This is a genomic window from Zobellia galactanivorans, assembly GCF_000973105.1.
Classification (GTDB): domain Bacteria; phylum Bacteroidota; class Bacteroidia; order Flavobacteriales; family Flavobacteriaceae; genus Zobellia; species Zobellia galactanivorans.
The window spans coordinates 1,803,824-1,861,494 of the sequence record NC_015844.1 but is presented as its reverse complement, the minus strand read 5'-3'; the positions used below and the strand labels follow the sequence as shown (position 1 = coordinate 1,861,494).

At 42.4% G+C, this 57,671-nt stretch carries 48 protein-coding genes and 1 tRNA gene (1 of these 49 cut by a window edge); 20 read left to right on the top strand and 29 right to left on the bottom strand.

The features are described 5' to 3' along the window. The 6 genes from ZOBGAL_RS07460 to ZOBGAL_RS07435 form a co-directional block, all read right to left on the bottom strand. Window positions 1–392: the 5' end (the start) of a fibronectin type III domain-containing protein gene (locus ZOBGAL_RS07460; protein WP_231854804.1), read on the bottom strand. It extends 1,168 nt beyond the left edge of the window; the window shows 392 of its 1,560 coding nt (coding positions 1–392); it begins with the start codon at window positions 390–392; its stop codon lies off the left edge, out of view. A 49-nt stretch (window positions 393–441) separates the two neighbouring features. After that, complete coding sequence (gene pbfA / locus ZOBGAL_RS07455; RefSeq protein WP_013992931.1) at window positions 442–1,800, bottom strand: (R)-1-hydroxy-2-aminoethylphosphonate ammonia-lyase; 1,359 nt, start codon at window positions 1,798–1,800, stop codon at window positions 442–444. Then, on the bottom strand, window positions 1,787–3,058 hold the full coding sequence (locus ZOBGAL_RS07450; protein ID WP_013992930.1) for a ComEC/Rec2 family competence protein: 1,272 nt from the start codon (window positions 3,056–3,058) through the stop codon (window positions 1,787–1,789). The genes pbfA and ZOBGAL_RS07450 overlap by 14 nt, the downstream gene beginning before the upstream one ends. Beyond that, on the bottom strand, window positions 3,059–4,705 hold the full coding sequence (locus tag ZOBGAL_RS07445; RefSeq protein ID WP_013992929.1) for an alkaline phosphatase family protein: 1,647 nt from the start codon (window positions 4,703–4,705) through the stop codon (window positions 3,059–3,061). Between the two features lie 82 nt (window positions 4,706–4,787). Then, window positions 4,788–6,233 carry a SusD/RagB family nutrient-binding outer membrane lipoprotein gene (locus tag ZOBGAL_RS07440; RefSeq protein WP_013992928.1) on the bottom strand — a complete coding sequence of 482 codons (1,446 nt, stop codon included), beginning with the start codon at window positions 6,231–6,233 and terminating at the stop codon, window positions 4,788–4,790. Window positions 6,234–6,262: 29 nt separating this feature from the next. After that, window positions 6,263–9,481, bottom strand: a complete 3,219-nt coding sequence (locus ZOBGAL_RS07435; protein WP_013992927.1) for a SusC/RagA family TonB-linked outer membrane protein — start codon at window positions 9,479–9,481, stop codon at window positions 6,263–6,265. Between the two features lie 273 nt (window positions 9,482–9,754). Between ZOBGAL_RS07435 and ZOBGAL_RS07430 the strand changes: the two genes are divergently transcribed. After that, window positions 9,755–10,321, top strand: coding sequence for a helix-turn-helix domain-containing protein (locus ZOBGAL_RS07430; RefSeq protein ID WP_013992926.1), 567 nt, complete (start codon window positions 9,755–9,757; stop codon window positions 10,319–10,321). Between the two features lie 91 nt (window positions 10,322–10,412). On the opposite strand, the gene ZOBGAL_RS07425 is transcribed toward ZOBGAL_RS07430, so the two are convergent. From ZOBGAL_RS07425 to ZOBGAL_RS07410, 4 genes are all read right to left on the bottom strand, one after another. After that, window positions 10,413–11,090 (bottom strand): phosphonatase-like hydrolase, encoded by a 678-nt coding sequence (locus ZOBGAL_RS07425; RefSeq protein ID WP_013992925.1) that lies wholly within the window; start codon window positions 11,088–11,090, stop codon window positions 10,413–10,415. Further along, window positions 11,083–12,246 (bottom strand): TIGR03364 family FAD-dependent oxidoreductase, encoded by a 1,164-nt coding sequence (locus tag ZOBGAL_RS07420; protein ID WP_046287811.1) that lies wholly within the window; start codon window positions 12,244–12,246, stop codon window positions 11,083–11,085. Before ZOBGAL_RS07420 ends, ZOBGAL_RS07425 begins: the two co-directional genes overlap by 8 nt. 2 nt (window positions 12,247–12,248) lie before the next feature. Beyond that, window positions 12,249–13,541, bottom strand: a complete 1,293-nt coding sequence (locus ZOBGAL_RS07415) for a DUF5690 family protein (protein WP_013992923.1) — start codon at window positions 13,539–13,541, stop codon at window positions 12,249–12,251. 146 nt (window positions 13,542–13,687) lie between these two features. Beyond that, the gene (locus tag ZOBGAL_RS07410; RefSeq protein ID WP_013992922.1) at window positions 13,688–14,923 is read right to left on the bottom strand and encodes a hypothetical protein; all 1,236 of its coding nucleotides are present in this window, start codon (window positions 14,921–14,923) and stop codon (window positions 13,688–13,690) included. A 120-nt stretch (window positions 14,924–15,043) separates the two neighbouring features. Here ZOBGAL_RS07410 and ZOBGAL_RS07405 point away from each other — a divergent pair, with 120 nt between their 5' ends. From ZOBGAL_RS07405 to ZOBGAL_RS07375, 7 genes are all read left to right on the top strand, one after another. Further along, window positions 15,044–17,365, top strand: a complete 2,322-nt coding sequence (locus ZOBGAL_RS07405) for a TonB-dependent receptor (RefSeq protein WP_013992921.1) — start codon at window positions 15,044–15,046, stop codon at window positions 17,363–17,365. 34 nt (window positions 17,366–17,399) lie between these two features. After that, a complete protein-coding gene (locus ZOBGAL_RS07400) occupies window positions 17,400–18,452 on the top strand; it encodes a M29 family metallopeptidase (protein ID WP_013992920.1) in 1,053 nt (350 codons plus the stop codon). After that, on the top strand, window positions 18,452–19,720 hold the full coding sequence (locus ZOBGAL_RS07395) for a cytosine permease (RefSeq protein ID WP_013992919.1): 1,269 nt from the start codon (window positions 18,452–18,454) through the stop codon (window positions 19,718–19,720). The genes ZOBGAL_RS07400 and ZOBGAL_RS07395 overlap by 1 nt, the downstream gene beginning before the upstream one ends. After that, entirely contained in the window at window positions 19,720–21,165 is a 1,446-nt protein-coding gene (locus ZOBGAL_RS07390) for an aminoacyl-histidine dipeptidase (RefSeq protein WP_013992918.1), read from the top strand. Before ZOBGAL_RS07395 ends, ZOBGAL_RS07390 begins: the two co-directional genes overlap by 1 nt. Window positions 21,166–21,175: 10 nt before the next feature. Next, complete coding sequence (locus ZOBGAL_RS07385; RefSeq protein WP_013992917.1) at window positions 21,176–22,441, top strand: purine-cytosine permease family protein; 1,266 nt, start codon at window positions 21,176–21,178, stop codon at window positions 22,439–22,441. A 568-nt stretch (window positions 22,442–23,009) separates the two neighbouring features. After that, complete coding sequence (locus ZOBGAL_RS07380; RefSeq protein WP_013992915.1) at window positions 23,010–24,281, top strand: exopolysaccharide biosynthesis polyprenyl glycosylphosphotransferase; 1,272 nt, start codon at window positions 23,010–23,012, stop codon at window positions 24,279–24,281. Window positions 24,282–24,598: 317 nt separating this feature from the next. Further along, window positions 24,599–25,801 carry a sensor histidine kinase gene (locus tag ZOBGAL_RS07375; RefSeq protein ID WP_013992913.1) on the top strand — a complete coding sequence of 401 codons (1,203 nt, stop codon included), beginning with the start codon at window positions 24,599–24,601 and terminating at the stop codon, window positions 25,799–25,801. A 307-nt stretch (window positions 25,802–26,108) separates the two neighbouring features. Here the strand turns inward: ZOBGAL_RS07375 and ZOBGAL_RS07370 are convergent, their stop codons facing one another. The 6 genes from ZOBGAL_RS07370 to ZOBGAL_RS07345 all read right to left on the bottom strand — a co-directional run bounded on the left by ZOBGAL_RS07370 (window position 26,109) and on the right by ZOBGAL_RS07345 (window position 34,193). Further along, complete coding sequence (locus tag ZOBGAL_RS07370; RefSeq protein WP_046287393.1) at window positions 26,109–26,681, bottom strand: hypothetical protein; 573 nt, start codon at window positions 26,679–26,681, stop codon at window positions 26,109–26,111. A 195-nt stretch (window positions 26,682–26,876) separates the two neighbouring features. Then, window positions 26,877–27,485, bottom strand: a complete 609-nt coding sequence (locus tag ZOBGAL_RS22640) for a collagen-like protein (RefSeq protein WP_013992911.1) — start codon at window positions 27,483–27,485, stop codon at window positions 26,877–26,879. A 216-nt stretch (window positions 27,486–27,701) separates the two neighbouring features. Beyond that, the gene (locus ZOBGAL_RS22635; RefSeq protein ID WP_013992910.1) at window positions 27,702–28,583 is read right to left on the bottom strand and encodes a helix-turn-helix domain-containing protein; all 882 of its coding nucleotides are present in this window, start codon (window positions 28,581–28,583) and stop codon (window positions 27,702–27,704) included. A 268-nt stretch (window positions 28,584–28,851) separates the two neighbouring features. Beyond that, window positions 28,852–32,745: a hybrid sensor histidine kinase/response regulator transcription factor gene (locus tag ZOBGAL_RS07355; protein WP_013992909.1), complete on the bottom strand. Its 3,894-nt coding sequence runs from the start codon at window positions 32,743–32,745 to the stop codon at window positions 28,852–28,854. Between the two features lie 495 nt (window positions 32,746–33,240). Next, a tRNA-Ala gene (locus ZOBGAL_RS07350) sits at window positions 33,241–33,317 on the bottom strand. Window positions 33,318–33,392: 75 nt separating this feature from the next. Then, complete coding sequence (locus ZOBGAL_RS07345; protein ID WP_013992908.1) at window positions 33,393–34,193, bottom strand: universal stress protein; 801 nt, start codon at window positions 34,191–34,193, stop codon at window positions 33,393–33,395. Window positions 34,194–34,244: 51 nt separating this feature from the next. On the opposite strand from ZOBGAL_RS07345, the gene ZOBGAL_RS07340 reads away from it, so the two are divergent. From ZOBGAL_RS07340 to ZOBGAL_RS07330, 3 genes are read left to right on the top strand one after another with little or no spacing between them, the layout of a single operon-like run. Next, window positions 34,245–34,745, top strand: a complete 501-nt coding sequence (locus ZOBGAL_RS07340; protein WP_013992907.1) for a GNAT family N-acetyltransferase — start codon at window positions 34,245–34,247, stop codon at window positions 34,743–34,745. A gap of 10 nt (window positions 34,746–34,755) precedes the next feature. After that, entirely contained in the window at window positions 34,756–36,090 is a 1,335-nt protein-coding gene (locus ZOBGAL_RS07335) for an MATE family efflux transporter (protein ID WP_013992906.1), read from the top strand. Between the two features lie 39 nt (window positions 36,091–36,129). Beyond that, complete coding sequence (locus ZOBGAL_RS07330; protein WP_013992905.1) at window positions 36,130–36,897, top strand: enoyl-CoA hydratase/isomerase family protein; 768 nt, start codon at window positions 36,130–36,132, stop codon at window positions 36,895–36,897. 176 nt (window positions 36,898–37,073) lie between these two features. On the opposite strand, the gene ZOBGAL_RS07325 is transcribed toward ZOBGAL_RS07330, so the two are convergent. Beyond that, complete coding sequence (locus ZOBGAL_RS07325) at window positions 37,074–37,715, bottom strand: 2OG-Fe(II) oxygenase (RefSeq protein ID WP_013992904.1); 642 nt, start codon at window positions 37,713–37,715, stop codon at window positions 37,074–37,076. Between the two features lie 87 nt (window positions 37,716–37,802). Between ZOBGAL_RS07325 and ZOBGAL_RS07320 the strand changes: the two genes are divergently transcribed. Beyond that, window positions 37,803–38,255, top strand: a complete 453-nt coding sequence (locus ZOBGAL_RS07320; protein ID WP_013992903.1) for a 6-pyruvoyl trahydropterin synthase family protein — start codon at window positions 37,803–37,805, stop codon at window positions 38,253–38,255. Between the two features lie 39 nt (window positions 38,256–38,294). Beyond that, window positions 38,295–39,068: a UDP-2,3-diacylglucosamine diphosphatase gene (locus ZOBGAL_RS07315; protein ID WP_013992902.1), complete on the top strand. Its 774-nt coding sequence runs from the start codon at window positions 38,295–38,297 to the stop codon at window positions 39,066–39,068. Here the strand turns inward: ZOBGAL_RS07315 and ZOBGAL_RS07310 are convergent. The 10 genes from ZOBGAL_RS07310 to ZOBGAL_RS07265 form a co-directional block, all read right to left on the bottom strand. Then, the gene (locus tag ZOBGAL_RS07310) at window positions 39,058–40,317 is read right to left on the bottom strand and encodes an MFS transporter (RefSeq protein WP_013992901.1); all 1,260 of its coding nucleotides are present in this window, start codon (window positions 40,315–40,317) and stop codon (window positions 39,058–39,060) included. The genes ZOBGAL_RS07315 and ZOBGAL_RS07310 overlap by 11 nt on opposite strands. Window positions 40,318–40,648: 331 nt before the next feature. Further along, entirely contained in the window at window positions 40,649–41,035 is a 387-nt protein-coding gene (locus tag ZOBGAL_RS07305; protein WP_013992900.1) for a VOC family protein, read from the bottom strand. Further along, window positions 41,032–42,720 (bottom strand): single-stranded-DNA-specific exonuclease RecJ, encoded by a 1,689-nt coding sequence (gene recJ / locus ZOBGAL_RS07300; RefSeq protein WP_013992899.1) that lies wholly within the window; start codon window positions 42,718–42,720, stop codon window positions 41,032–41,034. Before recJ ends, ZOBGAL_RS07305 begins: the two co-directional genes overlap by 4 nt. Window positions 42,721–42,995: 275 nt before the next feature. Then, window positions 42,996–43,352 (bottom strand): four helix bundle protein, encoded by a 357-nt coding sequence (locus tag ZOBGAL_RS07295; protein WP_013992898.1) that lies wholly within the window; start codon window positions 43,350–43,352, stop codon window positions 42,996–42,998. Between the two features lie 74 nt (window positions 43,353–43,426). Then, complete coding sequence (locus tag ZOBGAL_RS07290) at window positions 43,427–43,855, bottom strand: OsmC family protein (protein WP_013992897.1); 429 nt, start codon at window positions 43,853–43,855, stop codon at window positions 43,427–43,429. A 184-nt stretch (window positions 43,856–44,039) separates the two neighbouring features. After that, window positions 44,040–44,618 (bottom strand): uracil-DNA glycosylase family protein, encoded by a 579-nt coding sequence (locus ZOBGAL_RS07285; protein WP_013992896.1) that lies wholly within the window; start codon window positions 44,616–44,618, stop codon window positions 44,040–44,042. Between the two features lie 5 nt (window positions 44,619–44,623). Beyond that, window positions 44,624–44,968: a HopJ type III effector protein gene (locus ZOBGAL_RS07280; protein WP_013992895.1), complete on the bottom strand. Its 345-nt coding sequence runs from the start codon at window positions 44,966–44,968 to the stop codon at window positions 44,624–44,626. 5 nt (window positions 44,969–44,973) lie between these two features. Beyond that, a complete protein-coding gene (rsmI, locus tag ZOBGAL_RS07275; RefSeq protein ID WP_013992894.1) occupies window positions 44,974–45,645 on the bottom strand; it encodes a 16S rRNA (cytidine(1402)-2'-O)-methyltransferase in 672 nt (223 codons plus the stop codon). A gap of 5 nt (window positions 45,646–45,650) precedes the next feature. Next, on the bottom strand, window positions 45,651–46,007 hold the full coding sequence (locus tag ZOBGAL_RS07270; protein WP_013992893.1) for a DoxX family protein: 357 nt from the start codon (window positions 46,005–46,007) through the stop codon (window positions 45,651–45,653). 117 nt (window positions 46,008–46,124) lie between these two features. Further along, window positions 46,125–46,835, bottom strand: coding sequence for a hypothetical protein (locus tag ZOBGAL_RS07265; RefSeq protein ID WP_013992892.1), 711 nt, complete (start codon window positions 46,833–46,835; stop codon window positions 46,125–46,127). Window positions 46,836–47,006: 171 nt separating this feature from the next. Here ZOBGAL_RS07265 and ZOBGAL_RS07260 point away from each other — a divergent pair, with 171 nt between their 5' ends. From ZOBGAL_RS07260 to arfB, 7 genes are all read left to right on the top strand, one after another. Then, the gene (locus ZOBGAL_RS07260; protein WP_013992891.1) at window positions 47,007–47,660 is read left to right on the top strand and encodes a thymidine kinase; all 654 of its coding nucleotides are present in this window, start codon (window positions 47,007–47,009) and stop codon (window positions 47,658–47,660) included. Beyond that, window positions 47,644–48,750: an alanine racemase gene (alr, locus tag ZOBGAL_RS07255; protein WP_046287806.1), complete on the top strand. Its 1,107-nt coding sequence runs from the start codon at window positions 47,644–47,646 to the stop codon at window positions 48,748–48,750. Before ZOBGAL_RS07260 ends, alr begins: the two co-directional genes overlap by 17 nt. Window positions 48,751–48,833: 83 nt before the next feature. Beyond that, on the top strand, window positions 48,834–49,238 hold the full coding sequence (mscL, locus tag ZOBGAL_RS07250; RefSeq protein WP_013992889.1) for a large conductance mechanosensitive channel protein MscL: 405 nt from the start codon (window positions 48,834–48,836) through the stop codon (window positions 49,236–49,238). A gap of 206 nt (window positions 49,239–49,444) precedes the next feature. Further along, window positions 49,445–50,434 (top strand): aspartate-semialdehyde dehydrogenase, encoded by a 990-nt coding sequence (locus tag ZOBGAL_RS07245; protein ID WP_013992888.1) that lies wholly within the window; start codon window positions 49,445–49,447, stop codon window positions 50,432–50,434. Between the two features lie 98 nt (window positions 50,435–50,532). Then, a complete protein-coding gene (locus ZOBGAL_RS07240) occupies window positions 50,533–52,683 on the top strand; it encodes a prolyl oligopeptidase family serine peptidase (protein ID WP_013992887.1) in 2,151 nt (716 codons plus the stop codon). Between the two features lie 71 nt (window positions 52,684–52,754). Then, a complete protein-coding gene (locus ZOBGAL_RS07235; RefSeq protein ID WP_013992886.1) occupies window positions 52,755–53,735 on the top strand; it encodes an ABC transporter ATP-binding protein in 981 nt (326 codons plus the stop codon). A gap of 3 nt (window positions 53,736–53,738) precedes the next feature. Continuing rightward, window positions 53,739–54,143, top strand: a complete 405-nt coding sequence (gene arfB / locus ZOBGAL_RS07230; protein ID WP_013992885.1) for an alternative ribosome rescue aminoacyl-tRNA hydrolase ArfB — start codon at window positions 53,739–53,741, stop codon at window positions 54,141–54,143. Window positions 54,144–54,206: 63 nt separating this feature from the next. Here the strand turns inward: arfB and ZOBGAL_RS07225 are convergent, their stop codons facing one another. Continuing rightward, entirely contained in the window at window positions 54,207–56,681 is a 2,475-nt protein-coding gene (locus ZOBGAL_RS07225) for a TonB-dependent receptor domain-containing protein (protein WP_013992884.1), read from the bottom strand. Between the two features lie 75 nt (window positions 56,682–56,756). After that, window positions 56,757–57,578, bottom strand: a complete 822-nt coding sequence (locus ZOBGAL_RS07220) for an AraC family transcriptional regulator (RefSeq protein ID WP_013992883.1) — start codon at window positions 57,576–57,578, stop codon at window positions 56,757–56,759. Window positions 57,579–57,671: the final 93 nt, after the last annotated feature.

Genomic DNA, 57,671 nt, shown 5'->3' with positions numbered 1-57,671 from the left:
TCTGAAAACTTATCAGGATTCAAGTGGTCTTTTTGTATATCGCTCATGGCAAGCATATTGAACGATTGGTTGTCGCTTGCAAAAGGGGGAGTCTTGAACTGAAAGATGTCCGATACCGTTTTTCCGGTGCGTACACGGTAAAAATAGGTGGTAAACCTTTTAAGGTTTTCTAGTTGAACTTCGTGTATTCTAGAATCGGTAAAGTTGACGTCGAAGGCTTTGCCCTTTGTTTTTTTTCCCAGTTTCTGGGTCGTGCCCCACTCTACGATACTCTCTTCCCCACTAGAGGTTTGCCACATTATTTTGATGGAATTTGGGGTGGCGTCTTGTAAGTACGGAGATACCAATAAGCTAGATTGGACTTTTTGCCCATGTACTAGCGTAAAGAGCATAAAGGTTAAAATTAAGAGAGGTAAGGTATTTTTCATTTTTTGAGTTGGTTTAAAGGTTTAGCGAAGTAAGGGAATTATCGACAATTTGAATGGCCTCTTTAAGCTTATCTTCGGAAATAGTGAGGGCTGGGGCCAGTTGGAGTACGTTACCGGCCGAGACCTTAAAACTAAGTCCGTTTTTTAGACATTCGTACATAACTTTCTCCGCTTCGTGTATAGCTTTCTTTTTGGTCGTATGGTTCTTTACGAGTTCAATGCCCCAGAGTAGTCCTAAGCCGCGAACATCGCCTATAATATCATGCTTTGCTTGAAGCCTGTTCATTTCTTGGTACATGAAGTCCTTATCTTTTTTCACTTTGCTCAGCAGTCCTTCTTCTTCGATGATTTCTAGGGTTGTCAAAGCTGCAGCAGCTCCAAGGGGGCTCTTTTCATGGGTGTAATGGCCCAAGGAAATATCACTGAATTTATTATAGGAATCACGGGCAACGATGGCGGCCTGAGGAAAGATACCACCTCCAAGGCCTTTTCCCAAACAAAGTATGTCCGGTTCTATGTTGTAATGTTCAAAAGCGAACATTTTTCCGGTCCGGCCCAGGGCTATGGGGATTTCGTCTAAAATCAATAGCACGCCATATCTATCACAAAGTTTGCGGGCTTCTTTCCAAAAAGCTTTGGAGGGAACCTGTACATCGGTATTCCGTACGGTCTCGGCCAAGAAGGCCCCTATATCGCCTTCCTTTGCAAATACATACTCTAGATATTCTAGGCATTTAGATTCGTTGTTTTCATAGATACCACGGTAGGTCACTGGTGGCGGTATACGTTCGACCCCGGGCATCATCGGCCCCATGTGCTCGCGAAAAACAGATTCCCCACCTACGCTTATGGCATCTAAAGAGGCACCGTGAAAGGAATCCCAAAATGAAACTACCTTGAATTTACCGGTGACCGCCCGTGCCAGTTTAAGGGCGATGCCAATGGCGGCACTACCATTGGGGGTCATAAGTGTGCGGTTGAGATCCGATGGCAAAAGCGAGGCCAGTTTCTCGGCAAAATTAATGGCCGTTTCATTGGTATAACGCCGGGTAGAAAAGGTCAGTGATTGCAGTTGTTCGGTAAGGCGCTGTACGAGTTTGGGGTGTGAAAACCCCAACTGATGTACGTTATTGCCATGAAAATCAAGATATTTTTTACCGGAAAGGTTTTCTATATAGGGCCCCTCACAGTTTTTAAGTACGTCGAGACAGGGAGATGATAGGGCTTGGTGAAAAAAATAACGGGCATCTTTTTCAAGGAGGACTTTTGTACTTTCATCGATTGCGTGGTCTAACCAAGCCTGTCTGGCAGGGGTGTAATTAATATCGCCCTCGGTTCTTTTGTTGGGTTTGATTTTTTTATTCGGATGCATAAGGACCGTGTTCTGATACAACTTCCCGCGTTTCTGAAGTATCGTTCAAAATAAATATTCTATAAGATTCCCCTCCTTTTTCAACCCGTAAGACTACGTGGCCGTTTTGACTTTTATATTGGTCAAGTCGCTCTCCGATGACATCTTTGTTGGCTTGCAGCATTGCCGTACTGAAAACATCCCGCTCACCCGGATAGAGTTCCCTAGATGTAATCCGGCGTAAGACTTCTTCGCCCGGATGGTCGCTAGACCAATTTTGTTGTATCCAGACCCGGGGCCTTAAGCTTCGTACGTAAAAGCTATTTTGGGAATCGCGATTGCCATGGTGGTTTAAGGTGGCCACATCAACAGCGCCGATGATAGGGGCAATGTTAGACTCTAATGAAGTAATATCGGTGCCGCCAAAAGCGTCAATACCGCTGATATCCCCTCCGGTAAAATAGTCGAAATCGCCATAACTGATTTTAAGGCAAGTGCTTAAGGGGTTCTCACCAGAATATTCGCCCTTTTTGAACAGTGAAAAGGTTTCGTTTGAACGGCCCGTCCATATGTGGCCGTTAACCGCAATGTTTCGAATATTGAAATCTGGAAAATCTTTGGCTTGTGTTTTAAGGGCGATCTGGTTCACTTGACCCGCTTCAAATATTTTATGTTGGAGTCCGGTGGTCTTTGTTTGATGGGAAATGAACTTCCAGTAGTTTTGAAGCGTGGGAATCATTCCATAGGCATCGTTTTTATTGATTTCCTTTTGGATTTCAGTATCCTTGAGGTCGATAGGAAAATGGCTTCCGCGGTCTAGAAGGGTTTTAATGGGGATGTGGTGGCCTACTTCGGTTATTCCAGTCAGGGCGTAATCCCCTTCTTTTATTAGTTTTCGATTGGCATCCATTTCCCCGAAATGATCATCATGGTAATGGGTGATGAGGGCGTAATCGAGTTGTAGGATTTTGCCTTTTGGAGCGAATTGCCCAATATAGTCAACAATCCATTCCGGAGCCGATTTAGAATTATTAGGTACCCGTTTGGCATTTCTGGCGGAAAGGGTCCGGGCATGGGTCTCAGATAGGTCTCCAGCGTCTATCAAAAGGGTTGTGCCGTCCGGAAGAATGAAAAAAGCGGCATCGCCCCTGCCTGTGTTGATATGGTGTATGTCTAGCATGCCATATTTCCAGGGAGTCAGTTCATTGCCATTTTGCTGGGCACAAACTGTAGTACCCAGCGAAAACAGTGTTATAAAACAAAAATTGAGAAACTTCATTTAATCGGTGGTTAATAAGGGAGGGGTAAGTATTTGTTTGGCAGCATCGCCTTCTTCTACAAAAACATCCAACCAACCATCGCCCCCACCATTGAACCAAAGTACTTTAATGGCGTGCTTGCCTGGTTTTAGGTTGATTTGGCCATCTTTCGTCTTGACACCATGATCCCCATCATTATCCACTATCAGTTGGTTGTCAATAAAGAGTTGGCTTCCATCATCTGAGCGAAGGTAGAACCTATAATTGCTGTTTTCTTTCACCTGGATATACGAGGTGAACCTTACTACGGTATTGCTCTTGACCTTGTCTTTTATTTCATCTGAGGTTATTTCGAAGGTGTTGCCCGTTGCATTTGGTTTTTTTTCGCCCAAGGCAGGTAAAAACAAAAGCTTGTCCATGTAAAAAAGCTCGTATTTTACGGGTTTTGATAGGGTTTTGGGTTGTATTCTGAAAAAGGCCTCTGCTACCGGACTATTAATTTTTCCACCTCTGAACATCGCACTTTTTACTACCGTATTTTGGGTTAGCGGGATAGTCTTTTCGTAAGATTTGGAAGTTTTTGTGGGCAATGAACCGTCAAGCGTATACCGGATCACTCCCGTTACATTGGGGTTTTCGATTTTCAGGGAAGCCTTTTCGACGAAAACTCCGCCCGCTTTTTTATAGCCTTCCGCCTTAGGGGAAATAAGAGGTTCCTTGAACTGCTCAAGAACGGTATAGCCATCTTTTATTTCATGACCTTGAAAGGCCGATATAATAGGTTTTCCTATCCATGCATGTGGAGTTTTGATTCCGAGGGCAAAGGCTACCGTGGCAGCGTTGTCGTATTGGTATACCGGATGGGTGATTTTATGGTTTTGCTTCACCCCTTTTCCCCAAACGATAAACGGAATTTCGATTTCTTTGAGCGATTCGCCTCCGTGGCCTTTCCCCAAGCCTCCGTGGTCGGCACTTACGATGACCAAGGTTTTATCCGCTAAATCGGCCTGTTTTATGGCCGTGATGACTTGTTTCAAAAGGGCATCGGCCTTTTCGACCGATTCGTAATAGTGCGGTGTGCCATGGCCAAATTCGTGACCCGCATGGTCTACATGGTCAAAATGGATGAAGGTCAGTTTTGGTTTTTTACTTTTAATGTAGGCGCTGGCCAAAACAGCCGTTTCGTCTTCCGTTTCCGGGTTCACGTCATAATCAACCGCACTTTTCTCGAACAACCTTCCAAAACCGCCCCAATGATAAATGCTTCCTATTTCAGCGGAGGCTATTTGGTCGTGGGTCAATTGAAAAATGGTCGGAAAGATAAACTCTTCGCTTTGTGTTACCGCCGAAAGGGTAAAATTATCGCGTTCCCAAGCGTTGGAGGTAATACCGTGTTGTTCGGGGCCGGCACCCATGATCATTGAGGCCCAGTTGGAACTTGAACTCGTAGGAAGCACTGCCCTGGCATGCAAGGAATAGGCGCCTTCTTGCATGAGTTTATCAAAAGTCGGGGTATGTGCATTTTGCAGTCCGTCTGGACTCAGTCCGTCAAAACCTATGACCACTACGTGTTCGATGCCGAGGTTTGGTGCTTCTTGTGCCGTTGCGTAGTGGGAACATATTCCACAGAGCGTTAAAACACGAATAAGCGATTTTAGTAGTTTCATTTTTTGGGTGTAAGATTAAAATCAACAAGGAGGGTTGCCCCGATTGCAAGCCGAGGCACCCCCTGTTTTTACAATAAATGTTTTAATAGCGGCTTCCGGTTTCCCACCATCCTTTGGAATTAATGTTATCTCCACCGATGCTTTCAACTGCAGCTTTGTAATTGACCCCGTTGAGTGTTTGTTCGCTAGAAGGATATAAAAATCGAACAGGGTAACGACCTTGGTTCTCGTTGTCAGGTCCGGCCTCGAGTGCAGGTAGACCAGTTCTTCTATAATCGAACCAACCTTGGTAATCGACGTTCCATAGGGCCAGTGTTTTTTGGGTCATTAGCAATTCTACGCTTCCATTGTATGCTACGGAAGGTTGGGCCAAATAAGTATCGATTACGGCATCATCGGTTACGCCCCAGTATTTCATACTTTGTCGGATGCCTTCATTATAAAATGTTTCGGCATCACCTGAAATGAACCCTCTTTCCGCTGCTTCGGCCAAAATAAAATAAACCTCGGAGCTTTTTATAACGAAAGCCTCGGCTTCGGTTCTGGAGAAGTAGAACAATTCAACATCCAATCGGCTAGGGCTATTTGCATCATCGTAAGCCCTGGCATTATCTTGGTTCAGTCCAATGGGTATGCCAACATACTCGCCATTGCTATTGCGGTCAAACCAAATATCCAATCTAGGGTCGTTGAAACGGGTCAGATATTCCAGCCCTGTAGTACACAAACTTTTTTCGTCAAAACCACCGATACGTCCTGTGCTTTCGGGCCAGGAATCTGTATTCGAGGTGCCGCTAAAGGTAAGGGTCGCGTTGTCGTCGTTTGTGGTAATGTAGTTGCCGTCGTTAACAATGGCCTGCATTTCTGCGGATACATCCCTTTGTTTGGAGATGCGCAATAAGTAACGCAATCGCAGGGAATTTGCCAGTTTTCTCCATTTGGAGGCATCCCCATCGTATATCACATCGCCGGTAGCTCCGGTTATGGGTTGACCTTTGGACAAAACCGCATCGGCTTCGGCTAAATCAGCAAGTATACCATTGTAAATAGTTTCTTGGTCATCATATTTGGGGGTAAAAACACCCTCGGATTTACCTACAAGGGCTTCCGTATATGGAACGTTGTTATAAAGATCCGTTAAATTGGCAAAGCAAAGTGCCCTTAACGATAAGGCTATACCTTCATAGGTACTGTTCTTAGTGCCTTCTGTCCTCGATATTTCCAAAATATCGTTCACCTCCGGTAAAATCTGATAAAAGAAGTTCCACAGTCCTTGATCTCCCCATTCAAATTGGCCAAAACCTGGAAAGTTGTTTTTTGCCATGAGCTGGGTAATGGTGTTTCCGTCAGAATACCCTTCTTGGGTCAAGGTACGTACTATTTCAGAAGTAGCCGTAGCCGTAAGCAGATTTGCGCTTACTGCCTCAGGGGCGTTGGGGTTTGAGTTTATTTCTTCAAAATCATCGGTACAACCAAGTAGGTTTAACCCCGTGATAAAAATTATCGCTATTATTTTTGATGTTTTCATCTTGAATTTATTGTGTTGATTAATTCTATTTAGAACTCAATGTTCAAATTAATACCATAGCTTCTTGTGCTAGGCAATGCCATATCTTCTACCCCGGGAACTACGGTGCCTCCTGAAAAAGAGATGGTTTCCGGGTCGACATGGGGGTTTTCCGTCCATAAGGCTAGATTACGGCCAACGAAAGAGATACTGGCCGATGTAATAGGCGATCGGTCAAATAGTTTTTTAGGGAAGTTATAGCCCAACTTGACTTCTCTAAGTTTCACATAAGTAGCATCGTACATTGTGGTTTCTTCGTTACTTCGGTTATATACTGTAGCGTAGTAACTAGAAGCTGGTACATTTATGGTGTTTTCTACGTATACAGGGTTTTCTTCCGTTCCTGTATTTATAACCCCTTCGGCAACAATACCGCTTTCCCTTCCTTCTGTTGTAAAATCCAAGAGGCCTGTAGTGCCGCCAATGGAGACCGTTCTTGAATGGTAAACACCACCTTGCCTCCAGTCGAAGAGCACACCTAAATTAAGGTTCTTGTAGCGGAAGCTATTTTGAAGTCCGACCATAAAATCAGGATTGTAATTGCCTAGGTTTCTAAGCTCACTGTCCCTTGAAGGGAGCCCGGTATCTTGATTGATGATCCATTGGCCAAAATGTGGGCTGTTGGCATCGGTTACTTCAACAAAACCGGTACCATATAAGTCACCCATTTTCTCTCCTACTTCCGCACCTACAATAAGGTAGTTTTCCTTGATTTGATAAAAATCAAGGCCATCGGTAAGTTCCGAAATTTCACCCCTGTTCGAAGTGAAGTTGATATTTGTGTTCCATGCAAAGTTTTTGGTTTTGACCGGAGTGGCGTTCACGGTGATCTCAAGACCTTCATTTTGCACTTTACCGGCGTTGATTACCCTTTGGTTATACCCTGAGGTATTGGAAACGGGAAGGGAAATGATCTGGTTTTCCGTTATGGATCTATATACCGCAATGTCTAGGCCTAAGCGACTACCAAAAAACCTGAGGTCCGTTCCTATTTCGAAAGAATTGGTTCTTTCGGGTTTCAATTCGGGCAACTTTAATTCCGATGGTGAGTTTACCCTTGAAAAACCATTGAAGGTAGTTCCAAATCCGTAGGTGGGCAATAAATTGTAAGGGTCGGTATCATTGCCGACACTTGCCCATCCAGCTCTTAATTTTGCAAAGGAAACGCTTTGAGGAAGGTTGAACATATCCGAAAGAATAAGGCTAAGCCCGGCCGATGGATAAAAATAACTGCTGTTCTCGAGTGGAAGCGTAGAAGACCAGTCGTTTCTGCCCGTTACGTCTAAAAAGAGATAGTCTTTGAAACCTAAATTTGCGAAGGCATATAAGCTGTTTACTTCTTTTTTATCGTCATAGTCGCTAGAAGTGAGTGGTTCTGCAGTGTTCCCAAAGTTGTATATGCCGGGAATAGACAGCGAGTTGGCGGTTATACGTTGGTAGCTACTCTTAAAAGTCCGGTTGTTGCCCCCAAATGAAACCGCGAGGTCGAAATCTTCGTGGAAGGTAGTGTTGTACCCAAGTAAAAAATCCGTGTTCTGCTCAAACGAATAGATATAATCTTCCCTGTATTGGCCTTTAGGAAAGCGCTGTGTTGAATAAGCTCTTTTTCGCATATCGACTTCGTCTGCATAGTCGAACCCGGTTCGGAACATAAAATCTAAACCTTTGGCCAATTTGATGTCTGCGCGCATGTTGGTAATTACACGATCTTTATCAAAACTATTGGTGTTTTCATAGACATTAAAATACGGGTTGTCATGGTAGTTGTAGTTGTAATTGTATTGTTGTACCCCCTCTAAGCCCGGTTGCCAGTAGTTTCGAAGCGAGTTCATGTCTACCTGTTGTCCGAACCAAACCCAGAGGTACATTATGTTTTCCGTACCATAGGAATTTACGGGTCTATTGCCGGAGTTACTGTTTATATAGTTCATGGAGCCCGAAATCTTAAACCATTCTGCAAGTTGGTAGGATCCGTTAAGGGCATAAGAACGTCTATTGTAATCTGTGTTGGGAACTATGCCTTCGCTCTTTAAGTCTGTAAATGACAATCTAAAATTACCGAATTCGTTACCGCCCGTTAGGGCAATGTTATTGCTTATCGTATGGCCGGTTTCAAAGAAGCTTTTGATATTGCCCGGTCTTGATAAAAAGGGTGTAGCGATAATTTCATCTGAAAAAGTGCCATCGGCATTTCGCGGGCGTACATGTACGTCTCCGGCAAGGAGTCCGCTGGTAGTCGGGCTGTCGTGCTGTGCGATCAATTGCCCGTTAAGGGCGGGACCCCAGCTTTCATCAACATGGTCGTTTACACCTCCGGTAATAGAGCGGTTTTGACCGCCGTCTCCAAAAGCGAACTGACCATTGGAGCCTTGGCCGTATTCGTATTGGTATTCAGGAAATGTTAAAATAGATTCAAAAGTGGTATTGTTGGTATATGATACGCCTAGTCCTTTTTTATTCTTGCCCGATTTTGTAGTGATCAGTATAACCCCGTTCGCTCCCCTTGAACCGTAAAGGGCGGTAGCACTTGGCCCTTTCAGTACATTCATGGTCTCGATGTCGTCGGGGTTGATATCCTGTGCGCCATTTCCGTAATCTACTTCCATATTGTTTTCGCTTCCCCGGCTGTTGACGCTGTTGTTGATGGGGATGCCATCAACTACGAATAAAGGTGAATTTGCATTGGGACTTGGGTTCAGGGAACTTTCGCCGCGAATAATTATTTGCGAAGAAGAACCTACACCGGAATTACCGCCAGTAACCTGTACACCGGCCAATTTACCCGACAAAGAGTTGACTACATTGGTTTCCTTTGCTTCGGAAAGATCGTCCCCGGAAACCTTTTGTACCGAATAGGCCAGTTTTTTTGCTTCTCTTTTAATTCCTAAGGCGGTAACTACAACCTCGTCCAATTGTTCTGAGTTGGGTTGTAAAACGATGGTTGCCGTTGTTTTTCCGGAGGTGTTGAATTCGGAGGGGATGTATCCGAGATACGATACTACAAGAATTTCATTCCCTTGAGGTAGCTCTATGCTGAAATTACCGTCAAAATCAGCGGCTACACCGGTAGCGCTTCCCTTGATAACCAAAGAAGCGCCCGGAAGGGGCATGTTGTTTTCGTCGAGTACCGTTCCCGTAAAATTCGTCTGTGAACGGACGGCCATACTGACCATTAAAGTGAATAAGGCTAAAAGAACTGTTCTTTTCATTTTTTTCGTATTTGTAAACTTTGGTTAATTATTACGCAACAAATATCTAATGAACAGGTTAAGCGAAATGTCTTTAAATATTAAGTTATTGCAAGATTTTCGTAGGTGTTATTATAAAAATGTTATCTTAATGTTATTTACAAATAGTCAAATAAACATTTTGTAATTATGACTAAAAATTTGGAATTTTATCACCTAAAAATGTTATCCTATTTTGTGTGTTTAGGTGTCATAAAATCATTTAATAGTATGTTTGTATATTAAGTTTTAGATATGGAAGACTACCTTATTGGTATAGGAAAACGAATTAAGGAAATACGAAAGGAGAACAATAAGACCATTAGCGATATTGCGCGTGTTGCCGAAGTGACCGGTGGTTTGATTTCGCGTATAGAAAACGGGCGTACCATTCCGTCGTTACCTGTGCTGTTGAAAATTATCAATTCACTTGAAGTTGAGGTTACCGACTTTTTCAACGGCATGGCCAAGGTAAACGGCGCCAAATTTATCGTTTCCCGTAAAGAGGATAATTCCAGTATAGAAAAGGAAGCTAATGCCGTTGGTTTTAACTATACCTATATCTTCGGAAAACAACTTTCATCATTAGGGTTTGAAACTGTCTTGTTGGAAGTGCAGCCCAATTCGGAAAGGGAAAAGGTAACTACGGACGCCTATGAGTTCAAATATATGCTCAGTGGGGAGTGCTATTATATAATTGACGAAGAAGAGGTATTGTTGAAAGACGGCGATTCCATTTTCTTTGATGGTCGTATTCCGCATGTTCCTGTCAATCGAAGTGATGCGCCGACCAAGATGTTGGTGGTTTATTTCTTTATATAGAAATCAAAACCCTCGTATAAACAAAACGATCCGTTCCCAGGTTTCCTGGAACGAATCGTTCGTTGTAGCCCTATACCGCTACGGTAGCAACTCAACCTTTTATATAATCGGTGAGTTCCACAAGAGAATGTAAGACATAAGTAGGTTCAGCGGATTTTAATTGTGCAGCGGTATGGGCACCGGTGGTAACACCGACCGTAACCCCACAGTTTGCGTTTTTGCCTTCTTCGATATCAATGATCGAATCGCCGGCCTTCAACACTTTATTGGCATCGCTTACTTCTAGAATTTCCATGGCTTTACTGATCATAGCAGGGTTCGGGCGTCCTTCCAAAACATCGTCCGCCGTAACAAGTGCGTCGTATTGCTCTCCCTTGACCCAGTTCATTTTTTGTAACAACAGCTCGGCTATTGTTTTGTTGTAACCCGTATTAAGGGCTATTTTGATGCCTTGGGCTTTTAGTGTGGCCAATACCTCTTCCACACCTTCAAAGGAAGTCACCTTTAATTCACCGTAGGCTTCGTCTAACAAGTGCTTAAAATCTAAAAAAATAGGTTCTGAGGCTTGGTTTGGTAGATTGCCAATGGCTTGTAAAATATCTTTTATGGCCTGGTGTTTTTCCTTTCCGGCACCATGTTCCAGAACAAAATCTAGTGTTAGTTCATGTCCTGTTTTGTTAATGGCTTTTTGTAGGGTCTTGTAGACGATGTTGTCTTCGTTAACGACCGTACCGGCCATGTCAAATACTGCTAATTCTATGTTATGCATCTTGTAAATTGAATATTGAATTGATATTTTCTTTGGCAAATCCCGCACTACCGGTCATGCCTTTACCGCCTATGCCGGTCACGATATGGATGTTTCGGTCTATGGTCTGTTGGTAAATATCTGCCGATTTGCATTGGGAATAGAGACCGTACCAACGGTTTTGGATTCTATAGGTGGGAAGGTCGAATATTTTTTTGGCTTCTTGAAGAATGAAGTGATCAATGTCCATATTCAAATCCATTCCCAATTCTTCTATGCGGGATGCCGGTGCATATTCATGGGAATCGCCAATTATAACGGAGCCATCGGCAGCTTGCTTAAAAAGAATGTGTACTCCCCATTTTCTTTCAAGGGATTCATGGTTTTCCCTAGCCTTGATGGCCGAATAGGAGGGGCATTCTGAAAAAGCCTCGTAACGACGTATGGAAAGACCGGTTAGAACGGAGCTGGGTAATTTGTAATTGGGTTGTGGTTTGGTCTGCATCATCTGTAATTTTGATACTACAAGGTCGCTTTCGGCAAACCTGTTCGGGTATAAATTTTTAAAATCGCTACCGTTACAAATAATGACCTTGGTGCCCGAAAGGGTGGTATTGTCCGTGCTGTGTACCTGTACCCAGTTCGTAAGGGCATTGCACTCTATGACCGTTTTGTTGAAAAAGATTTCCAGGCCTAATTCTCGAAGATAGTCTTGGAGTCTGCCTATCATCAGTCGGGGTTCAACCATTATCTCTTCGGGAAAAAAGAGTCCCATTTTCACGTAGTCCGTACGCAACCCAGGATATTTTTCAAGGCATTCCCCTTGGGTCAACAATTTTGAAGGATATGCATTGGCAAGGTTTATGGCGTTAAGCTCGAGCAAGAGTTGCGTTTCTTCTTCGTTGGAGGCTATATAGACGCTGCCCTCCTGGCGGACCGATATATCGAATTTCGATTGGATGTTTTTGTAAATGGCTAAGCTTTCGCGTCCGTAAAGTTGCCATTTGGAGTCCATGCCCGAGGGTACTACCTGGCCAAAATTCCGTACCGTGGCGCCTTGGGGCTTTCCGTCTTTTTCAAGCAAGGCCACCTTAAGGCCTTTTTTTATGGCATGGTAGGCATGAAAGGTTCCTAGAATACCTCCGCCAACTACGATCAGGTCATATTTATTCTCCATGGTCATACTATCTGTAGTTCATTGTTTAATGTCTGTTGTTCCTGTCTGTATTTTTTTTTGAAGTAGAGTAATGAGCAAGTGGCCGCGACAAGGCCGATAAAGGCTATGGCATAGGTTCCATAGCTAAAGAACTGTAGCCACGAGACGGAACCTTGGCCGAAATTCTTGTAGAGTAAAACGGCCATGCTTCCTAGGTATCCGAAGGCATCGGCTATATAGATGAGGTATCCTGCATTACCTTCGATCTTAAACGTGGCTATCATCCTGTCAAAAAATATACAATTGAAGGGGACGTAGCAGATGTACAGTCCCAAGCCAATTAGAATCATCCAAAGTACAGGGCCTATGGCCTGGTTTTGAAATAGAAATGTACTGATGCCAATTAATAAGGCGCCGAAAATTAGTAGGTAGTGATAGGTGACAAAGGCGCGGTAGTTGTTCTTTACAAAAGCAAAGAGTCCGATGGACAATAGTACGATTACTGCTACCGGAAGCTCCGAAAGCGTATAGATAGAGGCATTGTCTTCAAAGCCGACGGCGTCCCATATTTCTCGTGAAAAATTATCGCGAAAATCGCGTATGGCCGTAAGGCTGATATAGAAAAGGACAAGAATCAGGATAGGAAAGAAGAAGTTCGACAACACCTTTTTGCGGTCGGCCCGACTCATGGGCTTGCGTTCTTTTCGCAAGATTTTATCTTCTTCCGTAGGTTTTGGAATACGGTCGAGCATTATGGCAAAGATTAAAAAGGGAATGAGAAAGACGGCACCGGTCAAAGCCGGCATCCAAATTTCGGAAGCACCCGTGGCCCGCATCAATAAGAGTCCCGATGATTTTACGGCCCCACTGGAAACAATGAAACTCGAGCAGAGGGTAACTCCCAAAATTTCTGTAAATTTTCTTCCTTCCAGATATGAAAAAACAATACCCCAAATCATTCCTAATGAGAGACCGTTAAAAAACATAAATACAATGTTATAAGGAGGAGGGGCCAGCCCGAAAAGAACCAAACTCAATTCGGCAAGGGATATCATGAGAAGAAGGTAGGGCAGTCTCTTGGTCGCCCGAAGCTCGGAAATAAGCTTAATACCAATGAATTTGGAAAGCATATACCCTAAGACCTGGGTGATTATCAAAATGATTTTATAATCGATACCCATAAAAGAAAGTTGCTCGTAAGTGGCAACGGTAAACGGTTTGCGAAATGCGTACATACAGAAGTAGGTGCCAAAGGAAGCAAAGGTACCATAGGCAAGAAATCGTATGTCTTTGTATTGTATCTTGAAAGTTATCAAAAGTTTACAAATAGTAAATATTGAAATGCAAAATTCAATATAATTTCACTATTTGTAATTTTTTGGGCGTTAAGAAAAGCTTATCGAGTAATTATTTAATTGTGAAGGGAAGGGGGTAAAACGTACTCTTTTTTTGGGGAAGGGGGTTAGTGTTCTGATTTGGTGAAATCGATAGATACGGAACCGTTGACCAATCTATTTTCATTATCAATCCCGCTAAAAACACCATCATGTCTTTCGCTGTCGTCTTTTAAGAAGTAGGTTTTAAAGTAAATATCTACATGGTCAAAGGCTATAATACCTGCAAAATTAAAACTAAAATGTACTACGGAACCTTTATTGAGTAAATCCAGATTATCTTTTTCAAAATAGACATTCTCTGTTTGAACAATCATTCTATAGTTGGTAGGCAAAATTTTAAAATAGAGTTTTTCTTCAAATCCGTTGGGAAAATAGAAAGTCAACATATAGGAGCCCGCAAGGCTTTCGTAAATTGATGCATATGGGCTAGCTTCGGAAATTTCAAGAAAGTGCTTGGGTACTATGCTTTTGTTTACAATTCTTTTGCTCCTGACTTCCATGGCAATGTAAGGGGGGATGGTCGGGTTTTTCGACCGCTCCTCCATGTCTTCCTTAGAATCACATCGTTCAAGAATCGATTGGCCTGCCACGGTATTTGTGTAGATGTCAAAAGTACAGTAGGTGCCTATTAAATACCTTACGTTAGAGGGGTCGGTATGCCCTATGTAATAGATTTCACTGGCTCCCTCCACCAATTTGCCGTCTAACAAGGTTTTGGAATTAATGTGTAAGGTGTCTTCTCTCCGGACTATATTTCCAAAATTGTAATGCTCTTTATTCGTTCCATCTTCTTGAGGGTATACATAGGTATGCTTTATCTTTTTCCAGTTGTTGGATATAATGGTTTCTCCTTTTAGGATAACATCATCCTCCCCATAGTAATAGTTTATGTAATAAAAAGTTTTGTTTGCCTGTTCATCATACAATAGGGCAAGCTGTTTTTTTTCCTTTGATTCTTCTAGCCGGTTTTCATCAAGAAAACTATCAACGGAATCATAACCTAAGTATAAAAGTAGAACGGATTTGTAATATTGGTTGATTTTTATGATCGGTTTTCCCTTTCTAAAGTCCCTAACTTTGTCATAAAGATACTTTCCATTGATAAAATCGCTTCCAATATGTTCTAAGTCTTCTTTAAGGTTTGGCTTCTCAGGATCATAATTTCCATACCCATAGAATTGCATGGATTTCGGTATCTCTTTTATACCATGCTTTTTTTTAAAGGTTTCTTTTAATTGCGCTATCAAAATTTCAAAATACGCAGCGGTGAAGGGCAGACTAAAAAATTCCTGTTTTTTCATGAATTCCGATTTATGTTTTAAAATTATTAAATAAACTTTTAGTAATCGTAAATAATTGATAAGAATATGTGCGAACTACTTTTATCAAACTAATTCAAAGCATATCTAAGCCAGTCACTTATGAAAAAACTACTATTTATTTTAATGTTGATGCCAATCGTAATTTTGGCACAAGAAAAGACGGTAAGCGGCACCGTAAATTTTAACGGAGAGCCTTTGCCGGGGGTAAACATTGTTGAAAAAGGAACAACAAACGGGGTAACCACAGATTTTAATGGAAATTTTGAGATTACATCCGCTATAGGTGCCGTATTGGAGATTTCGTATATCGGCTTTAAAAAACAAGAAGTAACGATAGGAGAGAACGCTAGCATAAACATTGTTATGGAAGAAGATGCACAACAATTAGACAATGTTGTGGTACAGGGCTTTGCCGGTGTAATGGGTAAATCTAGAAAGCGTACAGCTTCAATTCAGACAACTCCAGAATCCGTCACAGCCTTTAATTCTGACGGGATTGAAAAAGCGGGTATAAATAATGTAGCCAACTTTGCCAATTTAGTGCCTAACCTTAAGTTGAGCGAAAGTCAGGCTATCGGGGTAAATTCTTTAGTAATTAGAGGGATACCTCAAATTCGAAATTCTGATGCTCCTGTTGCATTTGTAATAGATGGGGTTACAATAGCAGATCCTAGTCTGTTAAATCAAGAATTGTTTGATTTGGCTTTGATAGAAGTTGTAAAAGGACCACAAGGGGCTCTTTATGGAAAGAACGCTATTGGAGGTGCCATTAATATTTACTCTAAGGAACCTACCAATACCATGCAGAATAAAGTAACCTTGGGTTATGGTAACGGTAATGCAATAACTGGAGGTTTGGTATCATCGGGAGCCGTTAAAAAGGATAAGATTTTTTACCGTCTTTCAACTCAATACAAAAATTTTGACGGCCTGTTAACTAACGAGTTTTTAGATAAAAAAGTAGATTTCAGAAAAGAGTTTACCCTTAGAGGGCAAATGATGTTTAAACTTTCATCACAATTTAAAGCAAGTGTTACGGCTCAATACATTGATTCTAAAGGTGGAGCTACATATTATTCAACAAATCCTAGTTCTGCAGACAATGATTTCTTTGCTGTTGGTTTAGATTATTTGAACCCAAATCCAGAAAAAGGGGATAACGTTATTTCGCAAGATACTTTTGGAGATTCTGAAATGCAGAATTTCTATACCAATGTTAATTTGGAATACAGTTTAGACAATGTAAAACTACAAAGTATTACATCTTATAATAACGTGAAAAGAAAAACAGTTGGTGATTTAGATTTTATCGAAGTTTTTTGGCTCGATCAAGGCGAAACCAATGATACCAAATCTTTTAACCAAGAGCTGCGGTTAACAAATAGAAAAACAGACACAAAATTTGACTGGAGCTTAGGGGGTTTTTATCAAAATATAGAGCGTCCATTTTTTCAAAGTGATTATTTTTTAAGCGATGAATGGGCCGTTACAGATTATGTTGCCACTTTTAAGACCTTGGCAGTTTTTGGTTTCTTTGATTATAAGTTAACAGATAAATTAACTGCTTCGGCAGGTCTGCGTTTTGATAGCGATAGATTTGATTTGGATGATTTGTTAAACGGCCAAACCAATGAGAAAAAAGAGAATGTACTTCAACCTAAAGTCTCCCTGTCTTATCAATCTACAGAAAACGTATTGCTTTATGCAAATTATGGGCGTGGATATCGTGCGGGAGGGTTTAACCCAAAAGTAACCCCACTATTCAATAGGGATTTTAAAGGAGAATTTTCCGATAATTATGAGGTTGGTTTTAAAACGTCTTCTTGGAACAATCGTTTTATCTTGAATGGCTCAGTATTCTTTTCTGACTTTACCAACAGACAACAGTTTGCTATTACTGGTGATGATTTTACACCCGGTAATTTTAATTATGATAAGAGTACTATTGTTGGGTTTGAATTTGACACCAAAACCAGAGTGTCGAAATATTTAGATATTTTGTTCAATTACGGATTCGTGAAATCTAAAATAACTGAAGGCGGATTTACCGGAGGCGAAAGCGGAACCGAAAGAGACCTAAATCAGTTTAATGATAAAAACACCTCCTTGGTTCCTCAAAACAACTTCAATTTAGGTTTGGCGTCAAACATTCCGTTCAATGAGAAAACTACGCTAGATCTTAGCGTGAACTACAACGGAACCGGAAAAATATATTGGGAAGATTCCAATTCGGCAGATTACACATCAGACGCGTATCAACTGTTGGATGCGCAAGCAACAGTATCAATCAACAAAATTAAGTTGTCTTTATGGGCACGTAATATTTTAGATAAAAAGTATTATTTAGAATATTCTGAATCTGGATTTGGTTGGTTAGGAACACCTGCTACAGTTGGAACTACATTTACGTTTAGCTTTTAAAAAGAGATTGATAGGTAATAAACAAAATAAAACTATGAGTAACACATATAATTCAGAAACAGCAAAACTCTCTCAGATAATGATAGTGGAGATGTTTAAAGTGCAACCCGGTGAAACCGTTGCTATAACGGGAGATAATGGTTCAAATAGAGATTTAGCCGATGCTTTGGCGGCAGAGACGAAAGCTGCAGGAGGTAAATCATTAATTTTATGGACCCCAAAAGCGGAACAAGACGGAGAAGCCGGTATGAAAGATTGGCCATCAGAAGTCTTAATAGCTGCTTTGAGCCATGTTGATGTTTGGATTGAATTAAATTCTAAAGTCTTTCTCTATTCAACCATTTGGGAAAAAGCATTTGAGAACAACAAGAAATTGAGATATTTAATTATTGGCGAAAGTTCTATTCCTTCTTTAATACGTACGTTTGTAGGTTTTGAGATTGATATTTTAGAAGAGTTTTTGAATAAAATTAAAGTAATGACTATGAAAGCAAAAGTCATTACCATAACCAGTGCCAATGGCACAAAACTTACTTATGAAACGGATTCTAATTATTCATTTGACATAGATAGTGGAGACTATTCAAAACCCATTTTTGGCACGGCACCGGGTTATGTTAACATTGTGCCTAAAACAAATACCATGAATGGTAACATTGTTTTTGATATGATACAGCATGCAGATGTGTATAACACAGACAATCATTTAGAATTTATAATGAAAGACGGAAGGATTGCTGATGTAAAAGGTGGGTCTGAAGCTGAAAAATACAAGACCTATTTAGCTTCTTTCAATGATCCAAATATGTATAAGATTTCTCATAATATGTTTGGCTTTGGTCCAAATATTAGAAAATTATGTGGGGAAATTGTAGAAGATGAACGTATTTGGGGCGGCGTAGATTTTGGCTTCGGTCATACGAGTCCGATGGATATGCCACCTCTTGGCCAGCCGGCTAAATCTCATTTTGATGGTGTGGTCGCAAAAGTAAGTATCTTTTTAGATGATATCCAAATTGTGGATGACGGTGTCGTTTGCCATCCTGAATTAAAGCCATTAGCGGAAAAATTACTAAACAACTCGTAATGTCAAATGCAGCAGAAGAAGGTGTTGATGATTATTCAAAAACAAAAGTACCTCAAGATAAAACGGTCCATGGTATTCATATAGCTTCTATAATTGTGGGTATAGGTGTAACCTTGCCCACTTTTTTTTTAGGGGCAGAAGTAGCACAATCCATCGGGCTCTCAAAAGCCTTTTGGGTTTTTCTAGGGGTAAACCTTGTCTTAAGTGTGCTTTGCGGCATTACGGCTATTATAGGCAATAGAACAAGATTGTCAACCTATATGCTTTTGCATTTTTCCTTCGGAAAAAAAGGAACCTTGCTCATAAATTTTTTAATAGGAATAACCCTTTTAGGATGGTATGCAGTAACGGTTGAAATATTTGGGGAAGCACTTACCGATGCTTTTAAACACCTTTTGGATATTGATGTACCATTATATGTTAGTATTATTTCAGGAAGTATTTTAATGACACTAACTTCTATTTATGGCTTTACGGTTGTAGAACGTTTTTCGGCAATTGCAGTACCTTTAATGATTGTTTTTCTGGTGTATGTACTTTACGTATGTACAAATGAGAATAGTATTGGGAGTCTGTTGGCTATTGAGGGTAATGGAAACATGACCATTATACAGGCCATTTCTGCTATTGTAGGTATGACCATTTTAACACCGGTTTTGATGCCTGATTTTACTCGCTTTGCCCGTACTGATAAAGATAGTTTAATATCTGTTTTGGCATTAGCATTTGGTTTTCCTTTGATTTTGTTGGCAGGGGCAATTCCTAGTTTGGCAACCGGTGAGATTGATATTATGAAAATAATGATAGGACTAAGTTTAACGGTACCTGCATTTGTGATTTTAATTTTTTCTACATGGACCACAAACACCTCTAATCTATATTCCACTCAACTTACCCTATCTACTGTTTTTAAGAAGCAGAAGTATGCTGTTTTAGGACTTATTGGTAGTTGCGTTGCAACTTTAGTAGCTGTAATTGGTATTGCTACTCATTTTATATCCCTATTAAACGTATTAAGTATTCTAATTCCTCCTATTTCTGCAATTTTTATAGCTGATTTCTTCTTCATTAGAAATCAAGATTATGATCTAAAAGATTTTGATAAATTACCAGCATTTGGTATACCGGCAATTGTTAGTTGGTTGGTGGCCTGTGTAGTAGCTTTTCTAGGTTCTTATGATCATATTACGCTAACAGCTATTTCTTTTTTTGATTCCTTTTTAGTGGCCTTCATCTTATATTTTATCTTAAAAAAAATCTGGAAATAATGCAAATAACCAAATTAGAACCAAATGCTATTTGGCATCATTTTGAAGCCATTAATACTATACCGCGGGCTTCTACAAAAGAACAAGAGATTACAGGGTTTATGGTTGCTTTTGGGAAGTCGTTAAACTTAGAAACTTCTGTTGATGCAATTGGGAACGTTATCATCAAGAAACCGGCCACTAAGCGAAAGCTAGATGCTAGAACCGTTGTTTTACAGGGGCATTTAGATATGGTACATCAAAAGGAGGCGACCTCAAATTTTGATTTTGCAAGCCAAGGCATAGAAATGTTCGTTGATGGAGATTGGGTAAAGGCAAAAGAAACCACATTGGGAGCGGACAACGGGATTGGTGTGGCGGCCATTATGGCGGTATTAACGTCCAATGATATAGAGCACCCGCCAATAGAGGCCTTGTTTACGATTGATGAAGAAATGGGAATGACGGGCGCCATGGCATTGACCAAGGAACAATTGCAAGGTTCCGTTTTGTTGAACTTAGATTCGGAAGAAGACGATGAAATTACCATTGGTTGTGCCGGTGGGGTAGATGTCGCTGTTGATGGATCGTATGATATAAAGCTTCTTGACGCCAAAGAATATTGCCTTAAGGAAATCAAGGTAGGCGGTTTGACCGGGGGTCATTCGGGAGTGGATATTCACCTGAACAGAGCCAATGGCATTTTGGTACTGACCGAATGTTTGGAGTATTTGATTTCACAAACCGACTGTAGGTTGCATAGTGTAGACATTGGAACCTTGACGAACGTAATACCAAGGAACGGTTCGGCAATCATTGCGATCAGGGAAGACAAATATGAACTATTTGCCCAAGCATTGAAAGATATTGAGCAGGAACTTAGACGAAAATACCAAAAGACCGATCCCGATTTGGGCATTGAAGTTTTTAGGTCTGAAAACACTATGGGTGTTTTGGATATTAAGACCCAAAAGAGACTGATCGAGGCGATATTGACCATGCCCAATGGGGTGTATGCCATGACCGAAGGAATAGAAGGTTTGGTACAGACGTCGAACAATATCGCTATTTTGAATGTGGGTCAGGGCAGTTACCATATAGGCTGTCATACACGTAGTTCTGTAGATGGGGAGCGCGACGAACTTGTAAATAAGATAAAAGGTTGTTGTCCTTTTGCCAAAGTCTCTGAAAACGGTCCTTATCCAGGTTGGGAGCCTAAGCCAAATAGCGAATTGTTGGCATTGGCCACACGTTGTTACAAGGAACTGAATGGAGAGTTGCCCGCTATTAAATCGATACATGCCGGTTTAGAGTGTGGAATATTATCGGGCACCTTCCCTAATATGCAAATGATTTCTTTTGGCCCGAATATCTTGGGCGCGCATTCGCCGGAAGAACGGTTACAAATAAGTTCTACCCAGAAATTCTGGAAACTCTTGGTCAAATTACTTAAAGAATTGGATTGATCCATGCATTATGGCCGAGAATAATCAATATACAAACACCAAAGTACAATCTAAAGATTTTACTTCTGGTTGGCTTATTGCATTGCTTATTGCCGGCACAGGGTTAACGCTCCCTATTCTTTATTTGGGGTCTGAAGTTGCGTTGGGCATAGGGTTTAAAGGTGCTTTATGGGCTTTTGGTATAAGTACAGCCGTATTAACGCTAATGTGTCTGGCTACAACTAGAATCGGTAACCGTTCTCGTCTTTCTACTTATATGATACTTCATTTTAGCTTTGGTAGGCAAGGGGCCAAGATTATGAACACCATTTTTGGTATCACTCTTTTGGGCTGGTTTTCCGTAGCCTTGGAATTATTGGCTATAGCGGTCGCAGACACTGCATTCGCTACGTTTTCTGTAGTATTGCCACAGTGGATTATAATCTTGGTAATGGGGGTGTTAATCACCGCAACCACTTTTCGAGGTATACGAAGTTTGGAACGATTGGCAAATATGGCTGTACCGGTACTTACATTGTTTTTAATTTATGTTATTTATGTTTCCTTCGATCAAGGCATGTCTTTTCAGGAGGTCTTGGATTTTGTACCGGAAAATCCGAGTATGACCCTGTTTGAAGCTACTTCCATACTGGTTGGTTCCTCTATTCTTTTTCCTGTGTTAATGGCAGATTTTTCCCGTTTTATATACAATGACAAGCAGAGTATGGTCGCCGTACTGGGTATAACGATCGGTTTCCCCATAGCCTTGATTTTAAGTGCTATTCCTTCGATACAAACAGGCGAAGTGGATATTATAAAAGTTATGCAGGAATTCGGACTGGTATTGCCGGCATTCGCTTTGTTATTGGTTTCTACATGGGTAGGCAACGCCTGTAACCTCTATTCTACAGCGCTCACTTTTTCTACGGTAAAAACGGGTTGGTCCTTTCAAAAAATGACCTTAACATCAAGCGTTCTTGGTATTATCTTTGCCCTACTCGGTTTTTCGAATTATCTGTTCGATTTTCTTAGTTTTCTAGGCGTTTTGGCGCCTGCTATTTCCTCAATCTATATCATCCATTTTTATTGGGTTAAAAAACAACACTACGAGTTGAGCGAAATTGCAGAATGGGAGCCAAAGGCCTTGATCAGTTGGGTTATTAGCTCGGGAATAACCGTGTTTACCTATTTGGACATTTTTCAATTGACCCATGCTTATTTTATTGATTCCTTTCTGCTGGGAGGGTTGACTTATATCCTTTTACAGTGGAAGGAGTTAAGGAAAAACAAAGCCTAAGCCATTCATACCTTTATAATTGACGACTTCTAACAACTCAGGGAACCCTTTAATATTTCTTAATAAAATGTTAATTCAAATATTCTTGATTTCAAGGGGGTTTTTCTGATTGATTCAAGATTATACTTTTTTAAATTGAATTATCATCTTGTTTTTAAGCGAAGTATTGATAAATGTATATCGATTTCATCATATCTGTGAAAATAATTTATCGATATGCTATTTTCTCGGTGAAAGATGTATTTACTTTAAGCTTTATAAGCATACCTACTTTTGTTGCAAATTGAAGAAACGTAGTAAATCAAGGCCCCCATTTTTTAGGTTCCTTGGCTTGCCTTCCCCAATGTTTTTTCACTTTCATTTGGCTTCAACCTATTGAATACATAGGAGTCTATTTTGAGGGGCAATGTCATATCCCCATATTTTAGATTCCGGTAATAACAGTTCAATAGTTGATACTTTTTGGTCCTAATAACTTAAAGAGATGATGCGTATGAAAAAGTCTTTGTTAATCATTCCGTTTTCAGTTTTAATACATTTATGCATTGTTAATGGGGTACTTTACTTCATGACCCCCCTTACATATTTAGAAGGAACCAATGCGCTCTATTATAATTTGGCTTGGCTCATTGCAGCCTTCAGTCTTAATTACTACCCTACGGAAAGAAGGGAAAGGTTTGAGACCAATCTGGGCAAATATTTTAGGTTGCTAGGTATTTTCGGGCTCGCCTATTTTGCGCTTTACGGCTTTAAATCTAATGGAGTTTATGCTTTTGAATACCGTGCTACGGTCTATTTGGTCGTTTGTTTGTTCATAACCGTTTATAGGTCTTTCTTCTATTGGGTTAGGACCAAATATAGATTGTACGGCGGAAACTTTACAAACGTAGTTGTGGTAGGCCGGGATAAAAACCTTAAGAAAATCAGGAAGGTGTTCGATCAACCGGAATTGGGGTATCGGTACAAGGGTTTTTTTGACGACCGCCCTTCTGTGAGTCCCACGTATTTGGGAAAGATGAACGATTGTTTTAAATACGTGCTTGAAAATGATGTTGACTATATCTATTGCGTTACATCGAACCTTTCGAAAAAGGAGCTGGAGTACTTGATTACTTTCGCCGATAACAATTTGAAGAAATTGATGATTATTCCCGATAACAAGGAGATTTTTACACGTTCTATGTCCATTGAACTCTATGACAATATACCGGTTCTCGCAATGCGAAAATCGCCCTTAGAGCTTGAATATGCTCCGATCATAAAAAGAACTTTTGATTTGTTGTTTTCTTCCTTTGTGATTCTTACGGTATTGTCATGGCTTACGCCTATCCTCTTTGTGTTGATGAAATTAGAGTCAAAGGGTCCCTTGTTCTTCAAGCAAAAAAGACATGGGGTCAATAGAAAGCCTTTTTGGTGTTACAAATTTAGGTCTATGACACAGAATGCAGAGTCAGATACCCTTATGGCCACTAAAAACGATATGCGGGTTACCCGTATCGGTAGAATATTACGTAAGACCAGTATTGATGAGTTACCTCAGTTTATCAACGTTTTTCTGGGCAATATGAGTGTGGTTGGCCCAAGGCCGCATATGGAGTCGCACACGGAAATGTACGAGACTTCTATTGATAAGTACCTAGTTCGGCATTTTGTAAAACCGGGCATTACGGGCTTGGCACAAATAAAGGGCTATCGGGGCGAGATTATGAAAAAGGCCGATATTGTCAACCGCATTCGGTTCGATATTTTTTATACCGAGAGCTGGTCTCTCGGGCTTGATTTGAGTATAATTTATTTTACGGTAGTAAATGCCATCCGTGGAGAGGAAAAGGCATATTAGACGGGTTAAGATGATCGGGTTTGAATCGTCCGCCAGCGAAGTATAAAAGGGAACCGCCAATTGTTTTTGGCGGTTTTTTTGAAGTATTATGAAGACCCGGCCCAGCTACGTGATTCGCTTATAGATGATGGATATTTCGGCCTTTCCATGTTTTAGATTCTATTTTTTCAAATATAAAAAGATGCTTAGATAATGTAATTTGCAAACTATGGAATTGTGATTGTTTTGGGGTTTGACATTCAGGGATTTGCAATCTTAAAAGAAAGTTTTTACCTATACTTTTTTGTTGTACATTAAATGAATCTAAACCTTGGTGAATGATTAAACCGGAAATTCCACTTAACGAAGAGTACAGGCTCAAGGCCTTGGAAAGTTTTCATATCCTGAATACCTTGGAAGAGGAAGAATACGATGCCATAACCCATATTGCCGCGGATATCTGTAATACGCCTATGGCCTTGGTCTCCTTGGTAGATTCGAATCGGCAGTGGTTTAAATCGCATTACGGTATCGATGCTACGGAAACGCCGCGTGACCTGGCTTTTTGTGCCCATGCTATTAATGCGCCGGAAGATTTGTTCGTTGTTGAAGATGCGAGCCAAGATGAGCGTTTTCACGATAATCCTTTAGTTACGGGCGGGCCAGGGGTTCAGTTCTATGCCGGGGCACCTTTGACAACGAAGGAGGGGCATTCCATAGGCACCTTATGCGTTATTGATACCAAGGCTAGAGACAACTTCACCGATCGACAAAAGGCTTCCTTAAAGGCATTGGCCAATCAGGTAATGGCCCAATTGGAACTTCGGCGTCAAAACATCCTTCAAAAAAAAATAAATGATGAACTAAGTATAAAGAATGCCCAACTCAAGCATTTTACCTATCGTTTGGCCCATGATTTAAAGACCCCCCTCTTAGATATAAGCGCTTTGGTCGGGTTTATAAAGGAAGATTATCTGCACTTATTTAAGAATACCGAAATTGTTGGGTGGCTCGATACCATAGACAATCGTGTGGGATATATGGATACTTCTTTCAATGGTATTATGAACTACACCAACATCATGAACGATGAAATCGAGTTGCAAGAATTTCACATTGAAACGCAAATCAATGAAATTGTAAAAAAAGCGGGTGGAGCCGCTACTATCGATTTGAAACTTGAAAATTGCGGGCACGAAATAGTTCAGTCTTTAAAAAGTTTCGTTCAGATATTTTTTGAATTGATAATGAATTCCGTAAAGTTCTCGGAACGATCGGTGACCGAACTTCTAATTGCATTCTCAGAAGACAACGAGGGTTATAATTTTACCTACCAAGATAACGGACCGGGCATACCGGAGAAATATTGGGATAAGGTTTTTGTCATGTTCGAGACCTTAAGTTTTGAAAACACTATGGATACAGGCATCGGTCTAGCCACGATCAAGGCTATTGTTGATAAGCTTGGGGGAAAAATAGAGTTAGGCCATAGGCCCGATAAGAGACCGGGGGTCTATTTTTACCTGAGGCTTCCCAAGTGAACATAGGGGTCGACCCAACGTATTCTACATTGTTTTGTACAATGAATGGTTAGAAAACGCTGGGTAAACGTGTTCCCCCTATGCCTTTGGGGCAACTTCTCTCTTGCAACCCGCTATGGGTTGGGTGAATACCCGTACTTCCACAACTATTTTTATCATTCCATTATAGCTTGGAGCCGTCACAAGAATGTAAGGTCGTTTTTTAGTTCAATTTGTTGAGCTTTTACCTAGTTTACTATGGTAGAATCTTTGTTGCTACGAATGGCGGGCAATAGAAATAGACGAAAGAACGCGATTTTTTATGGGTTTACTTAAGTTCATAGGTTACCATAATATCGTAGTAAAACTCACCTGGCGGTCTGTCGTAGTATAGGCTAACCCCATATTGTTTTCCGAAAACGCTTCCATTTTCTTGTACCGATAAAATGTTTCCTAAGTCCTTATTCATGGTTTTGGCAAGAAGCGAGGCTTGTTTATATGATTTGTCAAAGGCCATCTGGGTGATTTTTTCTGCTTCGCGGTCATCGATTTGAATATTTGAGGTCATATTCAGGCTCTGAATAAGGGGCGATTTAATTTTCAAAAACTGTTTCATGTTCTCGGCCGATTTGGTCTTATATTGATAGATAATACCTTCTTTATTGTATCCCATGGTTTCAAAGCCAAAGGTGCCCGGATGCTCTTTTATATCGTTCCAAGACAAGCCGTTATCCTCAATGATTTTTTTAAAATGCGCTCTCATTTGATCGATCTGCATTTTGTTGATGCTTTGGTCCGAATAACTGTCGGTTAGGGAGACGTCCGCTTTAAAAACAGGGTCGGGGTCGATATAGATAGCCCGTGCGCTCACTCTTATCGTATTCGGCTGTTGTTGTGCCATTGATAAGCTGCAAAGGAATAATAGAATTAGTGTTATGCTTTGTGTCTTCATATCTGTTTTTTATGGAAATGTAATTTGGGTGAGGATGTTTTGTTCTTGTACCGTTGCTAGACTTTTGCCTTAAGATGAAAGTCTATTGCCAAGGTTTTGGTAGAAAAAAAGGAGGCCGTTAACAGCCTCCTTATAGAACTGGCTTTATTTGGGAATATTAAAATGTGCCACGATCTCGTCATAGCTCATTTTTGAAAAATCCATAGTTTCCGTCTTGGTAGTCACTCCCCCAATTCCATTTTTAGCTTTAACGCCTCCGGGAATCAACACATAGCGATACGTACCGAACAAAGTCGTCCCTATATTCGAACCGTCTACGGTAGCCAGCCTGATATTGATTATGCCCTCGTCAAAATAGTAATAGTAACTGACCCCTTGGTTGCCCAAATAGGGCAGGGCATACACATTGTTGTTCGAGGTTACCTTACCGTATACCAATACGGTGCCGGTCTCGACGAACTCTTCGCTAAGTCCCGCCACATCTACAGAGCCATTGGCCGTCGACGACTCTATATTACCGTCATCGCCGAGAATAGGCGAATCAAACCAATCGGAATAAATCACATTGGCCGTACCTGTTTCCCCCTGCTCGCCATCGGCACCTGCTTCACCTTGTGGACCCGTCGGCCCTTGTTCCCCTTGTTCACCTTGTGGACCTTGAGGCCCAATATCACCGTCTTCACCATCTTTGGAGCAGGCAATGGTAAGCAATCCGAAGAATGTTAGGAAAAGTACGTTTCTTAAAGTTTTCATAGTAATTGTTTTTTGTTTATAATTCACTTGATTTAATAGAAAGGAATCGTTGATTCCCCTTATTTTTAATTGTTGTTGTTCTCGAATGTCAAAGTGTTCTATTGGCTTGCCAGGGTCGATTTTTTTCGACAAGAAAAATTTCCTTATTAAGGTTACAGGTGCAAACCTAATCGTTAAGTCAAGGGGGGGAGTCCTGTATCTTTTGGATTTAAAAAATCAGGATAATACGCAGCAATCGTTCTTGTACTGCAGTGGGGTAAGGCCCGTATGTTTTTTAAAGGCCGAATAAAAAGCGGATTTGGAATTGAACCCGGCTTCGAGGCCTAAAGAAACGATCGTATAGTGGGCATAGCGGTCAGAATTTAGATTTTGTTTGACATCTGCAATTCTATACTCATTGATAAAATCGATAAAACTTTTGTTCAAAAGACTGTTGACCATACTTGATAGGTAGCATGCGGAAATGCCAAGTGCTTCGGAAACCGAGTTCAAGCTCAGGTTGGGGTTGCGGTACAGCTTTTTGAACCGCATGAGTTCTTCCAATTTTTTAAAGTATTGGTTGGCCTTGGTAAAGTTTTTTTTGGTCTTTAAGTTGAGCGCTTTGATTCTTTGTGCACAAAGTGCGGCAATGATATTCAATAGATGTAGGTGCTTCTCCGTAAAAAACGCTTTTTGCGGATGCTCAGAGTCTATAATGCCGAATAGGGTGTCATTTATAATAATGGGCACGCATATTTCCGAAAGGCGTGATGCATCGTCAACGATATATCTTGGGTCTTTAGAGGTATCGTTGATGATTTCAGCTGATTTTGACATAGCCACACTACCTACGATTCCCTCGCCCAATTCGAGTTTAATCCGATTGTGTATACGCTCATCGAACGGATTTTTAACACCATAAGCGGCATGTTGCGTTAGTTGGCATGTTTCGTAATCGTAAGTGTAAATAACGCAGTCAATGAATCCCAATCGATGGATCACGTTTTTGGTAATATCCCAAAGTATTTCATCAATCGTTTCTTTGGAACTTAAAGAGGTTGAAAAGAAGCTAATGGCCCTGATTTCTTCTAGGGTACTCAATGTGGTGGAATCTTGCATAATCCAAGGGTTTTAAATTTGAGGGGGAAAGGACAAATACCGTTCGGAATATCATAGATGTGAGTTAGGTGGGATTTTGATGATTTTTGATGATGGTAAAATTGGTATAGAAAATGCCTGCTTGAAGCCGTTTGCAACGAAATTACACGCTGTATGGGAACTAGACCTTTAACATTGTTGTCAAAGTCTGGATTATTTGCTCATGATGCAGAATACTGTTGGAGTATTGTTGCCTTATTTAAGATAAGGAAAGGGTTAAGATACTGTTTTATAGGTTTTTATGTGTTTCACTTGGCGGATGGCCAAAAGCTTTTGAAAAGACCCTTGAAAAGTAGGCTGGATCGTCAAAACCGACTTCATATGCCACTTCCGAGACGTTTTTTTGTGAGGTTTTTAGAAGCAAACGGGCTTTTTGAAGCCTTACGGTTTGTATAAACATACTGGTTGATGAACCGGTAAGTGCCTTGAGTTTTCGATGTAGATGGCTTCGGCTAATGCCCAATTCCCTGCAAAGTTCTAAAATGCCGAAACCGCTATTGTCTATATTTTTTTCTATGATACTTCTTACTTTAAGAACAAAAGCATCGGTTTCGATGGCACCTTTTGAATTTTGGCCGTCCCAAAAAACGGGATTGCGATATTTATCGCGTAACACTTCCCTTTGCTGCAGTAGTTGGGCCATACGAATGATAAGTTCCTTTTCATCAAAGGGCTTTTTCAAATAGGCGTCGGCACCAAGTCTTAATCCCTCAAGTTTCGACTGGGCATCTGATTTGGCCGTAAGCATGATTACGGGTATATGATTGGTGACAGGATTCGACTTTATGGCGTGGCAGAGCTCGAATCCGTCTTTTCCGGGCATCATCAAATCGGTTATTACCAAGTCGGGTACGGATTCGAGAACATTTTCCCATCCACTATTACCGGTCTGGCTAAAGTTCAGTCTATACTCTTGGCTTAAAATAGTCTCCAAATACGAACAGATGTCCAAGTTGTCCTCTATGATTTCAATCAAAGGCAGTTGGTCGTCTATGCCCTTGCAGTCTTGGATCGGTTGGTTTCTAACGAGATATTCTTTAGGTTCTTGATCGTATGGAATTTGCTCCGAGGCTTCGTTTAAAATAGGGAGGGTTATTTTAAAACAAGAGCCTACTTGCAGCCTGCTTTCAACCTTGATAGCCCCCTTCATAAGATTCACCAATTCTTTGGTAAACGATAATCCGATACCCGTTCCGGCCAATTGCCCTTTGGCTTGGTAGTACCGGTCGAAAATCAGTTCTGAATCTTCCTTTGAGATACCGATACCATTGTCTTTTACAACAAATTCGGCCTTGTCGTCTTTCTGTGCTATTTGAAGATAGATGTCTCCCTTTATACCCGTGTTTTTAATGGCATTGGAAATCAGGTTAGAGAAAATATGTTTTATTTTCTGGGGGTCGAAATCCATGTAGAGCGTTTCTACTTCGGATAAGAAATGCAAGCGTATTTCTTTTGCGCCGGCCAAGGATTCGAACGAACTCGATATATATTTGAGGTACACGATAATATCGCCGTGCACCATCTCTAGTTCCAATTTTCCCGCATCGAGTTTTGAAAGGTCAAGAATTTGGTTGATAAGATCGTTCAGTTCATTACTGTTTCTACTTATGGTCTTTGCGAAATGGGCTGTTTCTTTATTTCCTTTTTTCCGTAGGGTATTGGCCATACCTGAAATAATGGTCAAAGGTGTTTTTAGTTCATGGGCAACGTTGTTGAAAAAGCTCGTTTTAAAGGAATCGAGCTCTTGAAGTCTGTTTTTTTCCGCCAGATCGAGCTTCCTTTTCAAAAGGTAGCTGTGAACGGCAAAGAGCAAAGATATGAACAGCAATACGTAGGAGGCGTATGCTAGGTTGGTTTTCCACCAAGGCGGGTTGATTACGAATGTCATTCGTATGATGTCGTTGGTAAAATCTAGATCGGGGTTAATGGCGGCCACTTCAAGTCCGTATTCGCCCGGAGGCAAACTATTGAAGGTTACACTGCGCTCATTACCATTGTCTTGCCAAGTGTCGTAGAGGTTGTCTACTTTGTACTTATAGGTCGTTTTTTCGGCCAAATGGTAATTCAGGGTCGTATAGTTGACCGTGACCGAGTTGTTGTTATGGGTTAATACCAAGTCTTTATGTTTCGGAGAAAGCTTTCGTACTTGTTCCTCGCCCGATTTCGAAAGTAATCGCGTGTCAGTAAAAAAGAAGTCGATTTTAGGTCTTTCAAAATCCCTGAAGGCACTGGGGTCAATAATCTCTATGCCATTGTCGGTTCCGAAAAATAAGGAGCCATCGTGGTTTTTGTAGACCGAAGACAGTAGAAAGTTGCTGCTTTTTAAGCCATCTTCCTGACCAAAGAAATTGAAGACACCTGTATTTTGGTTCAGTTGAAAAATACCGTTACCAATGGTGCTGCCCCAGATATTGCCAAAATTATCCTCTACCATGGCCATGATTTTTTCATCTTTTAGCCCGTCTTTTTTGAGGTATCTCTTAATTTCAAAGCTTAGAGGGTCTATGGCGTTCAAACCGGCATCGGTTCCTACCCAGATAGTACCGTCGGAAGCTTCTAGTAAGGAAGTGGTCAAGCGATTGGAAAGACTGTTTTCATTTCCCGGCACATAATTGATGTTTCTAAATGCCGCGGTATCGCCCGATTTCAGTCTTTGGGGATTCTCTAAAAGATAGACGCCCGATTTTAAGGTACAGGCCCATAATCTACCCTTGGAATCGATGAGCAGGTCAATTCTCGGAATGTCCTTTAAAGTAGGAATGTCGGCTATGTCATAGGTTTCAAATCGATCCGAAGCTTTGCGGTAACATACCAGGCTTTCATCGGAAATCATCCATAGATCTCCCGTTTTATCCTCGGTTATAGACCAGCCTCCCTTGAAATATGAAGCTGATAATACTTTTGTTTTGAAGGAAGCGGTATCTATCTCAAATAGGCCATTGCCGATAGCGAAAAGCCTACCGTCATCGGAAAGGTGCATACCGTAGATTTTCTTCGGAAGAATTTCTTGAAGCCTTTTTTTCTTATCCAATGAAAAGAGTCCTTCGTTGGAAGCGATGAGCAAGGTACTGCCCACCTGATAAAACTCGCGTATATCGTTGAGGTTTTTGCCTTCAGGAAGCAGATGGCTCGAATGAAACCTTGAAGTAAAAGTAGAGATGAGCGCCAAGCCTTTGTTGGTGCCTATCCACATATTTTTATGAAGGTCTTCGAAAAAGCTGAGCGCCTGTACGCCCGTCATATCTTTTTCGAACATGCTTTCGTAAGAATGAAATTCTACCGAATCGAGGTTTTCGTCCACGATTGAAATGCCATTTTCCCCACCGATCCAAATTCTATGGTCCGAATCTTCAATAATGGGACTATTGGCAAAAAACAGCGATACCAGGTTGTCGATCTTAAGACGTTTAGAGATGTTGTAGGTTCCGTTTGAACCTTCAAAGACCAATAATGAATTTTTCTCAAGGACTAAAAGCCTATTCTTTGAATCAAAAAAGCTTTTTTCTATGCGTTTCCCCCCATTTTCGAATAGCAGCGTATACGATTGGGTTTGGTCATTATAGGAGTAAACTTCTTTTCGGCCTAGAAAGAAAATTTGGCCCGATCGATTGGTGGTGATATCGATGACTCTTTTCTCAAATATTCGATCAAAGGTATTTTTGTTCTGTCTTTTTAGAAAAAGGCCATCTTCGCTCGCTATATATAAATCTCCTTCTGTAGAAGCGGTCATTTTATTGATCGATGTAATGGTGTCATTTTCGTAGACAAAGGCCTCGTGGGTAAATTCATTTTTCTCTACATCGATTCGGTCGAGGCCTCCATAGGCAACACCAAGCCATAGTTCGTCTTTCGATTTTTTTTCGATGCACTTGACCCAATTGGCTATCGGACTGTTAGAGTCGTCGGGGCTATGGGTATAGCTTTTAAAGGTATAACCATCAAAGCGGTTGAGGCCATATTGGGTGGCTAACCAAATGTAGCCCTTGTCGTCTTGTGTAATATCGGAAATCCAGTTGTTTGAAAGCCCATCACGGGTATCCCACACCTTGGGTTTATACTGTGCACTGGCACTGTATGAGAAAAGTACCAAAAGAACTCCACAAAGCTTAGTAATGAAACGCATAAGGTTTAAATGGCCATGTTATTCAAGATTGCTCCTTTGGTTTGGGTATGTCCTTTAGAAGGCAATCGAATTTATAAAGGTACACAGTTGTTGTATCCCAAGGGTCGATTTTTTGTGTCAATTGCCGTATTTCCGGTGTCAATTGACATGAATTAAGTGTTGCCGGAAAACTCTATTAGTTTCCGCAAGTATAAACACTTTCCGTACCCAAAGCATAACAGGAAAACCAAAAAATACGAGTATAAGTTAAGACCTATGCCCTATTTGGGCAAGCCCGACGACTATATTTTAATATTCTAATTATGGCACATGGCCGATGGGTAGACTATTATTTTTCTGTTTTTTGAAAGGCGGAAAAGTATTGGCTGTCATTTGGTTATCCGCCGACACTTAGATAAACGTAGGGTTTATTTAGGTAGGGCAAAATAACCCAAGATCAATTCTATCGAAATAAAAAAGGCTCCAAGAAATGTATCTTGGAGCCCTGTAATAGCTTGGTGGAGAATACCGGAGTCGAACCGGTGACCTCTTGCCTGCCAGGCAAGCGCTCTAGCCAGCTGAGCTAATCCCCCGTTTTGGCTAGGTGCAAAGGAAATACTTTTTATGAAAGTATCAAAATAGTTGGGCAAGTAATTATCGCAACTTTTTTAATCCTTCTTTACACTGAGTACAAGTACCGGAATACGGGCCGAGAACTCTGATTTAGGTATGGTATTCTTTTCCCAAAGTTTTTTGAAAAACCCTCTTTTGTGCCTAAAAACGCACAATAGGTCCGGATGTTGCGCCTGCATGTGTTCGAGTACGCCTAGGTAGGTCGTTGGGGCCTCGGTCATGGTTATCTGTGAGCTGACATCCATCAATGCCGTGTTGATCCGTAGATCGGCATCGGAGTAACCCGGTGTTTTTACCAAAAGTAGGTTTACCGTAGACCCGAATTTTTTCTTAATGTCCAACAAGGGGTTTAGAATACGGTTTCTTTTGAGTATACCCGATTTAAAGGCGGTCAGAATATTTTTAGGAGGGGCCATTACGCTGCCCTTGGGTACGATCAGGGTTGGGATGTCGGTCTGTTTGATGATTTTCCCCGAGGTATTGCCCAAATACAGCTCTTCGGTAACATCATTACTCCGTGGCGCCATGATGATCAAATCGATGCCCAGTTCCCTGTCGATATCCTTTAGGCCATCGACGATGCCTCCATTGTAGGTGGCAATCTTGATGTTAACACCTTTGGCGTCTATCTTTTCAATGACCTCCTTTAGGCGTTCTTTTCCACTTTCGGCCAGTTTTTGCGGAACATTGGCCAAACTTTTACCGGCCCCTACCGAAACATTGAAAACTTCCATCACATAGACCTGTGAGGAAAACACCGCGGCAAAGTCTACGGCATATTGTAAAGTACGGTGTGCATCGGGTGAAATACCTATAGGTACTAGTATGTGTTTCATATTGTTTTCGGATTTATCGTTTAAATTTACAATTTAATTGGATTTGAAAAAATGATTCGACCCGCTAAGAGATCCGAAATTGGTAAAATTCTGAATTTGACCCAAGCTTGTGCGGCCGCAATGATGGCTAACGGCATTTATCAATGGAACGAGCATTATCCTTCTCGGCAGGCATTTGAGTGCGATGTCGATAGAAAGGAACTGTACGTTTTGGAGGAAGATAACCAAATTATCGGAACTATGGTCATCTCCACTTTTATGGATGAAGAATATAAACCGGTTCGCTGGTTGACGCCTACCGATAAGAATTGCTACATACATCGGGTGGCGGTACATCCTGATTTTCAAGGCAAGGGTTATGCCCAACAACTAATGGGTTTTGCCGAAAACTACGCGCGGGAAAAGGGGTTTTCTTCCCTACGCTTGGATACCTTCAGCCAAAACAAGCGGAATCAACGGTTTTATGAAGCTAGGGGATTTCAACGTTTAGGCGATATTTTCTTTCCGAAACAGAGTGGGCATCCCTTTCATTGTTATGAATTAGTGTTGTAATTTCGCCCCCTTGAAGGCTGAAATCAATTTTAGGTCCATTAATAAATTGGCGATACCTGCTACCGTTGCTGGTATTGCAGAACCCCTATTGTCCATTACCGATACGGCCATTGTGGGGAATATTCCCGTAGACGGACTTGAATCGCTTGCCGCGGCAGGTATTGTCGGCTCCTTTCTTTCGATGTTGATATGGATTTTGGGCCAGACCCGAAGTGCCATATCGGCCATTATTTCCCAGTATTTGGGTGCCGGACGTATCGCTGAGGTAAAGACCTTGCCGGCCCAAGCTATTTTTCTGAATATCGGCTTGAGTATTCTCGTTTTGCTATCCACCATTTTTGTGGTAGAGGATATTTTTCAATTGCTCAATGCTACGGGCAAGATCCTTGACTATTGTGTTTCGTACTATTCCATACGGGTTTGGGGCTTTCCGTTGACCCTTTTCGTTTTTGCCGTCATGGGTATTTTTCGAGGGTTGCAGAATACCTATTACCCGATGTTGATCGCCATTGTCGGGGCCGTTCTCAATGTAGGCCTTGATTTTGCCTTTGTTTACGGAATAGAGGGGCTCATAGAACCTATGTATTTGGAAGGAGCGGCATGGGCGAGCCTTTTGGCGCAGGCTGTTATGGCCATTATGGCTTTTGTCTTGTTGGTGACAAAGACCAATATAAGCCTTCGCTTGAAATTGCCGGTACATGAAGAGTTGGGCAGATTGGTGGTTATGAGCCTCAATCTCTTCGTTCGTGCCTTGGCCTTGAATACCGCATTGATATTGGCGGTGCGTGAAGCAACCGATTTAGGGCCGAAGTTTATTGGCGCCCATACCATTGCCGTTAATATTTGGCTGTTCTCCGCATTTTTTATCGATGGGTACGCCGCAGCCGGAAATATTATGGGAGGTAGGCTCTTGGGAGCAAAAGATTATAAAGGCTTGTGGCAATTGGCAAAGAAAATCGTCTACTACGGTCTATTGGTCAGCGTGGTATTGGTGGTGGCCGGCTTTTTGTTCTATAAGCCGATCGGACTCCTCTTTTCAAAGGAGGCCGTAGTGCTCAATGCATTTTATGCCGTATTTTTTATCGTGATCTTGGGACTGCCCATGAATACTATAGCTTTTGTTTTTGATGGAATTTTTAAGGGGATGGGGGAAATGAAGTACCTTAGAAATACCCTGTTGGCGGCAACTTTCCTCGGGTTTGTACCTGTTGTCTTTTTAGGAAAGTATATGGGTTGGGGACTCTACGGAATCTGGATCGCCTTTACCGTATGGATGGCTATACGGGGCGGGGCCCTGGTCGTTAAGTTTATCAGAAAGTTTCGGCCCCTATTGCAAAACCATTAATTTTGATTGATACCTTTGTTCAACAATTAAATTACAGCTATGGGAACTACCCGGGAAAATGGAAGCCTTTATACCAAAATCGATAATAAGGTCGCTACTATAGAATTTGGTCACCCTGCGAGTAACTCTTTTGTAGCGGAGCTTTTAGATCGGTTGACCCTAGAGTTCAAAAAACTCTCTGAAAACAATGCTATAACGGTTATTGTGCTCAGATCTGAAGGAGACCGCGCTTTCTGTGCGGGTGCATCATTTGACGAACTTATGGCGGTCTCGGATCTAGATGAAGGTAAGGTGTTTTTTAGTGGTTTTGCCCATGTCATCAATGCCATGCGCCAATGTAAAAAGGTAATCGTGGGCCGTGTTCAGGGCAAGACCGTTGGCGGAGGTGTAGGCCTAGCGGCTGCGTGTGACTATGTCTATGCTTCGGAAGCTGCCTCCATACGGTTGTCTGAATTGACTATAGGAATCGCTCCCTTGGTAATAGCCCCAGCTGTAGAAAGAAAGATAGGAACCGCCGCTATTTCTGAACTTTCATTGGCTCCGACCGAATGGAAAAATGCCTATTGGGCACAGGAAAAAGGACTCTTTTCAAAGGTTTTCGACGATATGAGGGAATTGGATAAGGAACTTGATTTTCAGGTACAAAAACTGGCCGAGTACAATCCGGAAGCCCTTGAAGAGTGGAAAAAAGTACTATGGCAGGGTACCGACCATTGGAACGAACTTTTGGTAGAGCGTGCCGCTATTACGGGAAGGCTGGTACTTTCTGAATTTACCCGTAACGCCCTTTCAAAATTCAAAAAATAACAATAACCCACTGTAGTTGACGTTTTACTTTTTTAAATCTCAGTTATGAATATTTTAAATTTCTTGAATGGTGACCTTGTTTTTCCCATTCTCGCCCTTTTTGTAGTGGTTGTCTACTTTGTAAACCGCGTTCGCACAAGAAGAAAGTTCAAGAGGTAGGTTCTACATTTTCAAAATCAACGGGTTTTTAACCAGCCGGTAATGCTAAGGCGTTCCCGTTTTGCGGGCTTCACCTCATGCTCCAAATCGCGACTTTCAAAGATGACCGCCCTGCCCGGAAATGGGTAAACGGTTTTTGGTATTTCGCCATTTTTCCCGTTTAGATAAAGTACCAATTCACCTCCGTGTTCAGGTTGCCAGTCGTCTTCGTTCAGATAACAAACGATGGAGAGCTTTCGTCGGTCATCGTTTTGAAAGGTATCTAAATGTCTTTCGTAGAATTTTCCTTCCGGATATACGGCATAGTGAAATTCCTTCCTTAAAATTCCCAAGAAACAGGTGCGGTTCAGGTAGGAGGCTAAATCGTTGATTTGGTCGAAAAACAAATTTTGGGCGTCGTTGGTATGGCTTTCGTCCATCCAAAGAATAAAATCGCCCCGAATACCGGTCTGTATCACTTCGTTCAGTCGGTTGCCAATGGCCGCTTTTTTGAAGAGGTCGTCCTCGTATTTTTCCAAGAGGTCCGTGCGCAATGCACTTACCGTGCTTTCCGAAAGTAAATCGTCTACAATACTATAGCCGTTTTCCAAGATGTCGGAAATTATCTTTTCGTATTGCGGGTTCACCGCAAAGTCTAGTTGCCCATACAGTTCTTCCACTTAAAACAAAATTAAAAAGCCGGTAAATGTAATCTAAAAACGAATTGGTTTTACAAATTGAATACCTTTGTGGCACAATCATATTTCATGGGTATAATCAGGATCACCAAGCAGTTTAATTTTGAGACCGGCCACGCGCTTTACGGCTACGACGGAAAGTGTAGAAATGTGCACGGCCATAGTTATAAATTATCGGTAACCGTTATCGGTAGGCCCATTACCGATACCTCTCATGTAAAATTGGGTATGGTCATCGATTTCGGTGACCTGAAGAAAATTGTAAAGGAGGAAATTGTAGATCAATTTGACCATGCTACGGTTTTTAATAAAAACACCCCACATGTAGAGTTGGCCAAAGAGCTGACCGATAGGGGGCACAACGTTATCTTGGCCGATTATCAACCGACCAGCGAAAATATGGTCATCGATTTTGCAAAAAGAATAAGGGCAAGGCTTCCTGAAAATATCAGTCTACACTCCTTAAGACTTCAGGAAACCGATACTTCGTTTGCCGAATGGTATGCATCGGATAATCAATAATACTTCTTTAAAAAGGGTATTCGTTATATTTGACCTCAGATGAAAACCATTACCGTTCCACAAGGCAAAAAAGTCTATTTTTCCAGCGACAACCATCTCGGGGCGCCCACTAGGGCCGAAAGTCTTCCGCGCGAAAAAAAATTCGTCGCTTGGTTAGACGCCGTAAAGGAAGATGCCGCTGCCATTTTCTTGATGGGAGATCTTTTTGATTTTTGGATGGAATACAAGACGGTAGTGCCCAAGGGCTTTACCCGTACCTTGGGAAAATTGGCCGAAATATCGGATTCGGGCATACCGATTTATTTCTTTGTAGGAAACCACGATCTCTGGATGAACGGTTATTTTGAGGAAGAACTCAATATACCGGTCTTTCATAAGCCACAGCAATTCAATATAAACGGGGTCTCCTTTTTCGTGGGTCATGGTGATGGCCTTGGTCCTGACGACAAGGGGTACAAACGTATGAAAAAGGTGTTTACCAATCCTTTGGCCAAGTGGCTGTTTCGATGGTTGCACCCAGATATAGGCGTGCGTTTGGCCCAACACCTTTCGGTTAAGAATAAACTGATTTCAGGTGATGACGACGCCCAGTTTTTAGGAGAGGACAAAGAGTGGTTGGTGCAATATGCCAAGCGAAAGTTAGAAACCCGTCATTACGATCACTTCGTCTTTGGACACCGTCACTTGCCCATGGAAATAGAGGTGGGCGAAAATTCAAAATATACCAATCTGGGCGATTGGATCCATTACTACACCTATGCCGTTTTCGATGGCGAAGAGTTAAGCCTTGAAAAATTCGAACTCAAGCATTAGCCTCGTGCTCATCAATATCCTTTTGTAGATCCAGTTTTCTAAAGGAAGGCGAAACTATCGCTGTGGCGCCAACGGTCAGCAAGGTCATGGCGCCGCCAAAGACTACTGCCGTTACCGTGCCCATCAGTTTTGCGGTGAGTCCGCTTTCAAAAGCTCCCAGCTCGTTAGACGAACCTACGAACATCGAGTTGACAGATGCTACGCGTCCTCGCATATTATCGGGGGTTTTAAGCTGCAATATGGTCTGGCGGATGATCATAGAGACCCCGTCTACGGCGCCACTCACGAACAAGGCTATTACCGAAAGCCAGAAATAGGTAGAAAGGCCGAAGACAATCATACAGATACCAAAACCGAATACGGCGAGCAACAGTTTCTTCCCGGCATTCTTATGTAGGGGGAAGCGAGTAGATCCCAACATGGTGAGTGCTGCGCCCACGGCGGGGGCGGCCCGTAGTACCCCAAAACCTTCGGAGCCAACGTTGAGGATGTCTTGTGCGAAAATGGGAAGAAGCGCTACCGCCCCGCCAAAAAGTACGGCGATCATATCTAAGGTCAACGCCCCAAAAACGGCTTTGGTGCTGAACACAAAGCGAAGCCCTTCGCGCAGGCTTTGAAATACGGGCTCTCCAATTTTAGGGTTGAGAATGGGTTTTTTTGAAATCTGGAAGAGGGCTATGAGGGCCATGACCGAAAAACCGAATATCAGGCACATAGACCAGTGAACCCCTATCCAGCTTATGGAGAACCCGGCCAGGGCAGGACCTAAAACCGATGCCAATTGCCAAGTAGTACTGCTCCATGTGGCCGCGTTGGGATATATTTTTTTGGGAACGATCAGGGCAATCAGCGAAAAGATGGTAGGCCCGAGAAAGGATCGTACAATACCGCCAAGGAATACTAAAAAGTAGATGCCGTATAAAATGGTTCCGGTGTCGACCTTTTGGTCAAGGGAGGGCCAGCTGAGCATAAAGAGCCCGAAGCTGATGACCGAGAATCCGAAGATGCATTTGACCAAGAGATTCCGCTTTTCGGTTTGATCTACAATGTGTCCTGCAAAGAGTGCCATCGATACGGCAGGGATGACCTCCATGAGGCCGATGATTCCTAAAGAAAGCGGGTCTTTGGTCATAGAATAGACCTGCCACTCAATAACGATAAACTGCATGGACCAAGCAAATACCATGGCAAAGCGAACCAACAAAAAGATATTGAATTCTTTAAAACGTAGGGCGGCATAAGGATCCATAAAAACGCTTTTTCAAGAGAAATAGGGCGCAAAGGTATTACTATAAACCGACGAAATGTATGTGAATACGTCAATTTTTTTGTGGGGATTCCATTTTGTAAAACCGACTGTTCGGTCGGTGAACTAAGGCGTTGTAATGACCGTAAAATGGAGTTTTATCGATAAACGGTTAGTTTGTAGATGGGAAAAGTACAAAAGAGAGGCAAGCATTGGAAGGGAAGAAATAAAACCGACCGAGTGGTCTGTTGCCCGGTTTAAAGCGTGTTGGCCCAAACATAGAAATCGGTTTTTGTTGGTACTGAAATCGAGTCCGACCTTAGATAAAAGATCGTTAAACGGTAATTTCGATTCGGTTGCCCTCTGGGTCTTTGATAACGCTTTCATAATAGCCGTCTCCTGTAGTTCTTGGTTCACCAGGAACCTGAAATCCGTCAGACCTAAGTTGTTCGGTAATGGCATCTACTTTTTCTTTTGAGCCTACGGAGAGCGCGAAATGAATAAAGCCCAAATGTTCTTCTGTAGAATCTGATGCTTTAGTAATGTCCGGTTTGTGCATAAGCTCCAATCGCGAGCCTTCATCAAAACTTAAAAAGTGAGACGTGAAGTTTTTATTCGGGTTGTGATACCGTTCTCCGCAAACAGCACCAAAGTAATGTTCATAAAAATGACGGGTGGCTTCAAGGTCAGATACCCATATGGCGAGGTGTTCTATTTTCATTGTATGTCTTTTAGTTTCATTTGCAAGCTTACGTTTCCTTGCCATTCATTTTCATCCAAGGAAAAAACGGCACTGAAAGGCTGCCTGTTCGCCACTATGGAAAGCTTGTCGCCCATGTTAAAACCGATGCCCCCTATGGGCCCGATTCCGTTTTGGGTGGCGGCCAATTTTAAATGGGCCCCATCTTCGCCGACGCCTTTGGCGTAGCCTGTATCCTTGAGGTTTTCTGCCATGAATACCGGGGTCATGTTGCCGGGGCCAAAGGGGGCAAATTGTTTGATGATGCGCATGAGCTTTGGGGAAATATCCCTAAAATCGATTTGGGCGTCTACGGAAATTTCCGGAATCAAGAGGTTCGGGTCTATGGTTTCAGCGACTACCTTTTCAAACCGGGCCTTGAATTCTTCGTATTGCGATTCCTGCAGGGTGAGGCCCGCAGCATATTTGTGTCCCCCGAACTGCTCAATACAGTCGGCACAGCCCTGTAGGGCGTTATAAACGTCGAAACCCTTTACCGAGCGGGCCGAAGCGGCCAGTTTCTCGCCACTCTTGGTAAAGACTAGGGTTGGGCGATAATAGGTTTCGGTAAGGCGGGAGGCTACAATGCCGATTACACCCTTATGCCAAGATGCTTTATAGACTACCGAGGTAAAGCGCTCTTCCTCTTTGTTTTCTTGGATCTGTTCTAGGGCTTCTTGGGTAATCTCTTTGTCGAGTCCGCGCCGGTCTTCGTTGAATTTTTCGATTTGGGCGGCAAAAGTCTCCGCTTGGGCCAGATCGGTTTCGGTCAACAGGTTTACGGCATGTTGCCCGTGTTTCATACGGCCCGCCGCATTTATCCGCGGAGCGATCACGAAAACTACATCGGTAATGGTAAGCACCGTTTTCTTGATTTGGTGGATGATCGCCTTAAAACCGGCTCTCGGATTGGTGTTGATTACCTGTAGTCCGTAATAGGCCAAAACCCTGTTTTCTCCCGTAATAGGCACAATGTCGGCGCCAATGGCGGTAGCCACTAGGTCAAGGTAGGGAATCAGGTCGTGAATGGTATGTCCTTGCCTTGAGCCCAAGGCCTGAACGAGCTTGAAGCCTACCCCACAGCCACAAAGTTCGTCGTAGGGGTAAGTGCAATCACCGCGTTTGGGATCGAGAACAGCCACCGCATCGGGAATATGGTCGCCTGGTCTATGGTGGTCGCAAATAATAAAGTCTATTCCTTTTTCTTTGGCGTAGGTTACTTTGTCAATGGCCTTTACCCCACAGTCAAGGGCAACGATCAATGAAAAGCCGTTGTCGTCGGCGAAGTCGATTCCCTTAAATGAAACTCCATATCCTTCGGCATATCTGTCGGGAATATAGGTGGCCACGTTAGGATAGTAACTCAGTAGGTACGACGAAAGTAGGGCCACGGAGGTAGTTCCGTCTACGTCGTAATCGCCATAGACCAAGATGTTCTCGTTATGGGCAATGGCTTTTTCTATACGGGCTACGGCCAAATCCATGTCCTTCATTAAGAAAGGGTCGTGCAAATGGCTCAATTGTGGGCGAAAGAACTTTTTGGCTTCTTCGTAAGAAGAGATTCCCCTTTGTAATAACAATTGGGCCACTAATCCATCAACATGAAGCGCTTGTGCCAATTGGTCGATTTCATCTTGTTGGGGTTTCGGTTTAATGGTCCAGCGCATAGGGTGTATTGTGTGAAAGTTTTAGGTTAAAATCAAGTTCAAGTTTGAAGTGCAAGCTTAAAGTTCAAAGTTCAAGTTCAAGTTCAAAGTTCAAGTTCAAGTTCAAGTTCAAAGTTCAAGTTCAAAGTTCAAGTTCAAAGATCAAAACTCAGGCTCAAGCTCAAGATTTAAGTTCAAGCTCAGGTTCAAAGTTCAAGTTCAAGTTCAAGATTTAAGTCCAAAAGTTAATTTCAAAGCTCAATTTAATATGGATGTGCGATAATATACTAAGAAAATTAACTGTGTTTTTTGTTCCTGATAATGGCGGCAATGATTTTAATTAATTGTTGAACCTCATCTGTCAGGAGATTTCTTTTGGCTTCGTTGCCATACTCTATTTTGTTCAAAATCTTCAAGTTTACCCTAGACTCCTTTAGTTCTTTTAAACAAATACTTGCTTTGTGAACGTAATCTTTGGAGGTGTGCGTGCCTTGGGCTTCACCAAAATTAAGCGCAGAACTTCCGGCCGAACGTAAGAGTTGGTTACCGTAATATTCCCCGGTAAAGTCTTTAGGGAGTTCTCGACAAAAAATAGCAATATCGGCAGCAAAGTTTACCAATCTATCTTCTAAATCATACTTTTTATCGTCCACAATATTAAGCTTATTCTTTAGCTTTCAACTTAAAATTTCAACTTGAACTTGAGCTTAAATCTTGAACTTAAAACTTAATCCTTATGAAAAAAAGTCTTGATTTCCAATTTAGCAAATTGACGGAACATTTCCATAACGCCACAGTATTTCTCGACGGAGAGGTCTACCGCTCTTTGTAATTTTTTCTCGTCAAGGTTTTTTCCGTGGAAGTGGTATTCGATGGTAACGGCGTCGTAGAATTTTGGGTGCTCATCGGTAAGGTTGGCGATGGTCTCTATTTGAAAATCATCGACCTCCAACTTCATTTTTTTGATAAGCGAAGCTACGTCAAGTCCTGAACAACCGGCCAAACCAGATAGCATCAGGGCTTTTGGGCGTAGCCCTTTTCCTTCTCCGCCATCATCGGGGCTTGCATCTATAGTTAAGTTTAGACCTGATGGGTTAGTGCTTTCAAATTGCATGTTGCCCAGCCATTTGGTAGTGATATGATTTGTAGTAGCCATAATTTTTATGTTTTTTGTAAATATCAAAAATACGATTAATTGATAGATTTTAAGGGTCTATCACGGCTTGACTTTTTAAGGGAAGTCAAAACACATCAGTCGTTTCTGCCCTAAGAAAATAACGCGGAAGTAAAGATTTTGGGAAGAAGTATAAATTAGGAAGGTATTAGGCAAGTCTTTAGGTTTAAGTGTTACTCAAAACCACCTGAACCCTTTTCTGTAATTCTTTCACCACTTCCACCTCAAACCAAGGATTCTTTTTAAGCCAAATGCGGTTGCGGGGCGAAGGGTGGGGAAGTGGAAAATACTTGGGCAAGTAGTTGTGGTAGGCCCTTACCGTTTCCGTTAGGTTTTTTTCCTTTCTCTCCTTTAGGTAGTATCCTTGGGCGTAAATGCCGATAACGATAATCAGTTGTAGGTGGGGCATTTGTTGAAAAAGGGCTTCGTGCCAAAGTGGGGCACATTCGGGTCGCGGAGGTAGGTCGCCCGATTTTCCTTTTCCCGGATAACAAAAACCCATAGGGATCAAGGCAAATTTCTTTTCGTCGTAAAACTCATCGTCCGTAACGTTCAGCCATTTTCGCAATTGCCTGCCGCTGGGGTCGTCCCATGGAATTCCGGTTTCGTGGACCTTGGTTCCGGGGGCTTGGCCGATGATCGCAATTTTTGATTGGCTATGTGCGGCTACAATGGGTCTTGGGCCGAGAGGCAAATGCTTACTGCAAACTTCACACGCACGTATTTCAGAAAGCAGTTTTTGCATTTGGTTTATTTTTTCTTCAAGGGGTCTTGTGAAAAGACCAGGCCTTGAAATCCGGTTTGCATAAAGTTCCTGATGTTCTGGTGTCCAGTTCCCTCGGGGTCGTCAAGCACATCGTTAAAGTAGTAGCTTCCAAAGCAGGCCAAAGTCTCTTCTTTGCTCAGTTGTTGGTCTTTGGCGAAGGCAAAAAGCTTGCATGAGCCTGAATTTTGACCTTCGGCATTCTCTAGGGTGCCATTGGTAAAGGCCGAGGGAGTAAAGTGGTAATGTGCTTCGATCACCGACATGGTTTCTGAAAATTCAATGGCTTCCGGGGTAGATTTTAGTTTCTTTATAAACGTATCAATGGTCATCTGCTTTATTTTTTTCCTGCAACAACAATAACAATTTCGCCTTTTGGCGGTTTTTCGGTAAAATGACGTACCAGTTCTTCCGAGGTCCCCCTTAAGGTCTCTTCGTAGAGCTTGGTGAGCTCACGGGAAACGGAAATTTGTCTATCCTCCCCAAAATATTCGGCAAATTGACCAAGGGTCTTTACCAGTTTGTAGGGCGATTCATAGAAAATAATGGTTCGGGTTTCTTCCGCCAATAATTTCAATCGGGTCTGTCTTCCTTTTTTCGGAGGTAGAAATCCTTCGAAAACAAATTTATCGTTCGGTAGGCCGCTATTGACCAGTGCGGGAACAAAGGCGGTAGCCCCGGGCAGGCATTCTACCTCTATGTTTTTTTCAACACAGGCGCGGGTCAGTAAAAAACCGGGGTCAGATATGGCCGGAGTTCCCGCGTCGGAAATTAGGGCAATGGTCTCACCGGTCTGTAAACGCTTGACAATGGTGTCTACGGTCTTGTGCTCATTGTGCATATGGTGACTTTGCATGGGGGTGGCAATTTCAAAGTGCTGTAGCAGCTTTCCGCTTGTTCGTGTGTCTTCTGCCAGAATACAGTCCACTTCCTTCAGAATGCGAATGGCACGCAAGGTCATATCCTCAAGATTACCGATAGGTGTCGGCACCAAATATAATTTTCCCATAGAATTTAAGGTCGTAACTCTCTGCCCATAAAATATGCGCTCAATGTGGCTATAAGCCCGATAAAGGCGAAAAGATAATTATGGCCGTCGGTTATATAATGTGCAAAGAACGCCAAAAGCGTATCAAAAAAGAAACCGGCATAGGCCCATTCTTTAAGCCAAGGCGAGAAATTGCCCCATATGGCTATAAGGCCTAATATTTTAGCGATGGCCAAAGGGTAAATAAGATAGGTGGGATAGTTTAGGTGTTCAAAAAAGCCGGATATCATTTCGTACTGAGTGAAATATTTATATACCGAAAACAGCATTATTCCAGTCAAAACCAAAAGGGCTGACCAGTAAATTGATTGTTGTGTTTTCATGGCGCGGCAATTTTCACCCTAAAATAGATATTTAGGTTGAAAACAGGACTGGTTTTGCCTCAAAAAACGACGTACTGCCCTAAAGAACCCAATGTTTCACCTGTGTCCCGGACAAAATCAAGAAAATTTCCGTTCAATGAACTGCATGAAGCGCTGGGCGTATTCTTCTTTTCCGACCCAGTTGTTGTAATCCGGTTTTACCATGTTTTCTATAAACGATAAGGAACGTTCTTCACTGTCAATGGTGTTCAATTGCGATAAAACACGATTGTAATCTTCCGTACTACCATTAAAAAGATGCTTTACAAAGGCGAGCCTATTGTTTAGGTCGATCTTAAGTTCTTTGGTAGATAGTTTGTCGTTTAAGGACTTGGTGTGCACCTCCTTTTTAGGGGAAGACCCATTGTGGACGGGAACGGCGGGGGTTTGTGGTTCAAAAAGCTCCTTGTCGTTCTTCATATAATCGGGTTTTGACAAGAACTCCTCTAAAACCTCGTCTACGCGCTCTTCATGGTTGGGCATCTCCGATACAATGTCCTTAATGGTATCCATGCCAGGGATGATGATGTCTTCCTCATGTGGGTTGCTCTCGGGTACCGAGGCATTTTCGTTCAGCACGGCATTGGCCATTTTTTCGAATTTCTGTGCAATGACGTTTTTCGATACGTCTATTTCAATATCGTTCAACTTCTCTTCGATGTATTTCAGAACGGCAAGCTTTTCATACAGACCTTTTGCGGCATCGTACATTTTACTAAGGTCCATATCGCGGGACGTAATGATTTCCGTAGATAATTTTCTCAGTTCTTCCTTTAATTTTTTCTTCATCGGTCAATTTTTTTTATTCTCCCGAGTTCGGGTAAAAAAGGTATCTCTATCTTTGTAAAACTATAGTTTAGGACTTAACACGGGGATTTTTTATGGAGTAAAAGAACAACTCGTGATAAGTTCTCTAATAATAAGAACGAAAAGCCCTGTATTTTCGTCTAAAATTACAAAATGTTTCTCGAAAATACTGTTAATCATAAAGAACAATTCGGTTGGATAGAGGTTATCTGCGGATCGATGTTCTCAGGAAAGACCGAAGAACTTATACGTAGGCTAAAACGTGCCCAATTTGCCAAGCAAAAGGTGGAAATCTTTAAGCCTACCGTAGATAATCGCTACGATGAAAGTATGGTGGTGAGCCACGATGCGAACGAAATTAGGTCGACACCGGTACCGGCTGCGGCAAACATTCGCATCTTGGGCGATACTTGCGATGTTATCGGTATAGATGAGGCCCAATTTTTCGATGATGAAATTGTTACGGTCTGTAACGATTTGGCCAATAAGGGGGTGCGTGTCGTAGTGGCCGGACTGGATATGGATTTTAAGGGAAACCCCTTTGGACCTATGCCCGCCCTTATGGCCACGGCAGAATATGTGACCAAGGTGCACGCCATATGCACCCGAACCGGAAATTTGGCAAATTACAGTTATCGAAAATCAAGTAACGATAATCTGGTACTTCTGGGCGAAACCGAAGAATATGAACCCCTAAGCAGGGCGGCATACTACAAGGCAAGGTTGAAGGAAAAGGTAAAGCACCTTAACGTAGATAGCGAAGAAGTGTCTTCAAGCAACAAAGATGCAGATGACAAAAATGGGTGAAACGGTGTTGGAGATCGATCTTTCGGCGCTAGAACACAATTATAGGTTTTTAAGGTCGCGATTGAAGGATACGACCAAATTTTTAGGCGTTGTAAAAGCCTTTGCCTACGGAAGCGATTCGGTGGCCATCGCCAAAAAACTTGAAAGTCTGGGTGCCGATTATCTTGCGGTGGCCTATGTAAAGGAGGGAATCGTTTTAAGGGAGGCGGGCATACGGCTTCCGATATTGGTGCTACACCCATTACCGGTGAGTTTTGATAGACTCTTGGCCTATGAGCTTGAGCCCAACATCTATTCGGTAAAAATACTGGCCGATTTTCTACAGTTTGCCCAAAAACAAGGGTTAAAGCGGTATCCCATACATGTAAAATTCAATACAGGACTGAACAGATTGGGCTTTTCCGAAGCCCAGGTCGATGAATTGGCCCATGTCTTGGAGGGGCGAGATGAGGTAGAGGTAGTTTCGGTATTATCGCATTTAGCGGCCTCCGAAGATTTGAACGAGCGGGAGTTTACCGAACAGCAGATCGCTTCGTTTGAGCGTATTGCCCATGCACTTTTACCGAGGTTGAAAAGAAGGCCTGTACTGCATTTGTTGAATACTTCCGGCATAATCAATTATGATAGGGCACAGTATGACATGGTCCGTAGTGGAATCGGACTTTACGGTTTCGGGAACGAGGCCAGTATAGACAGGCAACTTAAGCCCGTAGCTACGCTAAAGACGGTTATTTCGCAAATCCATACGATTGAAAAGGGTCAAAGTATCGGTTACAATAGGGCGTATAAGGCTGATGAGAACGTGGTTACGGCCACTTTGCCCATTGGGCATGCCGATGGTATAGGAAGGCAATATGGCAATGGAAAGGCCTATGTAACGATCAATGGGCATAAAGCTCCCATTATCGGCAATGTCTGTATGGATATGATTATGGTAGATGTAAGTGGAATCGATTGCCAAGAAGGTGATGAGGTGGTGGTATTTGGGGAACGGCCTACGGCAGAGGAATTTGCCATGGGGGCCAAGACAATTTCCTATGAAATACTTACGGGCATTTCGCAGCGTGTGGAAAGAAAAATTAAAAATTAGCCTTCAGAATTTACAAGTGGTTCTTTTTTTGTTAATTTGCATACTGTAAAACACTAATATATAACCATTAAAAACATTCAATCATGTTAAAGGAGTTCAAGAATTTTATTATGACCGGCAATGTCATCGAGTTTGCCGTTGCCGTTATAATGGCAGGAGCCGTTGGCCTTGTGGTAAACGGGTTTGTCAATGATATCATAATGCCTATTGTAGGTGAGTTTGCGGGAGGTGTTGATTTCGCCAACCTGAAATACATCCTTACACCAACTTCAGGAGTTGAAGGGGAAGCAGGCTTCGTACCTGAAAATGCAATCCGTTACGGTGCATGGATCAACACTATCGTTAACTTGTTGATCGTAGGTTTCGTTATGTTCCTTATCGTTAAGGCCTATAACAAAATGAAAGCTCCGGCTCCAGCACCGGCACCATCAGGTCCTTCTCAAGAAGATCTTTTGATAGAAATCAGGGATTTGCTTAAAAAACAATAAGATAAAGGTCGCCTTTTAAGGCAGACTACCGCTGCACTGCAGTTTCATCTTAAAACCGTCACGGAAGCTTCGCAACTTCTTTGACGGTTCTTTTTTTATTTCAATGTTAAATTTGTAACATTTTGTTAAATAATGATTACACCCGTTTAAAAGGCTTGTCAGGTCAATAGGCTTGCACTACATTTGTGCTTCTAAATTAATTAAAGATGAAAGTAGCCGTTGTAGGTGCCACCGGTATGGTAGGCGAGGTGATGCTCAAAGTGTTGAGCGAACGTAATTTTCCCATTACGGAATTGCTATTGGTCGCTTCTGAGCGTTCGGTAGGAAAGAAACTCTCTTATAAAGATAAAGAATATGCTATTATAGGCTTGGCCGATGCAGTAGCGGCAAAACCTGATATTGCTATCTTTTCCGCTGGAGGTGATACTTCATTGGAATGGGCGCCCAAGTTTGCCGAAGTGGGTACTACGGTTGTAGATAACTCCTCTGCTTGGCGAATGGACCCTACCAAAAAATTGGTGGTTCCTGAAATCAATGCCAACGAGCTGACCAAAGAAGATAAGATCATTGCCAACCCTAACTGCTCAACCATTCAATTGGTAATGGCCTTGGCCCCCTTGCATAAGAAATACAAGATGAAACGCGTCGTTATCTCTACATACCAGTCGGTATCGGGGACAGGCGTAAAGGCGGTACGTCAGTTAGAGAACGAAATGGCCGGTGTACAGGGCGAAATGGCCTATCCTTACCCTATCAACCGAAATGCCTTGCCACATTGTGATGTTTTCTTGGAAAACGGATATACTAAGGAAGAAATGAAATTGGCGCGTGAGCCACAAAAAATATTGGATGACCGAAGTTTTTCAATAAGTGCTACCGCAGTGCGCATACCTACGGCCGGAGGTCACTCCGAATCGGTAAACGTTGAGTTTGAAAACGATTTCGACTTGAATGATGTGAGAAGGTTGTTGAACGATACGCCAGGCGTTACCGTACAGGATAATCCTGATACCAACACCTATCCGATGCCCATCTACGCCCATGATAAAGATGAGGTTTTTGTAGGGCGTCTTCGTAGGGACGAGTCGCAACGAAATACTTTGAATATGTGGATCGTTGCCGATAACCTTCGAAAAGGTGCGGCTACCAATGCGGTTCAAATCGCTGAATACCTGGTGAAAAACCAATTGGTATAAAAATTATATACTTTCTAAATTTTTAGTTAAAACCTATGCTGTGCAATGCCAGCATAGGTTTTTTTATGGTACTTTTAGCGAATTTCAATCGTCAAAGCATGAAGAAATATCTTTTACTTTTAGCATGGGCAGCTGCTATTATGGCCTGTAAATCATTACCAAATAAAGAGCATATTACCGTGAATTACCCAAAGACCCATACATCAGAAACCGTTGATACCTATTTTGGAACTTCCGTAGCGGATCCCTACCGTTGGCTCGAAGATGATATGAGCGAAGAAACCGGAGCTTGGGTCAAGGCCCAAAACGAAGTGACTTTCGGCTATTTGGAAAAAATTCCCTTTCGGAATGCCCTAAAGGAAAGACTGGAAAAGCTATGGAATTACGAAAAGCTGGGGTCTCCGTTCAAGGAAGGGGACTATACCTATTTCTATAAGAATAACGGCTTGCAGAACCAATACGTGCTGTATCGAAAAAAAGAAGATGGGCAAGAGGAAGTTTTCTTGGACCCCAATACTTTTTCAGAAGATGGAACGACCTCTCTTGCGGGATTAAGTTTTACTAAAGACGGTTCCCTAGCGGCCTATCTGATTTCAGAAGGCGGTAGTGATTGGCGTAAGGCCATTGTCATCGACACCGAAAGCAAGCAGGTTGTAGAAGACACCCTTACCGATATCAAGTTTAGCGGAATTTCCTGGAAAGGAAATGAGGGTTTCTATTATTCGAGCTACGATAAACCCGAGGGGAGCGAGCTTTCGGCCAAGACCGACCAACATAAGGTCTACTATCATAAAATGGGAACTTCCCAAAAAGAAGATCAATTGGTATATGGGGGAGTAGCGGCTGAGAAACATAGGTATATTGGTGCTTCGGTAACAGAAGATGAACGTTACCTTGTGATTACGGCTTCGGTATCGACCTCTGGTAACAAGTTGTTCATTAAAGACCTTTCAAAGCCTGAAAGTGGTCTGGTTACGATTGTTGGGGATACCGATTCCGATAACTATATTATTGAGAATGAAGGCTCAAAACTTTATATCGTTACCAATAGGAAGGCCCCGAACAAAAAAATCGTCACCGTTGATGCTGAAAATCCCGGTGAAGGGAATTGGGTAGATTTTATTCCTGAAACGGAGAATGTACTTACTGCCGGTACGGGCGGAGGCTACTTCTTTGCCGAGTATATGGTTGATGCCATCAGTAAAGTATTTCAATACGATTATGACGGTAGGTTGATCCGTGAGGTGAAGCTTCCGGGGGTGGGGAGTGCTTCCGGTTTTGGGGGCAAGAAGGAAAATAAGGAGTTTTATTTTTCCTTTACGAACTATATCATTCCGGGCTCATCCTACAAATACAATGTAGAAACGGGCGAGTATACCTCGTATTGGAAGCCTGATATCGACTTCGATTCCGACGTCTATGAGTCCAATCAGGTGTTTTTTACTTCGAAGGATGGTACAAAGGTACCCATGATCATAACCCATAAAAAGGGATTACAACGCAACGGAAAAAATCCGACCATCTTATATGGTTACGGTGGCTTTAATATCAGTCTAACCCCTGCTTTCAGTATCGCCAATGCCGTTTGGCTGGAGCAGGGCGGGATATATGCCGTGCCCAATTTAAGGGGAGGTGGCGAGTATGGTAAAAAATGGCACGATGCCGGTACTAAAATGCAAAAGCAGAATGTATTTGATGATTTTATTGCTGCTGGGGAATACCTGATCGAGAACGACTATACTTCTTCAGAATACCTTGCCATTCGTGGTGGTAGTAACGGGGGACTGCTTGTTGGGGCTACCATGACCCAAAGACCCGACTTGATGAAGGTGGCCTTGCCGGCCGTAGGGGTCTTGGATATGTTACGCTATCACACCTTTACCGCTGGTGCGGGATGGGCCTATGATTACGGTACGTCGGAGGAGAGTAAAGAGATGTTCGAATACTTAAAGGGCTATTCGCCCGTTCATAACGTGAAGGAAGGGGTGGCCTATCCGGCTACCTTGGTGACTACCGGTGATCACGATGATCGTGTGGTACCGGCCCACAGTTTTAAGTTTGCCGCGGAACTGCAGGCCAAACAAGCTGGAGATAACCCTACCTTGATCCGAATCGAGACCAATGCCGGCCATGGTGCGGGAACACCGGTAAGCAAGACCATTGAACAGTATGCCGATATTTTCGCCTTTACCCTATACAATATGGGATTCGAGAGACTTCCGATGGACGCCGGAAAAGACGTAAAATAGCTAGGAACCAACAAAAATACAGAATAGATTTTTTTTGACTGAAGGTCGTTGAGACAATTGAAGATGAAGATATGTTACAAGTAGATCATGTTTCTTTTAGCTATGTAGACGATATTCCCGTTTTGGAGAATATCAACCTTAAGGTGGCCAAAGGAGAGCATGTATCCATTATTGGTGAAAGTGGCTGCGGAAAGAGTACGCTTTTAAAAATTATTTACGGACTGTTGGATGTTAAAGTAGGCGAAGTCTACTGGAACGATACCCAAGTTTTAGGCCCCCTCCATAACCTGGTGCCGGGCGAACCGTATATGAAGTACCTTTCTCAAGATTTTGACTTAATGCCCTTTACCACGGTAGAGGAAAATATTAGTCAATTTTTGTCGGTTTTTGAGCCTGAGGAGCTTGAAGAACGTACCCTTGAGCTGTTGGAGATGATCGAGATGACCAAATTTGCCAAAACCAAGGTGAAGTTGTTAAGTCGTGGACAACAACAACGTGTCGCCTTGGCCCGTGTGTTGGCGCAAGAGCCCAAGGTTCTCCTTTTAGACGAGCCCTTTAGTAATATCGATAACTTTAGAAAGAACAGTTTAAGACGCAACCTTTTCGGTTACCTAAAGCGGCAAAAAATAACCGTAATCACGGCTACACATGATCATATGGACATGCTTCCGTTTGCCGATAGGGTAGTCGTACTCAAAGATAGGTTCATTGTGGCTAAGGATAGCCCTAAGAACTTATACGAGCATCCTAAAGACCTTTATGTGGCCTCCTTGTTCGGCGAGGCCAATAAAATTCCTATAAACATTGTAAAATCGTATGCCGATACCAAAAGGCGGATAATTGTATATGCACACGAATTTAAGGTTTCCGGAAAATCGGGTTTGGAGTGTGTGGTAAAGGGAGCCTATTATATGGGAGGGCATTATATGATCGTGGGTATCTATGAAGGTGAAGACATCTATTTTCATCATGATAGGCCCCTAGAGGTCGGCAAGGTAATTTTTTTAAATCTTTCGTTGGAAACGATCAACCAACGTATGGCCGATTCTTAAATTATGAACAAGGCCCAACTGATACAAGAGTTAAATTTCAAGGCCGTTCGCAGCAGTGGTGCCGGAGGGCAACATGTAAACAAGGTGTCGACAAAAATAGACCTTAGCTTTTCGCTTGAAGATTCTAATGGACTTACTACTACCGAGAAAGAGCGCATCTATAGAAAAATAGGACATAGGCTTACCAAAGATGGCGTTTTGCAAATGCAATGCGACGAAACCCGAAGTCAGCACAGAAATAAGGAACTGGCCATTGCCCGTTTTTTGACCCTTATGGAAGAGGCCTTAAAGGTCAAAAAGAAACGTCGCAAAACAAAGCCGTCTCGATCTTCCATTGAGAAGCGGTTAAAGCACAAAAAGAAGAACGCCCAAAAAAAGACAAATAGAGGAAAGCCCCAAATCGACTAAAAATCATTGGGGCTTTCTTGTTTGGGGTTGAAAACCCGATTCGTACTAAACATCAACTAATCGTTAGAATTCTTGCTTACCGAATTCACTATCAATGAATTTCGATTTATTCTTGTTTTTATTGAAATTATACGATAGGTTCAACAATACCATATCAACTTCATATACATAGTTCGTGGTCGTATAGAACTCACCTTCTCGGTAGGTCGTAATACGTTGTTCGTTCGTGTCCAATAGGCCCATATCTATATTTTGCCATTGTAATGTAGCCGTTAGACGGTCGTTGAGAAACGACTTTTTAAAGGTCAGGTTGGGCGAATAGAAACGCGAATCTTCCCCTTGTGCCGTAATCCGTTCCGATAGATAGTTAAAGGTGAATTGTAGGGAAGTGGTTTCGGTAAAGTCGTAGGTGCTATTCGCATTTATCGAGTAAACAAAAGAACTACTGTCTATGTTCCGACCGTCGTAGGTGCCGTCAATGGAATAATTGTAGAGGTTGGCCCCAATAAAATTCGACCAGTTTTTGGTGGGTTTTAGCTGTGCGCCTAATTCCAATCCTAATGATTTGGCCTTGCCTACATTAGAGTAGATTCGGTTTAGAATCGTATCGTTGTAGATGGTGTTTACCCTATTCACCAGATTTTTGGTGTCGCGGTAATAGGCCGTTGCAAAAATCGAATTTCCACCGTCGAAGTTTTTACTTATACCTACTTCCAACAAGTCTATAAATTCGGGTTTTAGGGTGGGATCTCCTTGCTCTAAGGTTTCAGAGTGCTCACGTTCCGGAAATGGATTCATCTTAAAAGTAGTCGTGCGTTCAACCCTTTTGCTGTAGGCGGCCTTCAATTTTGTGTTGTTTTCAAAAGTGTATTGAACCGAAGCGGACGGAAACGGTTTTACATAGTCGTAAGCATAGGTCGTATCGATAAGGCCTTGCTTGTCACGAAGGTCAAGTTCGCGGTCCATAGCTTCAATCCGTACGCCTGCGGCATATTCCCATTTATCTTTTGCTCCCGTCAATTGTGCGTAACCCGAATGGATGCTTCTTTGAAGGTCTACTTCACTTGAAAACTCGGGAACAAGTTCAAATGTCCCACCGGTAGTATCATCTTTTCTTTCGTAAACGAAATCACCCGTATGATCGAGGTTCCGGTATTGGTAGCCTGTTTCGAGCTGTCCTATGGCAAAGGGTTTCCAGGCATAATCCAACGATAGGCGAATACCGTTCAATGGGTTGTCGTTGGTGTTGTACTCTTGCTGGTATATGATATTTCTGTCGGGCTCGCCCAAGTTGTCGCTTTCCGTAGGACCGCCCAACAAGGTGTATTCGTATAAGAAGGAGGTCGATAGTTTTGAAGTGTTGTCGAAAATGTGGGAATAGTCAAAGCTTCCCAATACAAAATCACTTTTTCGGGTCCTGAGGTTGTGGTTATAATACTGAAAGGTATAAAGTCGTTCCCCTCCTACCGCGGGGCTTATACCGTGGTTGTCGTAATACACAATATCGGCTAGACGGTCTTTTTTTCTTTTCCCCCCGTAAAAACCCAATGAATACGCATTTTTATCGTCTGGGGCATAGTCTACGGTAAACCTTCCACTGTAGTTGATTTCGTCAAAACTGCGCTCTCCACTGGAAGGAAACTGCGTAAGGGTGTTGTTTATAATGGTGAAAACATCGCCTTCACGTCTTCCGCCCAGGTCGTTACGTTGGTAGTTGGCCCCCATCGAGATGTTCCAATCCCCTTTGCGAATGTTGTAGGTGGCATCGGCCCCGTAGCGCTGGTGCGCCTTATCGTTTCCGTAAGTTTCAATGGAGGGAAGTCCCCCTTTTAGGTTTATTTGGGCAAAGCTGCCATCGGCGGCGCCTTTGCGGGTAATAATGTTCAAAATTCCCGCTTTTCCTTCGGGGTCGTATTTGGCCGAGGGTGCCGTAATCACTTCCACCCGCTCTATGGCATTGGCCGGAAGCTGGTTCAACAAGGTAGAAGCATTGCCCTGCACCGGGTTGCCGTTGAGCAATACCACAAAACCCGTACTTCCGCGAACACTGATTTCGCCCTGTCCGTCAACACTTACCGAAGGTATGTTCTTGACCACGTCGGTAGCACTGCCCCCAAGGCTGTTCTGAAATTTTTTGGTGTCAAAAACCTGTCGGTCTATTTTATTGATCATCGTGGCCCGTTCGCCCTTTACCACCACCTCTTCCAGTTGGGTTCCGCCCATGGTCAGGGCTATGGTGCCGAGGTCGGCTCCCTTCCTGTTTTCCACTACAATATCTTTGATGGTCTTGGTTTCGAAGCCGATAAAGGAAGCTTCAAGGTAGTAGGTGCCGTTTTTAACCTCGTCGATGGTGAAGACCCCATCGAGGTTGGTGATTACCCCTGTGACCAGTTCGCCGCTCTCTTGGTCGAAGAGGGCCGCAGTGGCATATTCCAATGGGTAGTCATTATCCCCGTCCGTTATTTTTCCTGTAATTTGTGCCGATACCGATAGCGGGGCAAGGGCGATTAGCATCAGTAAAAAATGATAAAACTTCATATTCAATAGGTTTGGTAATAATTAGGTGTCGAAATTACCCTTAAGCCCTATTGAATTCTGGTCTGTTTGAAAAATTTAAGGTACGATCGCTACTTTTTTGTACTGTAGCGGGGTTTGGCCGTCATGGCGCTTAAAATATTTGACAAAATGCGAAACATCGGAAAAGTCGAAGTTGTACGCAATTTCGGTAACGGAGAGGTCGGTATAGAGGAGTAAACGCTTGGCCTCTTTTATAATGTGCTCGGCAATTACCGCCGAGGCCGTTTTTTCGTGTTTTTTTCTACACCAGGCGTTAAGGTTCTGCGCCGTGGTATTCAATTGTGAGGCATAATATGCCACATCGTTTTTTAATTTGTTTTCAAGCAATTCGGAAAAACGTTCGTCCAAATCATTGGTAGATAGATCCTCATCAATTTGTACATAGTTCAGAATTTTAGAAAAAAGGGCCTTAAGTACCCCTTCTACCAGAACATCCCTGCTGGAACAATTTTCCTTTATTTCTTTTGAGGCGATTTCAAAGAGCGACTGAATGCTCGAATCATAGGCAGGGTTGATGACCCTTTTGTTTCCTAGCTGCCTTAGTTGTAGGTTGATGTGCTTATCCAAGGTCTTTTCCATAAAACCTTCCTTGATAATGATGACGAAACCTTCGGGCAGGGTATCGATTTCCCAATGGTGCACTTCATCCTTCTTAATTATAAAAATTATGGGGGGTTCAATGGCGTAGCCGGTTTCATCCATGTAGTGTACACCGCTGCCTTTACTGAAATAGACCAGCTCCATATATTTATTATGGCGGTGCGGTTTGGTATATCGCTTGTTGACGTCGAAGGGCTCGATCTTGATATCTTCCAAGGCCGAAATCTTTGAATAGGTATTTATTTTTGTTCGTGTCAAGCGGTAGATTTTTTAGCAATCGAAATTTGGGAATCAAGGACTGTAACTAAGGAGCCCGAGATTTTTGTAATCGTTAAAATGTGAGTTGTAAAG

What these genes read in the sequence shown, in the direction of transcription:
- ZOBGAL_RS22640 (WP_013992911.1), bottom strand. Translation starts at nt 27,485, where the DNA reads ATGAAAACTTTAAGAAACGTACTTTTCCTAACATTCTTCGGATTGCTT.
- ZOBGAL_RS07430 (WP_013992926.1), top strand. Translation starts at nt 9,755, where the DNA reads ATGGAAGACTACCTTATTGGTATAGGAAAACGAATTAAGGAAATACGA.
- ZOBGAL_RS07355 (WP_013992909.1), bottom strand. Translation starts at nt 32,745, where the DNA reads ATGCGTTTCATTACTAAGCTTTGTGGAGTTCTTTTGGTACTTTTCTCA.
- rsmI (WP_013992894.1), bottom strand. Translation starts at nt 45,645, where the DNA reads ATGGGAAAATTATATTTGGTGCCGACACCTATCGGTAATCTTGAGGAT.
- ZOBGAL_RS07265 (WP_013992892.1), bottom strand. Translation starts at nt 46,835, where the DNA reads ATGAAGAAAAAATTAAAGGAAGAACTGAGAAAATTATCTACGGAAATC.
- ZOBGAL_RS07390 (WP_013992918.1), top strand. Translation starts at nt 19,720, where the DNA reads ATGCAAATAACCAAATTAGAACCAAATGCTATTTGGCATCATTTTGAA.
- ZOBGAL_RS07420 (WP_046287811.1), bottom strand. Translation starts at nt 12,246, where the DNA reads ATGGAGAATAAATATGACCTGATCGTAGTTGGCGGAGGTATTCTAGGA.
- mscL (WP_013992889.1), top strand. Translation starts at nt 48,834, where the DNA reads ATGTTAAAGGAGTTCAAGAATTTTATTATGACCGGCAATGTCATCGAG.
- ZOBGAL_RS07440 (WP_013992928.1), bottom strand. Translation starts at nt 6,233, where the DNA reads ATGAAAACATCAAAAATAATAGCGATAATTTTTATCACGGGGTTAAAC.
- ZOBGAL_RS07425 (WP_013992925.1), bottom strand. Translation starts at nt 11,090, where the DNA reads ATGCATAACATAGAATTAGCAGTATTTGACATGGCCGGTACGGTCGTT.
- ZOBGAL_RS07225 (WP_013992884.1), bottom strand. Translation starts at nt 56,681, where the DNA reads ATGAAGTTTTATCATTTTTTACTGATGCTAATCGCCCTTGCCCCGCTA.
- ZOBGAL_RS07285 (WP_013992896.1), bottom strand. Translation starts at nt 44,618, where the DNA reads ATGCAAAAACTGCTTTCTGAAATACGTGCGTGTGAAGTTTGCAGTAAG.
- ZOBGAL_RS07445 (WP_013992929.1), bottom strand. Translation starts at nt 4,705, where the DNA reads ATGAAACTACTAAAATCGCTTATTCGTGTTTTAACGCTCTGTGGAATA.
- ZOBGAL_RS07400 (WP_013992920.1), top strand. Translation starts at nt 17,400, where the DNA reads ATGAGTAACACATATAATTCAGAAACAGCAAAACTCTCTCAGATAATG.
- ZOBGAL_RS07375 (WP_013992913.1), top strand. Translation starts at nt 24,599, where the DNA reads ATGATTAAACCGGAAATTCCACTTAACGAAGAGTACAGGCTCAAGGCC.
- ZOBGAL_RS07340 (WP_013992907.1), top strand. Translation starts at nt 34,245, where the DNA reads ATGATTCGACCCGCTAAGAGATCCGAAATTGGTAAAATTCTGAATTTG.
- ZOBGAL_RS07405 (WP_013992921.1), top strand. Translation starts at nt 15,044, where the DNA reads ATGAAAAAACTACTATTTATTTTAATGTTGATGCCAATCGTAATTTTG.
- ZOBGAL_RS07345 (WP_013992908.1), bottom strand. Translation starts at nt 34,193, where the DNA reads ATGAAACACATACTAGTACCTATAGGTATTTCACCCGATGCACACCGT.
- alr (WP_046287806.1), top strand. Translation starts at nt 47,644, where the DNA reads ATGACAAAAATGGGTGAAACGGTGTTGGAGATCGATCTTTCGGCGCTA.
- ZOBGAL_RS07260 (WP_013992891.1), top strand. Translation starts at nt 47,007, where the DNA reads ATGTTTCTCGAAAATACTGTTAATCATAAAGAACAATTCGGTTGGATA.
- ZOBGAL_RS07245 (WP_013992888.1), top strand. Translation starts at nt 49,445, where the DNA reads ATGAAAGTAGCCGTTGTAGGTGCCACCGGTATGGTAGGCGAGGTGATG.
- ZOBGAL_RS07385 (WP_013992917.1), top strand. Translation starts at nt 21,176, where the DNA reads ATGGCCGAGAATAATCAATATACAAACACCAAAGTACAATCTAAAGAT.
- ZOBGAL_RS07380 (WP_013992915.1), top strand. Translation starts at nt 23,010, where the DNA reads ATGACCCCCCTTACATATTTAGAAGGAACCAATGCGCTCTATTATAAT.
- ZOBGAL_RS07270 (WP_013992893.1), bottom strand. Translation starts at nt 46,007, where the DNA reads ATGAAAACACAACAATCAATTTACTGGTCAGCCCTTTTGGTTTTGACT.
- ZOBGAL_RS07290 (WP_013992897.1), bottom strand. Translation starts at nt 43,855, where the DNA reads ATGGCTACTACAAATCATATCACTACCAAATGGCTGGGCAACATGCAA.
- ZOBGAL_RS07410 (WP_013992922.1), bottom strand. Translation starts at nt 14,923, where the DNA reads ATGAAAAAACAGGAATTTTTTAGTCTGCCCTTCACCGCTGCGTATTTT.
- ZOBGAL_RS07310 (WP_013992901.1), bottom strand. Translation starts at nt 40,317, where the DNA reads ATGGATCCTTATGCCGCCCTACGTTTTAAAGAATTCAATATCTTTTTG.
- recJ (WP_013992899.1), bottom strand. Translation starts at nt 42,720, where the DNA reads ATGCGCTGGACCATTAAACCGAAACCCCAACAAGATGAAATCGACCAA.
- ZOBGAL_RS07280 (WP_013992895.1), bottom strand. Translation starts at nt 44,968, where the DNA reads ATGACCATTGATACGTTTATAAAGAAACTAAAATCTACCCCGGAAGCC.
- ZOBGAL_RS07450 (WP_013992930.1), bottom strand. Translation starts at nt 3,058, where the DNA reads ATGAAGTTTCTCAATTTTTGTTTTATAACACTGTTTTCGCTGGGTACT.
- ZOBGAL_RS07435 (WP_013992927.1), bottom strand. Translation starts at nt 9,481, where the DNA reads ATGAAAAGAACAGTTCTTTTAGCCTTATTCACTTTAATGGTCAGTATG.
- ZOBGAL_RS07315 (WP_013992902.1), top strand. Translation starts at nt 38,295, where the DNA reads ATGAAAACCATTACCGTTCCACAAGGCAAAAAAGTCTATTTTTCCAGC.
- ZOBGAL_RS07330 (WP_013992905.1), top strand. Translation starts at nt 36,130, where the DNA reads ATGGGAACTACCCGGGAAAATGGAAGCCTTTATACCAAAATCGATAAT.
- ZOBGAL_RS07395 (WP_013992919.1), top strand. Translation starts at nt 18,452, where the DNA reads ATGTCAAATGCAGCAGAAGAAGGTGTTGATGATTATTCAAAAACAAAA.
- ZOBGAL_RS07320 (WP_013992903.1), top strand. Translation starts at nt 37,803, where the DNA reads ATGGGTATAATCAGGATCACCAAGCAGTTTAATTTTGAGACCGGCCAC.
- ZOBGAL_RS07240 (WP_013992887.1), top strand. Translation starts at nt 50,533, where the DNA reads ATGAAGAAATATCTTTTACTTTTAGCATGGGCAGCTGCTATTATGGCC.
- ZOBGAL_RS07370 (WP_046287393.1), bottom strand. Translation starts at nt 26,681, where the DNA reads ATGGCACAACAACAGCCGAATACGATAAGAGTGAGCGCACGGGCTATC.
- ZOBGAL_RS22635 (WP_013992910.1), bottom strand. Translation starts at nt 28,583, where the DNA reads ATGCAAGATTCCACCACATTGAGTACCCTAGAAGAAATCAGGGCCATT.
- ZOBGAL_RS07235 (WP_013992886.1), top strand. Translation starts at nt 52,755, where the DNA reads ATGTTACAAGTAGATCATGTTTCTTTTAGCTATGTAGACGATATTCCC.
- ZOBGAL_RS07305 (WP_013992900.1), bottom strand. Translation starts at nt 41,035, where the DNA reads ATGAAAATAGAACACCTCGCCATATGGGTATCTGACCTTGAAGCCACC.
- pbfA (WP_013992931.1), bottom strand. Translation starts at nt 1,800, where the DNA reads ATGCATCCGAATAAAAAAATCAAACCCAACAAAAGAACCGAGGGCGAT.
- arfB (WP_013992885.1), top strand. Translation starts at nt 53,739, where the DNA reads ATGAACAAGGCCCAACTGATACAAGAGTTAAATTTCAAGGCCGTTCGC.